A 55,751-nucleotide genomic window follows, 5' to 3' on the forward strand; every position below is an offset into this window, starting at 1 on the left:
AGTTCGTGGCAAATCTATCGAGCGTGCTTTGGATATCCTAACGTATAGTAATAAAAAAGGCGCTGTGTTTGTTAAGAAATGTCTTAACTCAGCCATCGCCAATGCCGAAAACAACAACGGTTTAGACATTGATACGCTTAAAGTATCAACCATCTACGTTGATGAAGGCATTACGCTAAAACGTATCCTACCACGTGCCAAAGGTCGCGCTGATCGTATCAGTAAGCGTACCTGTCACATCACTATAAAGGTAGGAGAATAAGTTATGGGTCAAAAAGTACATCCAATCGGAATTCGTCTTGGTGTTGTAAAAAAGCATAATGCAAATTGGTATGCTAACCCTAAACAATACTCAGAATACCTCATTAACGACATTCAAGTTCGTGAGTATCTACGCAAAAAGCTAGATAACGCTATGATCAGCAACATCATGATCGAGCGTCCTACTGGCGCCGCTAAGATTACCATCGCCACTGCGCGTCCTGGTATTGTTATCGGTAAGAAAGGCGAAGATATCGAAAGACTTCAAAAAGAATTGACCAAAATTATGGGCGTACCTGCTCAGGTCAACATTGAAGAAATCACGTCACCTGATCTTGATGCACGTTTGGTAGCAGACGGTATCGGAAGCCAGCTTGAGCGTCGTGTTATGTTCCGTCGTGCGATGAAACGCGCGGTACAGAACAGCATGCGTTCTGGTGCTAAAGGTATTAAAGTTGAGCTGTCTGGTCGTCTTGGCGGTGCTGAGATTGCTCGTAGTGAGTGGTATCGTGAAGGCCGTGTGCCATTACATACACTTCGCGCTGATATTGACTATGCGTCAGTACGTGCAGAGACAACTTACGGCACCATCGGTGTAAAAGTTTGGATCTTCCGCGGAGAGATCCTTGACGGTATGAACAGTGTTTACAATCCCGTCAAAGAAGAGCAGACTCGTGCGCCAAAACGCCGTGGTCGCGGAAACGGAAACCGTCGAAACTCAGACAGAGGTTAAACTATGTTACAGCCAAAACGTACCAAGTTTCGTAAAATGCATAAAGGTCGTAACACTGGGCTAGCTCATCGTGGAAGCACCGTTGCATTCGGACAAATTGGTCTAAAATCATTGACGCGCGGTCGTATGACAGCCCGTCAAATCGAAGCAGCACGTCGTACCATCACTCGTAAAATTAAGCGTGGCGGTAAGATTTGGATTCGTGTATTCCCAGACAAGCCTATTACCAACAAGCCATTAGAAGTACGTATGGGTAAAGGTAAAGGTCCTGTTGAATATTGGGTATGCGAAATCAAACCTGGTAAAGTGCTATATGAAATTGAAGGGGTACCAGAAGAGCTTGCACGTGAAGCTTTCACGCTTGCTGCAGCAAAACTGCCCTTTAAAACTACCATTGTTAAGCGGACGATAATGTAATGAAGATCAGTGAATTACGTGATAAATCATTAGAAGAACTGACCCAGTTACTTGATGAAAAGCAACTTGATGCTTTCCGTATTCGTATGGCTAAAGCAACTGGTCAGTTGGGTAATACCCATGAAGTCAGAGGCAATCGTCGCACGATTGCTCAGATTCAGACTTTGATTAACGAGAAACAACGAGGCGACTCATGAGCGATAACAATCAAACAGCTAATGCTAGCGTATTGACAGGAAGAGTTGTCAGCGACAAGATGGACAAGTCCATCACAGTTTTGATTGAACGTCTTGTACGTCATCCTTTGTATGGCAAGCAGCTTCGTCGTTCTACAAAAATCAAAGCTCATGATGAGAATAACGTTTGCCAACAAGGCGACCTTGTCCGCATCAAAGAAACGCGTCCAATCTCAAAAACCAAGTCTTGGACTTTGGTTGATGTGGTTGAAAAAGTAGAAAAAATCTAAGTAAATTGCATTAAAAGCCAGAAGCTGTTAAAATAGCCGCCTTTTTAAGGATGCTGATTGCGCCGAGCGTATATCACTCACATTAAGAGTAGCAGCGGTTATTTATATTAAAATGCCGACTACTCATACTGTGCTAGCGGCAGCAACTGGTTTTTATTGCTCATACGTGTGGAGTAACGCTATGATTCAGGTTGAGTCAATGCTGGAAGTTGCAGACAATAGCGGTGCAAGGCGAGTTCAGTGCATTAAAGTACTGGGTGGCTCTCATCGTCGTTATGCATCAGTTGGCGACATTATTAAAGTAACGGTTAAAGAAGCCATTCCTCGCGGTCGTGTTAAAAAAGGCGACGTGATGAATGCGGTAGTTGTACGTACCAAAAAAGGCGTTCGTCGTCCTGATGGTTCTGTTCTGCGTTTTGATGACAATGCTGCGGTATTGTTAAACCAAAACAAAGCACCGATTGCAACTCGTATTTTTGGACCGGTAACTCGTGAACTACGTGGTGATCAGTTTATGAAAATTGTATCCCTAGCACCAGAAGTATTGTGAGGTAATCCATGTCAAAATTACGTAAAGGCGATACAGTTATCGTGATTGCTGGTAAAGATAAAGGCAAACAAGGTACTGTACAAGCTGTAAAAAACGATCGTATTAAAGTTGAAGGCATTAATATTGTTACTAAACATCAGAAGCCAAATCAGGCAACTGGCGTTGAAGGTGGCATTCTTAAGCAAGAAGCTTTTCTGCATATCTCAAATGTCGCAATATTAAATGCGCAAACCCAAAAAGCTGATCGTATTACTTATCAGTTCGGCGAAGACGGCAACAAACAACGCGTCTATCGTTCGAACGGTGAAGTAGTGGCGACTGCGTAAGACACTAAGGGTGTAATGGTAATGGCAAGATTAAAATCTTTATATAACGATGAACTAAAGCAGCAAATCAAAGAAGACCTTGGTTTAGCGAATGTGATGCAAGTGCCTAAAATCACTAAAATCACACTTAACATGGGTGTAGGCGGGGCGTCTCAAGACAAGAAATTGCTTGAAGGTGCTGTAGCTGATATGACCGCGATTGCTGGTCAAAAACCTGTGGTCACTAAAGCGCGTAAATCAGTTGCTGGCTTTAAGATTCGTGAAGAATGGCCAATTGGCTGTAAAGTAACGCTACGCGGTGAGCAAATGTACGAATTTTTAGATCGTCTCATTGCCATTGCAATTCCTCGTATTCGTGATTTCCGCGGTTTTTCACCTAAAGCCTTCGACGGACGTGGTAACTACTCATTGGGTATCAAAGAACAAATCGTATTCCCAGAAGTAGATTTTGACAAAATTGATCGTATCCGCGGTATGGATGTGACAATCACCACGTCAGCTGGTAATGATGAAGAAGGTCGTGCGTTACTCAAAGCATTCGGCTTCCCATTTAAATAAGGTAAAGACGTTATGGCAAAGAAGAGCATGATTAACCGCGAATTAAAGCGCGAAAAAATGGTTGCTAAATATGCTGAAAAGCGTATCAAGCTAAAAGAAACTATCAGTGATATGACTGCAAGTGACGAAACTCGTATGGAAGCGATGCTAGAGCTACAAGCTCTTCCACGCAATTCATCACCAGTACGTCTGCGCAATCGTTGTGCTATCACCGGTCGTCCTCACGGTTACTTCCGCAAGTTTGGCTTATCACGCAATATGCTGCGTGAGCGTGTCATGCAAGGCGATGTGCCTGGTGTTCGTAAAGCAAGCTGGTAAGGAGTAACTATATGAGTATGCAAGATACCGTTGGGGATATGCTAACCCGTATTCGTAACGCACAAATGGCTAACAAAGTATCGGTAGCAATGCCGAGCTCTAAATTACGTAAATCAATTGCTGATTTACTGGTTAGCGAAGGTTATGTAGCGAACGCTGTTGTTACTGAACAAGACAACAATAAAGCAACATTGACTATTGAACTGAAATACTTCGAAGGCAAAGCTGTCATCGAAACTATCCAACGTTTTAGCCGTCCTGGTTTACGCCAGCATCGCGGTAAAGACGCTATCCCTACTGTTAAGCAAGGTATGGGTGTTGCTATCGTATCGACTAGCCAAGGTATCATGAGCGATCGTGCTGCACGCGCTGCTGGTATCGGTGGTGAAATCGTTGCATTCGTTGCCTAATTAGCATTTATGCTATTGGTGATGAGACGACAAAGTCTACTTGAACCCCTTTAAGCTGTTGTAAGTCCATAATGATTTGCAATGAGCTTAAAGAAAGCTAAGCATTTGAAGTTGATAAAATTGAATGGTGCTTAATGGGAACAACTATGCTAAACTAGCAGGCTTTTTAGCCTGTTAGTTTTTTCGCTAATATAAAGAAGTTAATTTTTTAAGGAATATTCCTATGTCTCGTGTGGCTAAAGCCCCAGTGACGCTGCCAAACGGCGTAAGCGTTACTTTGAACGATCGGCAGGTCGAAGTGAAAGGCAAGAACGGCAATTTGTCTTTACGCCTGCATGAATTGGTCGAGCTGAAACAGGAAGATGATGCGATCATTTTCTCACCTACAGTCGATTCAAAAGAAGCCATGATGCACACTGGCACCATGCGCGCCCTGCTTAACAATTATGTTACTGGCGTGAATGAAGGCTTTGAAAGACGTCTTCAATTAATTGGTGTTGGTTATCGCGCGCAAGCTACTGGTAATAAAGTAACGCTAAACGTTGGTTACTCTCATCCAGTAGAATATACGCTACCTGAAGGTGTGTCAGCTGAAACCCCAACGCAAACTGAAATTGTTTTGAAATCGAACAATAAGCAGCAGCTTGGTCAAGCAGCGGCTAATATCCGTGGTTTCCGCCCACCAGAGCCTTATAAAGGCAAAGGTATTCGTTATAGCGACGAACATGTGGTTCGCAAAGAAGCTAAGAAAAAATAAGGTGAGTTGAAATGTTTGATAAAAAAGCAGCTCGTCTGCGTCGAGCTAAGAAAACCCGCGCGCATATCCGTCATTTAGGCGTACATCGCTTAACGGTTAATCGCACGCCAAAGCACATCTATGCCCAGATTATCTCTCCGAACGGTGGTGAAGTGATTGCTCAGGCATCTACCTTAGACGGCAGCTTGCGCTCAGGCGCAACTGGCAACGCTGATGCAGCGACGTCTGTAGGCCAAATGATCGCAGAACGCGCAAAAGCAGCTGGGGTTACTAAAGTTGCCTTTGACCGTAGTGGTTTTAAATATCATGGTCGAGTTAAAGCTTTAGCTGAAGCAGCTCGCGAAAACGGATTGGAGTTTTAATCATGGCTAGAAATGATAAAAATGATAAAAATGAGCAAACAGACGGTTTAGTAGAACGCTTAGTTACCGTTGACCGCGTCGCAAAAGTAGTTAAAGGTGGTCGTATTTTCTCTTTCACCGCATTAACTGTTGTTGGTGATGGCAATGGTCGTGTTGGTTTTGGTCGTGGTAAAGCACGTGAAGTGCCAGCTGCTATTCAAAAAGCGCTAGAAGCTGCCAAACGCAATATGATTACTGTTGAGCTAAACGATGCAACTTTGTATCATCCGATCAAAGCACGTCATGGTGCTAGTAAAGTCTACATGCAGCCTGCATCTGAAGGTACTGGCGTAATCGCTGGTGGCGCAATGCGTGCTGTGTTAGAAGTTGCTGGTGTCAAAGATGTTTTGACTAAATGTTATGGTTCTACCAATACTGCTAACGTGGTTCGCGCTACGTTTAACGGTTTACGTGATATGTCAACTCCAGAGAAGATGGCAGCAAAACGTGGTAAATCTGTAGACGAAATCTTGGGTTAACTTAGACTAGGTGAGTTACGATGAAAAAAATGAAAGTCACTCAATTTAAATCGGGTGCCCATCGCCTAAAGAGCCACAAAGCGAGCTTGAAAGGATTGGGTTTACGCCGTATTAATCATACTGTTGAAGTAGAAGATACTCCTTCAACCCGTGGTATGGTCAATCGCGTCAACTACATGGTAAAAGTGGAGGAAGCGTAATGGGTCTTAGATTAAATGAATTATCACCAGGTGTTGGCGCAAAGAAAACTGCCCAACGTCGTGGTCGTGGTATCGGTTCAGGTCTTGGTAAGACTGGTGGTCGTGGTGTAAAAGGTCAGAAATCTCGTTCAGGTTCTAGCATACGCTCAGGATTTGAAGGTGGTCAAATGCCTTTATATCGCCGTCTACCAAAATTTGGTTTTACCAGTAGAATGGCAATGACGACTGCTGAAGTCCGTCTGTCTGAATTGAATAAAATTGAAGGCGATGTGGTCAGCATTGAAACACTTAAAGCTGCTAACCTTATCCGTCATGATATGAAGCGTGCTCGTGTAATGTTGTCAGGCGAAGTGACTAAAGCTTATACCTTTAAAGGTATTAAAGTGACTAAAGGCGCTAAGCAAGCAATCGAAGCTGCTGGTGGTAGCATCGAGGAGTAGTAACGTGTCAAAACAATCAATGTCATCGGCTGGTATACCGCTTAATCCATTTGCCTTCATACGCAAGTATGACGAATTATGGACGCGTTTATTATTCTTAATCGGCGCATTGATTGTTTATCGTTTAGGGTCACATATTCCAGTTCCGGGTATCAACCCAGTTAACTTGGCTGATCTGTTTTCGCGCAACGAAAACACCATTCTGAGCATGTTTAATATGTTCTCAGGTGGTGCGCTAGAGCGTATGTCTATTATGGCGCTTGGCATTATGCCATATATTTCAGCATCGATTATTGTACAGATGATGTCTGCAGTACTGCCATCGCTTGAAGCCCTCAAAAAAGAAGGTGAAGCGGGACGACGCAAGCTAAACAAGTACACCCGTCAAGGGACACTTGCTTTAGCTCTAGTACAGTCATTAGGAATGTGTGCTGGCTTAATCAGCCAAAATCTTACCTTATCCTCTGGTTTGACTTTCTATATTCCAGCCGTTACTTCATTAGTAGCGGGCGCAATGTTCTTAATGTGGCTTGGTGAGCAGATTACAGAGCGCGGCGTTGGTAATGGTATCTCAATGCTTATTTTTGCGAGCATTGTGGCTGGTACGCCAGGTATGATTTCGCAGTCTATCGAACAGGTCAATCAAGGTCAGATGAACCTGATTGTACTGTTCATTTTTGTACTATTAGGCATCGCGGTTACTGCAGGTATTGTTTATATTGAACGTGCTCAGCGCCGTGTCCCTGTCAACTATGCACAAAAACAGCAGCAAGGTCGCAAGATATACGCTCAACAGCAATCACATTTGCCGTTGAAGCTCAACATGGCAGGGGTTATCCCAGCTATTTTTGCCAGTTCTTTGTTACTGTTCCCTGCAAGTTTAGGGCAGTGGGTTGGTCAATCAACTGATCCTACTTTTGTACAAAAAATATTGCAAAATATGGCATTGGTGTTGTCCCCAGGGCAACCGCTATATCTAGTACTATTTGGTGCGATGATTATTTTCTTCTGTTATTTTTATACGGCATTGGTATTTAGCCCGCGTGAAGTAGCAGAAAACCTTAAGCGTAGTGGTGCGTATATCCCTGGTATTCGCCCTGGACAACAAACTCAGCGTTACCTCGATCATGTATTAAACCGACTGACCTTTATTGGCGCGATGTATATGACGGTTATTTGTTTAATGCCGATGGTCGTCCAGTCATCGTTTGGTGTGCCGTTTCAACTTGGTGGTACATCTTTACTGATTATGGTGGTTGTGGTAATGGACTTCATCTCGCAGATTCAAGCGCATTTGATGACCCATCAATATCATGATCAGACGTTAATTCAATCGCCCACTCAACCTTAAATGAGCGGTACGATATTTCAAGGAGTATGCTATGAAAGTTCAAGCATCAGTTAAGAAGATTTGTGGTAGCTGTAAAGTTGTGCGTCGTAAAGGCCGTGTACATATTATCTGTACAGCAGAACCGCGCCACAAGCAACGTCAAGGTTAATATTTAGTATCAGAAAGTTTTAAACTTTTGTTACTATCTAAATTAATACTTGAAAAATAACGGCGGATGGGATATCATCCGCCACTTGCCGTGTTTATGCAGAATATTTTGTAATGCTGTCAATGGTTAGGCTTTTAACTAAGCCAAAACAGCGACAGTGACCATAATATATTTAGTATTAACAGCAACAATTCTGAAGAATAATGCCTTATTGATAAATAACGCTTATTTTTCTTTAATGGAGAGAAATCAATGGCTCGTATTGCCGGCGTAAACATCCCGGATAATAAGCATGCTGTTATTTCACTAACTTACATCTTTGGTGTAGGTCGTACCACTGCTCAGAAAATATTAGAAGCAGTTGGCATTGCCCCTACTACTAAAGTTAGTCAGTTAGATGATACACAGTTAGATGCTATCCGTGCACAAATTACAAATTACATGACTGAAGGTGATCTTCGTCGTGAAGTTTCAATGAATATCAAGCGTTTAGTTGATCTTGGTTGTTACCGTGGCATACGCCATCGTCGTAACCTACCAGTTAGAGGTCAGAACACCAAGAACAACGCTCGTACTCGTAAGGGTCCGACACGCCCTCTCAAAAGATAATTAACTTAGGAAGCTAAAAGATGGCAAAAGACACTCGCAGTCGCAAAAAGGTGGCTCGTCGTTCAGTATCGGAGGGCATAGCCCATATCCATGCGTCTTTTAATAACACCATTGTTACGATTACCGATCGTCAGGGTAATGCATTGGCTTGGGCCACTTCAGGTGGACAAGGCTTCCGTGGTTCACGTAAATCTACACCATTTGCAGCTCAGGTTGCAGCTGAAGTCGCTGGTAAAGCGGCTCAAGAATATGGTGTTAAGAATATCGACGTTTTGGTCAAAGGACCAGGACCGGGTCGTGAGTCTGCGGTAAGAGCACTAGGTGCATTGGGTTATAAAGTTAACAGCATCTCTGATGTAACCCCAATCCCACACAATGGTTGCCGTGCGCCGAAAAAGCGCCGCGTCTAATATTAAAGACGAAGCTTTTTATCCCAAAAGCTTATAGGAGACATAACAATGGCCCGCTATATTGGACCAAAACTCAAATTATCACGTCGTGAAGGTACAGACTTAGGCCTTAAGTCTGGTGTTAAACCATACGATGTTAAAACGAAAAAAGCTGGTCGTCCACCAGGTCAACACGGTGTAAGCCGTAACAAGACCTCAGAATATGCTCTACAGCTGCGTGAAAAGCAGAAAGTTAAGCGTATTTATGGTGTACTAGAGCGTCAATTCGCTAACTACTATAAAGAAGCTGCTCGTAAGCGCGGTGCTACTGGTGAAAACCTACTAGCCATGCTTGAGAGCCGTCTAGATAACGTTGTATATCGCATGGGCTTTGGCTCAACTCGCGCAGAAGCACGTCAGCTAGTCAGTCATCGTACTGTTATGGTAAAAAAAGCTGGCCGTGATGAGTTTGTTCGTGTGAACATTCCATCAATTCAGCTTCAAGATGGTGATGTCATCGCTATCCAAGAGAAGTCTCGCGAACAACTACGTATTAAAAACGCTATCGAATTAGCGACACAACGTGGTATTCCAGAATGGCTAGATGTTGATCACAGCAAACTACAAGGCACGTTTAAACAAGCGCCTGATCGTATTGATCTACCTGCTGAAATCAACGAAAGCTTGATCGTTGAGCTATACTCTAAGTAAATGACGTACTGCTCGATGTCATGAAAATGGCATTGAGCAATTAACGTTAATTAAACCAGTTTAATAAATCGAGGTGACATCATGATGCTAAATGCAACTGAGTTTCTAACGCCGAATGCCATTAACGTGGATACGGTTAATGAAACGATTGCGAAAGTCACGCTCGAACCGTTAGAACGCGGCTTTGGGCATACCCTAGGTAATGCCTTACGTCGTATCTTGTTATCTTCATTACCTGGTGCTGCAGTCATTGAAGCTGAGATTGATGGCGTTGACCATGAATACTCTACGCTTGAAGGGCTACAAGAAGATGTACTTGACTTGCTTTTGAACTTAAAAGGCTTGGCAATTACGCTTCATGACCAAAATGAAGTATTTTTGACCTTGGATAAACAAGGTCCAGGCACTATTACTGCTGCAGATATCGCGTTACCACACAATGTTGACATCATCAATCCAGAATTGGTATTGGGTACATTGAGTGATCGTGGTCATCTTAAGATGCGTTTGCGCGTAGTAATGGGTCGTGGATATGAGCCAGCAAACCAGCGCCGTGAAGATGGTGATACTAAGGCAATTGGACGCTTAAAGCTTGATGCAAGTTTTAGTCCTGTGCTTCGTGTTGCCTATCAGGTTGAGAACGCTCGTGTAGAGCAGCGTACTGATCTTGATCGTCTTATCATTGAGCTTGGAACTAATGGCACTATAGATCCAGAAGAAGCAATTCGTAAAGCAGCCACTATTTTACAACAACAGATTTCTATCTTTGTTGACCTAGAAGCTGAAGAAGCGCCTGAGCCTGTGAAAGAGAAAGAAGAGGTTGATCCGGTGCTATTACGCCCTGTGGACGATCTTGAACTAACGGTTCGCTCAGCCAACTGCTTGAAAGCTGAAAACATTTACTATATCGGTGATTTGGTACAACGTTCAGAGACTGAACTTCTAAAAACCCCAAATCTTGGTAAGAAATCATTAACGGAAATCAAAGACGTTTTAGCGTCTAAAGATTTAGAGCTCGGTATGCGCCTAGATAACTGGCCACCAGCTGATTTACGTGTTGATGATCGCTTTTCTTATCGTAGCCGTTAAACTTTAAGGATTTTTGACTATGCGCCATCGTAAGAGTGGAGTCAAGCTGGGTCGTACCGGCAGTCATCGTAAGGCAATGTTTCAGAACATGACTAACTCATTATTTGAGCATGAACTGATCAAAACAACTTTACCAAAAGCTAAAGAACTACGTCGCGTTGCCGAGCCATTGATCACTATGGCTAAAGAAGACAGCGTTGCTAACCGTCGTTTAGCATTCAGCCGTATGCGTAGCAAAGCTATGGTAGGCAAATTATTTGGCACGTTAGGTCCTCGTTACCAGACGCGTCCAGGTGGTTATTTGCGTATCGTAAAATGCGGTCATCGTGATGGTGACAATGCGCCAATGGCATATGTAGAATTAGTTGATCGTGACTAATTTTGTACTGAATATATGATTCATAAAAAAGCTCCAATCGATTGGAGCTTTTTTTTATGCGTTTAAACAAGTAGTTATAACAATAAAGAACTAACGTCAGCAGCACCTTGTCTGATGATTTCAGGCTGGCTACTGGTCATATCAACGATAGTGGTTAGCTTAGTAGTTTTTATACCTGCATTGATGAGACCGTCTATTTGGTTGCTTAACAGATCTTCTATTTCAAATGGATCATCAAGTATATCATCGCGATTTGGTAATATTAATGAGCTGGTTAAAATAGGCTCGTCCATGGCTGCCAAGAGTGCTTGGGCGATAGGATTACTTGGCACACGAATACCAATGGTTTTTTTCTTCGCATGTGCCAGTTTCTTTGGTACGTCTTTTGTGGCATTAAGAATAAAGGTAATAGGAGCTGGCGTATGAGCCTTAAGCTGCTTAAATTGCACATTATCTACTGCTGCATAATTAGCAATTTCACTTAAATCTCGGCACAATAACGTAAATTGATGTTTATCATCAAGCTCACGGATTTGCTTTAATTTTTCTAAGGCGTCTTTTGCGCCTAGACGACAGCCAAAAGCATAGCTGGTATCAGTAGGATAAATGATTAATTGATCCTTGCGTAATAGATCAGCAGCTTGCTCAATAAGACGTGGCTGCGGATTTTCGGGATGAATATAGAGCACTTGCATAATAGTTCCTTGTTTTATAATTATAGGTTATATACTTTTGAGATGGTGGATGAGTTGTTATCAAATAAATAACGCTAGAGAGAAATAACGCAAGAAAGAAACAAGAATAATAATGAGTCAATCCTTTGCTAGCTTCGCTTTATCTTAGCTGCACCACAAAATTTACTTATCTATCAGTATAGCTTAAAGCAAATATAATTTTATTGGCAAGGCGTTACGGTTGGTAGGAAATCGTTAACATCTTATGAGCTTCACTGTCATGAACCTTATAGAGATTTATCGTGGCTAGCTATTAGTTAACTTATCGTTACAAACACTTAATAATACCCGTAGCAAAGTTTTGGCATCACGTGGCAGCGTTACTGGCTCTGTAATATAGGCTTCAACTTGTAAATAAACGTCCTGAGCAAAAGTGCTACCACTGGTATCGAAGTCGGCAAACAGATTGTCCTGTGAGACTCGAAAGTGATATCCACAGGCAAGAGTAAACAAACACTCAAGCGCCTGCGGTTTAATCTCTACGCGCTCAAATGCTTGCTGCTGAGAGGCTGAACGCCCATCTGGTGCATACCAGTAGCCAAAGTCGGGTAAGCCTCTACGTTCTTTACCAGCGACACACCAATGGCTTAATTCATGCAGCGCACTGGCAAAAAATCCGTTAGCAAACTCGATTCGTGCTGGCTGATTGTTCTGAGCAGGGAAATATTCTGGTTCACCATCACCAAATGCTAATATCACTTGATGCTTGGCAAACACAGTATTAAATAAACAGATAAGCCAATTGGTTGCTGCTTTTTCAGTATCTGCTATAGAAGCGCTTTCCTTAGACAGTTTTTGCCATTGATCTGCTAAATCTTTTAGGTTTGTATTTATTTTAGAATTGAGTGCGCAAGTCTTTAGATTGCTCATAGGGCATTCTATAGCTGTATCTTCTAAGTCAGTGAGATGTTGAAGCAAAAGAGTCGTATCAATAGAAGACCACAATGCAGAAAAATCAGGGTTGGCAGTAGGCGATATCATAGATAGAAGATTGACCGAATAAAAAATAAGAGACTGTTGGTACTCTATACATGAAATGAGTAAATAAAAATGTGAGGCAACCCAAAGGTTAGAAAATCTTAACATACTAGCGCTAGCGCTACTCAGCGCTTTCCGATAGTATGGCAGGCAATATTATACACCGTTTTTGATGAATGAGGCCGCGTATGTCAAGCACTCCAGTAAGCAAGCCTTCAGCGGCTCAAGCTGATAATATGCAGAATCCTATATCGAGTAATATGCCCGAACATCTTTCCTTAAATAAATGGGAAGATACTGGCTTTGAGTGGGCAGGAGAGATAGAACCTACTTCTTTTGAGCGTCTTTCCGCTATACTGACGACAGAACATGAACAAGAAAAAATCCAGCTCACAGCCAATCTTTATCGTCGTAATAATGTCTTACATCTGTCATTTAAATTGGCGGGTGATGTATGGCTAACTTGCCAGCGCTGCTTGCAACCCGTAGCCACTGACTTAACTGATGATTATGATATTGCATTACTCGATGACGAGAGCCAAGTGCGCCTAGTCAATGAAGAGCAGGACTATTTATTGCTTGATGAAGTCATTACTGAGCAGTCGCCAGAGCGCTTATTGCCTTTGAAAAAATTGGTTGAAGATGAAATATTGCTTAAAACACCGATGGCACCGAAGCACGATGACTGTGAAATGACGATTGAGCAGTTTGGTGAGATACCTGAAGAAGAAGAAAATGAAAATCCTTTTGCCGCTTTAGCATCGTTGAAAGGCAAGTTATAAAAGAAAAAATGCTGTATTCAATTGATTTAGAATGCCTTTTATCGGCTTTGTGCAGAAGAGTCGTACGCAGGGCTTTATTAATCGATGAAACATGCGTATAATGTCCCGTTTATTGCATTCTAGCAACAGGTTACTTGCAGATAAAAACTGACTAGGCAAATTGACTATAGATTTTAGACGTAGTTAGCATTTTAATGCACGTGGCAATCTATTTAACTAATGATGCGTAAGACTTAGGTTGTTGTGATTATATAGCCTCTGTCAGTATCGACTAAAGCTGAATTTTAAGCTTATCCCTTTTAAGTATAGGAGCTATATCATGGCTGTTCAAAAAAGTCGTAAAAGCCGTTCTCGTCGTGACATGCGCCGTTCACACCATCGTATGGAAGTGGCTGAGCTAAGCGTAGATGCTACCACTGGTGAAAAACATCGTCGTCATCACATGACTAAAGATGGTTTTTATCGTGGTCGTCAGTTGTTCAAGGTCAGTCAAGACGCTTAATTGACTATTTAATCAGTGATGCAACAATACGATGGTGCTGATGGCACTTTACGGCTTTTTGTACCGCTATTATTAGGCAATAAGTTTTGAGCTAAAGAAAGCCAAGTTATTTCGCTACCATATATTATGTGGTGGGATAACTTGGCTTTTTGCTATGAATTTTTTATGACGTAGCTCCCTATCATTGGTTTTTATCACGTAATTTTTTATCAAATGCTGTGCCTAAAAAACTGTCAAAAGCTAAATATTATCTTACCTTAACGCCTCATTTTTTCATCAGCTATGATAATAGTATCTGTCAGTGTATAGTTTACTTATAATCAGCTGTCTGAGTGATCAGTTAAAAATATAACTCTAGACCGCCCCTAATTTTACAATACTCCCGATTATCTTTAGGGATGTTTTCAATTACATAAGGAATATTGGTTATGGCCTCTGTACCCGATATGATAAAAAAACAGCCAACCCGCATTGCGGTGCTTTTCTCTGGTCAAGGCTCACAAATTGTCGGCATGACCAGCGAGCTCGCTGAAGCTTATCCAGAGATTCGTGATACTTTTGCTGAAGCAAGCGAAGCACTAAGTGAAGACTTATGGGCAATTTGTCAGGATGAAGAAAAGCTCAATCAAACGCAATATACTCAGCCAGCCTTATTGACGGCTAGTATCGCCATTTGGCGTATTCTACAACCAAAATTCAAAAAAGCGCCGTGCTATCTAGCGGGTCATTCTCTAGGTGAGTACAGCGCCCTTTGTGCCGCTGGAGTGATATCGCTTGCTGATGCGGTGAGATTGGTACATACGCGCGGTCAGTTGATGCAGGAAGCGGTAGTAGGTATCGATACAGCGATGGCAGCAGTGCTAGGGCTCGAAGATCATCGTGTGGAAAACTTGTGCGAGCAGGCAACCGAGCATGTTGATGGCGCGATTGTCGGAGCGGCAAATTTCAATAGTCCAGGACAAGTTGTGGTCTCAGGAAATGCGGCAGGCGTCACAGCTGTCATCGATAAAGTAAAAAATACTGGCAAAAAAGCCATCCCACTAAAGGTGAGCGTGCCATCTCATTGTGCGCTTATGGCGCCAGCAAGTAGTGCTTTAGCGGAAGCCTTAGCAGCTATTAAGTTTGATCAAGCAACCATTCCGGTTATTCAAAACCGTCATGCGCGTGTTGAGAGTAGTGCGGCAGGTATTAAGCAAGCATTAACCGAGCAGCTAAGTGAGCCAGTACTATGGTCAAAGACCATGCAAGAGCTGGCTGATAAGCAAATTAATATTTTAATCGAGTGTGGCAGTGGCAATGTATTGAGTAATTTGGCCAAGCGTCAAGCGCAACCAATTGCCAGCTATCCTACTGACAAGCCCACCCGTCTTGATAAATTAATGGAGGTATTATCATGAGCCGTACGATTACCCTAGTGACTGGTGCCAGTCGCGGTATTGGCAAGGCAGTCGCCAAACGTTTTGCAAAGGAAGGACATTTCGTGATTGGGACAGCCACCACAGAGAAAGGTGCTGAACTTGTTGATGGTTATTTACATGATAGTGGTGGTATTGGCCGTGTATTAGACGTACGCGATACGGCACAAATCGATAAGCTATTTGAAGAGATTGAAAGCGTCTATGGCGCGGTGCAAGTGTTGGTTAACAATGCTGGTATTACCCAAGACGGTCTATTGATGCGCATGAAAGATGAAGATTGGGAGAACGTGGTTGATACCAATTTGACATCGGTTTATCGTATGAGCAAACGTGCGGTACGCGGTATGATGAAGGCGCGTCGTGGTCGTATCATTAATATTACCTCTGTCGTTGCTCAAATGGGCAATGCTGGTCAGTCTAATTACGCGGCGACTAAAGCGGGCGTAGAAGGTTTTAGCCGTACACTCGCACGTGAAATCGGCTCACGCCAAGTCACGATCAACTGTGTGGCACCCGGTTTGATTGAGACGGATATGACGGATGAGCTTGACGAGCGCCTACTAAATTCGATGCTAGATGCCGTGCCTATTAGTCGTCTTGGGCAGCCAGAAGACATCGCAGCTGCCGTACATTTCTTAGCCAGTGATGAAGCCAGCTACATCACAGGTGCTGTTATTCCTGTCAATGGTGGCATGTATATGTAGGTGACGCACAAGTGTTACATACTTATAATAAAAAACTGTGTGAACGAGTGTAAACTATAATAAAGGGTGCTATAATGAAGAATACTTTTACGTCAAAGCCCTGTATGATAGCAGGGCTTTACTAGACATTAGACAGAACGTATAACGTGTCATAGAGTACTCAGACGGCAATGCTGATCTGGCAAATTCCATTTTATATACTAGGCGATAACGTTTAACTATCGCGCTATCGCAGTTTATTAAAAATAATAGATGATAAAGGAGTAATCTACATGAGTAATGATACCGAGCTAAGAGTAAAGGCGGCAGTAGCTGAGCAATTAGGTATGAATGTTGAAGACATCAACAACGATGCTTCATTTATGGAAGATTTAGGCGCTGATTCATTGGATCTAGTCGAATTGGTTATGTCATTCGAGAGCGATTTTGGCATCACTATTCCTGATGAAGATTCAGCTGAATTAACGACGGTTCAAAAAGCAATCGACTACGTACAAGCCCAGCTATAACTCGCTATTTGCTTAGCAAGTCTTACAATGCCGCTTATCTATACAGCATAGATAAGCGGTTTTTTTATGTTCGTTATTTATTCTAAGAGTCTATTCCAGTCATTTATGCTCATCTAGTGATTCATTTCATTAACATAAGCTACGCCAAATCAACATTACTCAACATACTATTACTATTCATCATATATGTCTTTGCCTATACTAATAATGGTAAACAAGAAATAATAGTAATTACTAAACATAATTACCATTAAAAGAATAACGATTAATAATAAATAATAGTATTTCAAGGAGCAGTTATATGGGTATGTTTAGTTTTGCAAAAGACATCGGTGATAAGATTTTTAATCGTGACGACGAAAAGCATGACGCTAAATCAGAAACCAAAGCAGACGCTAGTACACCTGTTGCCAGTGGTGAGCCTTCAGCACAATCGGTTGCCAACATTTTGCTACGTCGCATCCAGCAGCAGAACCTCAATATCAGTAACCTAAAAATCAAATATAACGGTTCGACGGATACCGCTGAAATCAGTGGTAACGCCAAAACACAGGCCGACCGTGAAAAAGCCATTATCGCTATTGGTAATGTCCAAAACGTCGCTAAAGTCATTGATAACATTGATATCGAAGAAGATGCGCCTGAATCTACGATGTATACTGTAAAGTCTGGTGACAGCCTCTCTAAGATTGCTAAAGATGTTTATGGTTCATCTGGTGATTATACGAAAATTTTTGAAGCCAACAAGCCTATGTTGTCTGATCCAGACAAGATTTATCCTGGTCAAGTATTGCGCATTCCTAAGCCGTAATTCCTAATCCATAATTCCTAAGCTTAATTAGTATTAGCATGTCTAATAGAATAAAAAATGCCTCTTTAATAAGAGGCGTTTTTGTGTCTAAAAGTCATAGGTTTACCGATTATCGATATTTAATTTTTCAGTTTGTTCCGTAAGCGCCCAATTAATATGTTCGTCCAGCATGTCGTTATGCAAGCCTAACTTAGATCGTAGATGAGTGACGATTTCTATACTGGGATTAGCGTTGCCAAGTCCAATGGCGATATTGCGCAAAAAGTTCACATAGCCTGTGCGCCTGAGCGGACTGCCTTCAGTTTTTTTCATAAACTCTGCTTCTTGCCATTGCCACAGCTCAAGCAAACTGCTGTTGTCAAGCTGATGCCGTGGCGTGAAATCTTCTACCGTTGTAAGGTTGGCGTAGCGATTCCACGGACAAATGAGCTGACAGTCGTCACAACCGAAGACGCGGTTGCCAATCGCCCGTCGATATTTGGTATCAATGATGCCATCATGCTCAATCGTTAAATAAGAAATACAGGCAGAAGCATTGAGCTCGTAGGGTGCGACAATCGCTTGGGTTGGGCAGATATCAATACAGGCACTGCAACTGCCGCAGTGCTCTTTTACTGGTTCATCATCCGGCAACTCAAGGCTCATAAACAACTCACCCAGCACAAAGAATGAGCCCGCTTGTTTGTTTAGCAGTAGCGTATGCTTTCCCGTCCAGCCAAGTCCTGCTGCATCTGCAATAGGACGCTCAAAGATAGGGGCAGAGTCACTAAAAGGTCTAAAAATAAATTCTGCCTCAGCTCCAATATCTAGATGCTGCCATTCAGCAAGCATCGCTTCTATCTTTAAGGCTAATTGTTTTAAGCGGCTGCGCATCGTCTTATGATAATCGCGGCCTCTGGCATAACGCGCAATGATACCTTGATTGGGATGATCATCATCAGTGACCGCACGCGGGGTAGGTGTCTGAGTGAGGTAGTCCATACGCACACTGATGATGGTTTTTGCTCCTTCTACCAGTTGGGCAGGATGCGCACGTAGGTGGTGATTGTTATGCATAAACTGCAATTGGCCTTCATAGCCTTTATCCAGCCACCGTTGCAATTGTTCAATTTGTTGGGTAAATAAAGGATGATGTACGGATAAGAAACCACAGTCGGCAAACCCTAAAGACTGTGCTTGAGCCTTGATCCATTGCTTTACCTCTGCGGTGGTAGCAAACGTTGGGCTATTACTCACAGTAATCTTTTTTTCGGGCGCAGGGTTAGGCTCAGGAGACGTTTTCTGCTGACTTAAAGGGACAGGAAAGTTTGCTTTAGAAGGATTATTCATGTGTGATAGCAGGCAATAGAGTGAATACCGATATGATAAGCCAGTGAGCTAAGAGCGCAAGTATAAAAGCAAATAAACTCACATTTCATATTGATACATAAGTCAAAGTGAGCTTTTGCTAAGCTTAGACAAGCGAATAACCAGCAAGTTTTGATATGATAAAAAACCAATAAAAATAATCGAGGAAATTATGAAAGCTCAATCCAATGTATTTTCATCAGACACAACGAGACCGATAGCCCTATATAGCAGCGAGCAAATCTACGCTATGGAGCAAGCATGGTTTGCAGAAGGTCATGATAGCTTTGGGTTAATGAAGCAAGCTGCTTGGCAAATGGCACAGCATATAGAACAGCTCTATGAACAAAAGTATCTGAAAGCTCGTGCCTCAGCTGATCATAAAGTCTATCGACGTAATGCTTGTCAGCAACGAGCGAGTATCTGGGTAGGAAAGGGGAACAATGGCGGTGACGGTTGGCTTATAGCTTACTATTTGCAGCAGGCAGGCTGGGAGGTAAAAGTAATCGCAGTTGGCTATGCTGCCGAGGATCTAGATACAGATTATCAAGTAGAAATTGCTAACAAAGTAGACAAACACGACGTTCTATCCGATGCTAAGCAAGCGCAACAAATAGCGCTATCTGCTAAGGTAAATTATCAACGCTTTGAGGATAGTGGTACCAATCAAAGTGAGCTAAAAGGAATAAACTGGCAAGCCGATATTTATATCGATGCATTATTTGGTATCGGACTGGACCGTGCACCTGAAGGTGTTTATGAGCAGGCTATTAGCGCCTTTAACAAGGTCACGCAATCCAATGATGCTTTGGCAATTGCCGTTGATATCCCGAGTGGCTTAGTGGCTTCTACTGGTCAAGTATTTGAGCGCATTGCCATACAAGCTGACGTGACGTTATGTTTGATTGCCCGTAAATTCGGCTTACATACTAAAGATGGCATGGACTATAGCGGGAGCGTGATTGATATACCGTTAATACCGACTCAGTCAAGCAACTCAGCCGCCACTTTAGTGACTGTAGCGCACGCTTTAAATGCTCGTCGACAGAACAGTTATAAAGGCAGCTATGGTCACGTCTTGGTCATCGGTGGTAATCGAATTGATGGCTCGCAAGGTATGGGCGGTGCAGCCATACTATCTGCCAATAGTGTCATGGCGACAGGTGCGGGCAAAATTACTGTGGCTTGTCACGATGCCTTTCATGGCGCTTTACTAACGTCATTACCCGATGCGATGACAATTGATTTGCACGATAAAGAGGGGGTGAAAACATTAATTAAAGACGCTAGCGTCGTTACCATTGGCATGGGACTCGGGCGTGATAAAAAGGCGCAAGCATTATTCATCAGCTATGTTCAGGCTGCTATAACAGAGAAGAAGCCACTAGTCATTGATGCAGATGGTCTTTATCATCTGGCATCGTTGCAGATGAGTCGTGAGCATCCTCATAAACACGAACTCATCGCTCAGCTGCGACAACACAGCATGGATCATCAGGTTTGTTTGACGCCGCATAGTGGTGAAGCGGCTAGGTTGCTTGATAAGAAAATTAATATTGTAGAAGATGATCGATTAACAGCTATAAAACAGTGTGCTAACACTTATGGTGGTGACTGGGTGCTAAAAGGCGCTGGTTCATTGGTACTGGAGCAAAGGATATTAGAACAGAAGGGTTCGCAAGCGCATATTTATGTTTGCGGCGTAGGTAATGCTGGCATGGCCACCGCTGGCATGGGCGATGTATTGTCTGGGGTGATTGCTGGGCTGTTGGCACAAAAAGATCTAGAAGACGAAGCGCGCTGCTTACACCAATCGGTTCTGCTGCATGCGCTAGCAGGAGACGCCTTGGTGAATGATACTGACTATTACCAACATAATAGCTCGCTACTGATTGGTCAGCGCGGGCTACAAGCGCAGGACATGCCAGTAGCCATTCGTCATGTCATGCAATTGATTACCAATAAAAATTAAGTAGGGTAGTGTGCCGTATTAAATAAAAACTAGGTCGTAGAGCCATTACAATACTGAGTGATGGCTTGTTGCACGCGCTCACGCTTAAGCTCGATTTCGCGACCATCTAAGTATTCACGTTTGCCATCACTATCCATCTCATAGATACGCCCGCCAACGTTTAGATTGGTCAGGTTATTACGCAGTGATTGGCAGCGCTGCGCATTAGCCTGCGCTTCTTGATCCTTGATACGTGCTTCTAGCTGGGCAACGCGCTGTTCTTCTGCACTTTGAGTAGGTGTATTTTGGTTAGCCTCTGTTTTACCCGCTAGCTGACCTGCGTTGTTCTGTCTACCATCGCTACGAAATTCGATTACTTCAATATTTCTGCCCTCTTGCGGCGCATGCTGGCTGTACTTCACTTCACCGTGCGTACCAATCGATTTATACACTTGGATAGCATGACTGGCATTCATTGACAGCATTATCATACACGCAGTACTGATGCTGATGAGCAGCTTGGCAGGGGTATGTATGGTAGACGTGTATGCCATAGTAGCGGTCCTCTTAAGGGGGTAAAAAATAAAGGTAGATATTTATTTAAAGGCGGTATTTATATTGATAAATAACAATATGAATACAGTAGCGTTTGATTTTAGCAAATAATGCTTATGAATGTACATTATTTAATAACTAATAGTTAGGGGTGGGTTTTAGAAGTTTTTCTTGACAATAGGACTCAAACCATTGAATATAATAGCAGTTGATTGGTCAGTGAGCGGCTTTTATGATATTGCCGTGGCACTTGAGAATGAGAACTACGGGTTACTTATCGGTAGCTTACGTCGTTTTATTTTCTTTGTGATAATGATATGGCAAAAATGATGATCATAGCGATTATTATTAATGACTGTATATGTTGTCTCCGGACTTATCTGTCTACAATGACTAAGATAAACTTATTATTTGAAATACGCTAAGTGTGGATTTTTGCGGTTGTATTGCTTGCATTAAATGCAAAACAATATTTGGTTATGATGTTTTTTATTAGCCTATTATAAGATCAGATGATCTTATGACGTAGTATTGGCTATTAGAATTATTTTATGACTTTAGCTATAGCAGCGCCTCTTCTACAAACACTATCGCTCATAAGTAATAAGCCTCTTTTATAGGTGCATTCGCATCTTGTCATGGTATATCGATAAACTCCTGTCACAAAACTGACCCCAAATACATTGCTGTGTTTGAGTATTATCTTGCGTTGTACGACGCGATTGCTTAAATATAGTGGGCACACATTCTTGATATGGACAAGGATTGGCAATCATTTTTATAAGATTTAAAATAACGCCCAAACGTGGTTGTTTTCTTTTATAAAATAACGCAAATTCTCGCCGCAAAAAAAGGTGATGACAGTGACGCAAACCACGCAAAGTCCGAATATGACGGGACATACCCAAACAGGTAATGCCGCCAAAAATTTTGAAGAAAAGCAACAACGTCTTGCTGAAGGTAGCAAGCAGCCTGTGATGCTATCTGGTGCTGAGATGCTGGTGCAATCGCTGACGGATGAGGGTGTCAAATATATCTTTGGCTATCCAGGCGGCGCAGTGCTGCACATTTATGACGCGTTGTTTCAGCAAGAAAACATCGAACATATTTTAGTGCGTCATGAGCAAGCAGCCGGCCATATGGCTGATGCTTATTCGCGAGTAACTGGTAACACAGGTGTCGTGCTGGCCACGTCAGGTCCTGGTGCTACCAATACAGTAACTGCGATTGCCACCGCATTCATGGACTCAGTTCCGATGGTGGTGATTTCAGGTCAGGTGCCAAGCAGCCTAATCGGTGAAGATGCGTTCCAAGAAACCGATATGATCGGGGTCTCTCGTCCTATCGTGAAGCATAGCTTTCAAGTACGCCATGCTAGCGAAATTCCAATGATTGTCAAAAAAGCCTTTTTTATTGCGCAGTCTGGTCGTCCAGGTCCTGTCGTCATTGACGTACCAAAAGATATGACCGCGCCTAGCGAAAAATATGCCTATGAATACCCAGAAGAGGTGTTTATACGCTCGTATCAGCCTTCAGTGAAAGGGCATGGCGGCCAAATTAAAAAAGCGGTTGAAACCTTATTATCAGCGCAGCGTCCTGTTATCTATGCTGGCGGTGGCGTGATTTGGAGTAAAGCCCATAAAGAGCTGACCGAACTTGCACATCGTCTAAACTTGCCAGTGACCAATACGCTAATGGGTTTGGGAACATTCCCTGGTTCTGATCGTCAGTTCTTGGGTATGCTCGGTATGCACGGTACTTATGAAGCCAACATGAGCATGCATCATGCAGATGTTATTTTGGCGGTTGGTGCGCGTTTTGATGACCGTGTCACCAATAATGTCAAAAAATTCTGCCCGAATGCGACTATTATTCATATCGATATCGATCCAGCTTCTATCTCCAAGACTATTCTTGCCCACATTCCTATCGTTGGTGACGTAAAATCGGTTCTTACGGATATGTTAGAGATCATCGGTGAAGATAAAGAATTGGAGCAGCATGCCCTATTAGATTGGTGGTCACAGATTAATGAATGGCGTAAGCGTCATGGTCTGCGTTATGACACCAGTACCGAAAACGGCATCAAGCCACAAAGTGTCGTACAAGCACTAGACAGAGTGACCAACAGCAACGCCATTATCACCAGTGACGTCGGTCAGCATCAGATGTTTGCCGCGCTTTACTATACTTATCTAGAGCCGGGTCAGTGGCTCAATTCGGGTGGTTTAGGTACGATGGGTGTTGGCTTACCGTATGCAATGGCAGCCAAGCTTGCTAATCCAGATCGTGATGTGGTCTGTATTACTGGCGAAGGCTCTATTCAGATGAATATTCAAGAGCTATCGACATGCCTGCAATATAATCTACCGGTCAAAATCTTGAACCTAAATAACGCTCAGTTAGGTATGGTAAAACAGTGGCAAGACATGCTGTATGAAGGTCGTCATGCGTCATCTTATATGAATTCATTACCAGACTTTGTCAAGCTAGCTGAAAGTTATGGTCATGTTGGTATCAAGATTACTGATCCTGCCACCATGGAAGCACAGATTGCAGAAGCCATGGCAATGAAAGACAAGCTGGTATTTATTGACGTTTATGTCGATCGTAATGAGCATGTGTATCCAATGCAAATCGCTGGACAGACGATGCGTGATATGTGGTTAACCAAAGGGGAGCGTACCTAATGCAACAACAACATCTGATTTCGGTATTGATGGAAAACGAAGCGGGTTCGTTGTCGCGGTTAGTCGGCTTGTTCTCACAACGTGGTTATAATATCGAAACCTTAAACGTCGCCCCAACGGAAGATCCGAGTATTTCGCGTCTGACAGTGACGACGATTACTTCTCCTGAAAGAATTGAGCAGATCACCAAGCAATTGCATAAATTGATTGAAGTGGTTAAAGTGCTTAATCTATCAGACACCGTTCACGTTGAGCGCGAGTTAATGCTAGTCAAAGTTCGCGCAACGGGTAGCGTGCGTGAAGAGATCAAACGCAGCGCAGATATTTTCCGTGCACAAATTGTTGACGTCAATGCCAACCTCTATACGATTCAGATCGTTGGTGATACGGCTAAGCTCGATGGTTTTATCGATACTATCGGTCGAGAACGTGTCTTAGAAGTGGTACGTTCGGGTGTGATTGGTATTGCACGTGGAGAAAAAACACTGAGTATTTAATACGCTTAGTGGCTGAGCAACTGAATAGTTAATCAAAATAATTTTAGTTAGAATCTATCTATTTACCATTAACATAACGCTTATGTTAGTGACCATTTTACGATAATGGCTACTGCATAAGCGTTTATTATCCATGGCACGCCATGATTGAGGAAAAGGACTCTATTTATGAACGTTTATTATGATAAAGATTGCGATCTATCGATTATCCAAGGCAAAAAAGTTGCGATTATTGGTTACGGTTCACAAGGCCATGCACACGCACTTAACCTACAAGATTCAGATGTCGATGTGACTGTTGGTCTACGCGCAAACTCAAGCTCATGGAAAAAAGCGGAAAACGCTGGTCTAAAGGTTGCTGAAGTTGCTGATGCAGTTAAAGCTGCTGACGTGGTTATGATTTTGACCCCTGATGAGTTCCAAAAAGAGCTTTATAACAATGAGATTGAGCCTAACATCAAAGAAGGGGCTACGTTAGCTTTTGCTCATGGTTTCGCGATTCATTATAACCAAGTCGTTCCTCGCAGCGATCTTAATGTCATCATGGTTGCCCCGAAAGCACCTGGTCACACAGTTCGTAACGAATTCACCAAAGGTGGCGGTATTCCAGATTTGATCGCTATCTATCAAGACGCCTCAGGTCAAGCCAAGCAATTAGCTTTGTCTTACGCAGCTGGTGTTGGTGGTGGTCGTTCAGGCATCATCGAAACCACGTTCAAAGATGAAACTGAAACTGATCTATTTGGCGAGCAGGCCGTACTTTGTGGCGGTGCTGTTGAGCTAGTAAAAATGGGTTTTGAAACGCTAACAGAAGCGGGCTATGCGCCAGAAATGGCTTACTTTGAGTGTTTGCATGAGCTTAAGCTTATCGTTGACCTCATGTATGAAGGCGGTATCGCTGACATGAACTACTCAATCAGTAATAACGCTGAATACGGCGAATATGTCACTGGTAATGAAGTTATCAATGAGCAATCACGCGAAGCCATGCGTAACGCGCTAAAACGCATCCAGTCTGGCGAATACGCAAAAATGTTCATCAGTGAAGGTGCTACCAACTATCCATCAATGACGGCTCGTCGTCGTAACAATGCTGAGCATCCAATTGAAATCACTGGTGCTAAGCTACGCGGTATGATGCCATGGATTGGTGGTAATAAAATCATTGATAAAGACAAAAACTAAGTCAATATTTTATGATAATAAGGCTTAAGAAGCCTTAAAAAAACCCGTGTTATCAAGTGATAGCACGGGTTTTTTATTGCTATCAATACAAAGATATTTTTGAAAATGTCTCAATAGTAACGGTTGAAAACTAGCAATAGCACCCAATATAAGCAAGCGTCGTCGGTTCAGTTAGATGACTATGTCGATGGTTGTTTCTCTTCTTATTTTTTCCATAGATTACAGGTTGTATGTTGTGCAAATATCTTTTCCAGACTGGCTAACGCCGCAATTCGTGTATATTACTCTTAGTGCTGTCGTGGCTGTTTTGATTTGGATCGAAGGTGAGATGCTCAAAGGCACCGATGGCAAGCTGCCACAATCTAAGTTTTTTCAAATCAGCTCGCTGCTAGACACTTCATGGTTTTTTATCTCTGTGGTGATGTTATACGTGATCGATCTAACGCCGTTAGCGGTTGCAGTACCTGCGGCATACGGGATTTATACGGTGTTTGGTTGGGTTTACGGCACCAAATTGTTAAAGCGTAAAGGTATCCCAGATTCACCCAAAGATTTGGTCATACCAGCTAAGTATATTGCTTATAGCCAATCGTTTTCTTTAATATTTTTTGCCCTTTGCTTACTGGTGTTGACCTCACCATGGCTACCTATAGCACAGTAAATGTATGCAAAAAGTGATAGGATCTAATTTTTATTATTGAATATATATAACAAGAATATTGAAATTGAAAGTAATAAACAGGGTCTAGAAGAGATAACGAGCCATTAAAGTACGGTGCTAAATGGTGATTAAAGGCTTCTTATATTGTTTACAAAACTCTGTAATTTAATATGTTGCAGTCAAAAAAAACTGTTATAATCAAGCTGTACTCAATGGATTTGAGGCGAAAACCATAAGTTATCTCTTTGATATATTATGAGTTTGAGCCGTCGCATTCAGCAAAGAATCTAGGGTATATATCAATTAATCGGTGATGACACACGTCTCGCCAACAGTTAAAGAGTCAGGAAAATTTATGTCAGATAAAGTTGAAGGCACTGTAAAGTGGTTTAATGAAGCTAAAGGTTTTGGTTTTATCGCTCAAGACAATGGCGGACAAGACGTATTCGCTCACTACAGCGCTATCCAAGGTGGCGGTTTCAAAACCCTAGCTGAAGGCCAAAAAGTATCTTTCATCTTAGGTGATGGCAAAAAAGGCCCACAAGCTGAGCAAATCGAAGCCATCTAATTTTAACGGCTGTTGAGTATCACTGTTAACAGTATTCTCAGCAATGTTAATTTTAATAAGATGTATAGATTTCTTTGTTTGTTAAAACAATAAAAATACTGTTTAGACTTTAAAGAAAAGCAACCTCTCATCAGGTTGCTTTTTTTGTGCCATTTATTTCACATTGAAAATAACTGTCGTTAAATACTAGCGGTTTGAACGGTCGATGATTCCAGATAATGTAACGTATTTACGTAATAAAAATGCAGGAAAGAGGGTGTTTTATGAAGTGGCATACATGGTTTTCAATTGAATGGCAGCAAGTATTGGGTATTTCATTATCAGCGCTTGGGTTTTATTTAGGACTCATGTTATTTACGCGATTGATGGGGCTACGAAGTTTTTCTAAGCTCTCGAGCCATGATTTTGCCATGACAGTTGGTATTGGTAGCATACTGGCCTCAACAGTGTTGTCCGATAGCCCGTCTTTGTTACAAGGCTTATTCGCCGTTGCTGTGCTATTTATGATTCAAGGGGTTATCTCAGTTATCAGACGTAAAGTCAAACCCTTGAAATCCTTGATTGATAATCAGGCCATCATACTGATGGCGCATGGTGAATATTTTTTGGATAACCTAAAAGAAGCGAATTTGAGTACCAGTGATGTGCAAGAAGTACTACGCAAAAATGGGCTCAAATCCAAGAGCGAAGTCTTTGCAGTTATTATGGAAACCACAGGGGACATGAGTGTCATTAAAAATGATAACACCATTCCCGATTGGTCGTTGTTTGATGATATTCGTGATAGTGATTTGTTGATTAAGCCTGATAAAAGCACTTTATAAATTGTTTTAAGGGCATAAAAAGCATTGAGGTGATAAATAATAACAAAACGTTAAGTAAGTAATGCGATGATAATGCTATAAAGGGCAAAAGGTCAAGCCCCTTATTAGAATGAAACCGTAAATAATAGGTCTATAAACTATTTTTTTAAGAATAGTGACAAATTTATGACGCATTATTCACGGCACTGCCTTGACCTTAAGGCGCTGCTCGCGCAAGATAGATAGGTCTGATAATAACGGTTGGCTTAGCTTTAACAGATTTGATGAGTAGGGAATAGTAGACCGATACCCTTTGGTATTGTTTTGGCATTTCTGACTATTAATTTGCTGTTGAGGCAGTAACGACCTTAAGTAGCACTTTGAACGACAGTTTAAAAGATGAACCTTTGGTTTTTAACTGACAATTTTTTAATTCATAACATTAATAAACGAGGAACGTATGAAAGCATTAGTAGCGGTCAAGCGTGTCATTGATTATAACGTAAAAGTTCGTGTAAAAGCTGATAACTCTGGCGTGGATCTATCTAACACTAAGATGTCAATCAACCCTTTTGATGAAATTGCAGTAGAAGAAGCCGTTCGTCTAAAAGAAGCGGGTGTGATTGATGAAATCATTGTTGCGTCTATTGGTCCAAAAGAGTCACAAGAGCAAATCCGTGCAGCGCTAGCATTGGGTGCTGATCGTGGTGTTTTAGTATTGACTGACGCTAAGCCTTATCCACTGCAAATCGCTAAGATTCTGAAAAGCATTGCTGAGTCTGAATCTACAGATATTATCCTATTGGGTAAGCAAGCGATTGATGACGACAACAACCAAACTGGTCAGATGCTAGCCGCATTGATGGGCATTGGTCAGGGTACGTTTGCCTCAGAAGTAAAAGTTGAAGGCGATAAAGTTAACGTCACGCGTGAAATCGATGGTGGTTTACAAACGCTTGCGCTTGACTTGCCAGCGGTGATTACGACTGATTTGCGCTTGAATGAGCCACGTTATGCCAAACTGCCTAACATCATGAAAGCGAAGAAAAAGCCACTTGATGAAAAAACGCCAGCTGATTTTGGTGTTGATATGGCTTCTAAGCAAGAGATTATTAAAGTTGTGCCACCTGCTGAACGTAAAGCTGGTATTACAGTGAAGTCAGTTGATGAATTGGTCGATAAGCTAAGAAACGAAGCAAAAGTAATCTAGTACTTTGTTATAGCGTATTCTGTGTGAAATTATCATAACGCTGCTCGTGTATTTTAAAGCTAAGCGTACGAATAATTTTATGAACAGATGACCACATGAATAGATGATACGAACAAATAAAGGATAAAAACAATGGCAATTTTGGTATATGCAGAACATGACAATGCCAGTCTAAAAAAGGCAACTTTAAACACTATCGCTGCTGCTAAACAAATGGGTAGTGATGTCCATGTATTGGTCGCCGGTAGTGGCGCGCAAGCAGTGGCTGATGAAGCAGCAAAAGCTGAAGGCGTGGCTAAAGTACTATTGGCTGACAATGCGGCTTATGAGCATCAATTGGCTGGTAACATAGCGCTATTGGTTGCTGATATTGCTGGCGATTACAGCCATATCATTGCACCTGCTACAACGACTGGCAAAAACTTTATGCCACGTGTTGCGGCATTACTTGATGTGAGCATGTTGTCAGAAATCTCTGCTGTCGTAGATGCGCAAACTTTTGAGCGTCCTATCTATGCAGGCAACGCAACAGCGACTGTTAAAACATCAGAAGATAAAGTAGTATTGACTGTACGTACGACCGCATTTGATCCAGTCGCGAGCGAAGGTGGTTCAGCCACAGTTGAAGCAATCGATAACGTACAAGAAACCGGTAAATCAAGCTTTGTTAACGAAGAGATGGCGAAATCTGACCGTCCTGAATTGACTTCAGCTGGTATAGTTGTTTCTGGTGGTCGTGCATTGGCCAATGGTGAGAACTTCACCAAGTACATCGAGCCATTAGCCGACAAATTAGGCGCAGCGGTTGGCGCATCACGTGCTGCTGTTGATGCAGGCTATGTACCAAACGATATGCAGGTCGGTCAAACGGGTAAAATCGTTGCACCGGATCTATATATCGCTGCTGGTATCTCAGGCGCGATTCAGCATTTGGCTGGTATGAAAGATTCTAAAGTCATCGTTGCTATTAACAATGACCCAGAAGCGCCTATCGCTAGCGTTGCGGATTACTTCTTAGAAGCTGATTTGTTTGAAGCATTGCCTGAGCTAACTAGCAAGGTGTAAGCTTGAACGATTAAGCGTCTGATATCGCTTAATCTATGATAAATCGTAAAGCCTCCGATTCAATGAATCGGGGGCTTTTTTATGGGATATTTTAGATGCTGATATTTTCTATGCCACTTTTTATATCGCTGCAATTTAGCTTATTTTTATTACTATTTTCAAAATGGTAATACGCCTTAGAATTTATCTAGATTTTATAAGACCTATCAAAATGAGGGCATACGCTAGTCAAATCGATAAATGTCAGCTACTATACTGATACTATCATTTGATTTGTATTTTTTCAGATTGATCTGACTATAGATGACTAAATGATAGACCAATTAATTAGTACGTTAAGGGATTAGGAGATACTAATGGAGGCAGGATTAAACATGTCAGAACGCTTACCTCAAGAATGGAATGATTGGGTAACAACGAATATGATGCGCGGTGTTCGAGCAGAGACAATCGTTCAAACACTAAAGGATAATCGCTTTTCAGACGCTCAAATCAAAGTCGCACTGAGTGATGATTTTAAGGTAGCAGCAAACGACAGTAAACAACCGATTCGTAGGCTACCAAATAATTGGAAAGAATGGGTCGCTACCAATTTGCTTGAAGGCACGAGTAAAAACAGTATTGCGAACGTATTGACGCAGCAAGGGTTTAGTCATGCGGAGATATTACTAGAAATAGAAACGGCTTCTAAAAGTCCTTACCTACAGGCAGGCGTTAAAGCCGCTAAGCTCCTAAAAAAACGAGAATGGCTGCTTAGCACCTGCGATGACTTGGCCAAGTTAGATCCTGGTTATAACAAGCAAATTGATGTGATCGATACGCCACCGTTTGAGGTGTTTATTAAAGATTACTATAGTAAACATAAGCCTGTGGTACTAAAAAAAGGCATTGATCATTGGCCAGCACTAAAAAAATGGAGCCCGCAGTATTTTGCAGATACGTTGGGAGATGCAGAAATTCAGGTGCAGTTCAACCGCGAGAATGATGCGCTTTTTGAACGTCATTCTGATAAGTATCGTAAATCAATGCTGATGTCTGAATTTGTCAATATGATAGAAAATGACGGTGAAAGTAACAACTATTATATGACTGCTAATAACACGCAACAAAACGTTGAAACCATTAAACCGGCACTTGATGACATTGGTGATTTTGGTAAAGGTTATCGACAGCTTTTGGACAATGATGCGGCCTTTAGTACGTATTTTTGGATGGGACCCAAAGGAACATTTACGCCGCTACACCACGATTTGACCAATAATATGCTGGTTCAAGTATATGGTGCTAAGAAAGTAACATTGATTCCAGCATGGCAAGTACCTTGGTTATACAATGATTTGCACGTATATAGTGAAGTGGATTTTCCTACTTTCGATCTGAAGAAACATCCTTTGATGCGGCATGTGACCCCAGTTGAAATCACTATTGAAGCTGGCGACGCATTATTCATTCCTATCGGGTGGTGGCATTGTGTGAATGGACTGGAAAAATCTATTAGTATTAGTTTTACTAACTTTAATGCACCGAATAACTATTCTGCAAGCTTTATGGAAGCACAAAACTGATGTGTATGTAGAGTTGAGTGAATAAGATCTAAATAAAAAAAAGACTGAATAAACATATTTATTCAGTCTTTTTTTTATCAATCTTTTATCTGTACTACATAAATGACAGTGCGCTTTAGGAGTAGCTTCTTTGACGTAGCGTTTCATATAAGCATAATGAGCCTGCAATGGCGACATTGAGGCTTTCTTGGCCATTGGGCTGTGGTAGAGCGATAGGGGTGGCACACTGCATCAGTTCATCGCAAACGCCTTGACCTTCATGTCCCATAATCCAAGCGATTGGCTCTTTCAAGTCATGTTGATAAATAATCGTATCGGTATGTGAACTGGTCGCTAAAAGTGGTACTTGGACATAATCTAAGATGTCTTGCACACTTAGACCTTCATAGATAGTTAGGGCAAACTGCGCACCCATACCTGCTCTTAGCGTCTTAGGAGACCATGCTTGCGCTGTGGCATCGGTACAGAGTATGTTCTTGATGCCAACTGCTGCTGCGGTGCGTAGTAGGGTACCAACATTACCACTGTCTTGGACATCATTCAGAATCAGGCAGTCATCATTGATTATCGCTAAGCTAGGCGTCGGTATATTAATAAGCGCCATGATATCGATACCCGTACCCAAGCTACGAATACTCTCATATAGCGAGTCTGATAGCGTTAGAATAGGCGTATAAGTCGGCAGACGAGTTAAAACCTGCTGCACCTCAGAATGCTGATGTGCGGATTCTGCTAGCAATATTTGGGTAAACGGGTAGTCGCTACGCAGAGCTGCATCGATGAGATGAATCCCTTCGATGACAGTTTGACCTTGTTTTTTACGCTGTCGAGCTTGCGCCAATAGTGCCTTGACCAGTTTGACCGTCGTATTTTTATCTGAGGTAATCAGCTCGGTGGGATTTGCTACCATAATGGATCGCTTAGAAAAAAAGATAGAGAATTTGGACACTCATTATAAATCCACATCAATAATGGACATTATAATGAGTGTTACCGGACTGGTTCAGCTGACTTATTTATCAGTGTGCTTTACATGTAAGTCTTTAATATAATTGACTTCATTCTTGCTACCGAGTACCACTGGGACGCGCTGATGAATATCCGTCGGTTCGATATCTAGGATACGATGGACAGCATCAGTAGCACCGCCACCAGCACGCTCGATTAATAAGCTCATTGGGTTGGCCTCATACATCAAGCGCAATTTTCCTGCTTTGTGAGCGTATTTGGTGTCAAACGGATAAGTAAAGAGACCACCGCGGCATAAGATACGGTGCACATCACCAACCATGGCGGCAACCCAGCGGGTGTTGAAATCGCGACCACGCACACCAGCTTCGCCAGCAATCAGTTCATCGATATACTGTTGCATGGGCGCGCGCCAATAGCGATAATTTGAGCTATTGATCGCATACTCGCTTGTATCAGCATCAATTTGGACATAGTCTTCAATGAGTACATAATCATTGGTGTCTGGATCTAAGCTAAACATGACAACGTTATCTGCTATGGTCAATGCTAGGACGGTAGAGGTGCCGTATAACAAATAGCCAGCTGCTAGCTGCTTATTACCCGCTTGCAAATAATCGCTATTTTCACTTGTCTGACCTTGACGCTCATACGGTAAAATAGAGAAAATAGTGCCCACTGCCATATTGATGTCGATATTTGATGAGCCATCAAGGGGGTCGAACAATACCAAAAGACTGCCATCAGCATTGGCGGCGGTAGCATCATCAAGCTCTTCTGAGGCAACACCTGCGCAATGAGTATTTTTTGCCAACGCATCAAGCAATAAATCATTTGCCAGTACGTCTAGTTTTTTTTGCTCTTCGCCTTGGACGTTTTGATTGCCGGCTTCACCCAAGATATCTGCCAACGCCCCTTTTCTAAGCAACTGCGAAATAGTTTTGCCAACGTCTGTGACCGTCGTAATGACGTCATTCAGTGCAGGGCTGGTCGCATTGGCGTTTAAATAGTGTGCTAAGGTCGTCATGAGGCTTCCTAATAAATGGCCTAGAAATTTGAAAAAAGATAAGCGCTAAAGCAGTTTGCAGGTAGCATTAACCACTCTTGGAGCAGGTAAATATTTAAATAGGTGGTACGGCGTCTTTGTCCCACACACAAAATCAGCTACACTATCTCTGTTATTATTCATTGATAGTTTTAGAGTACTGGTTTTTTATTGTGGTGGGTATATGTCTATGACTATTATCTAATAGCGCTGCCGAACTTGTTTTACATCGCTTATACTATTAGGGTAAATTGTAGCAAATAAGCACCTAAATGTCCCTGTATCTGTGCGTATCCGCTATAAATGAACAAACAAAGATGAATAATCCGTTATTATTGACTCATATAAACCAACGATAAAGACTTGTCATTATGTCAAATTCTATTGATAGTAGCGCAACACACACCATCTCACCGACAGATTATGCCAAATTCGACCCCGATACTATTCATCAAAAACTAAATACCTCGTTGAGTCGTCCACAGCTTAATATAGATGGCGGCATCCGGCATTTTTTGGGCGTAGAAGGGTTAAATAAAGCCCAATTGCAGGCGATTATTGCCAAAGCTGAGACATTTTTTGATGAGAATGGACAATTAATCAATCGTCCTGAGCTCGAAGGCTACACGGTGATGAACCTGTTTTTTGAGCCATCAACGCGTACACGTACGACCTTTGAAGTGGCAGAAAAACGTCTGGGTGCTAATGTGCTCAATATCGATATTGAACGCTCTAGCACTAAAAAAGGCGAAAGCCTGCGAGATACCTTGTGGAACCTACAAGCCATGACGGCGGATATTTTTGTCGTACGCCATTCTGCTTCAGGCGCTGCCCACTTTATGGCGACCGAAGTCACACCAGACATTGCTATCATCAATGGCGGTGATGGCTGGCATGCCCATCCGACCCAAGGGATGCTGGATATGCTCACCATTCACCGTGAAGCGCCGCGTCCTTTTGAAGAATTATCGGTGGCAATCGTTGGGGATATAAAGCATTCACGCGTCGCGCGCTCGGACATCAGCGCCTTGCAAACGCTAGGCGTTACAGATATTCGCGTCTGCGCACCACGTACATTATTGCCCAAAGGCATTGAGCGTTTTGGTGTGCAAGTTTATGAAAATATGGATGAGTGCGTGACAGACTGCGATGTGATTATGGGCTTGAGAATTCAAAACGAGCGTATTGGCTCGCCATTACTGGCGTCATCAAATGAATACTATAAGCACTATGGCATCACTCCAGAGCGGGTCGCACTTGCTAAACCTGATGCGTTGGTGATGCACCCAGGACCTATGAATCGTGGGGTGGAGATTGCCTCTAGCGTTGCCGATGGGGCACAATCTGTGATTTTAAAGCAGGTGAATAACGGTATTGCTATTCGTATGGCGGTATTGTCGCTTGCGATGGAAGGTCAACGCGCTCATCAAGCAGCTGGCAAGTAATCGCTGCTGCGCTGTTTTATTCTCACTTATTTTATTGATACGGTAATAACGCTCATGTCTACTATGCTCAATACTGATGCACCGCTCATTGACCATCTCCCTGATACTTTTAAAGCATCACTTTCAGATACTGCGAGAACTAAGCTGGCTAGCCTTGAGGCTGGACGCGAGATGTGGTTACTGCCACCGTTGGTTGATTTGTGTGCCCGTTTACGTGAACCAGGCCAACAACAACACGGTACGCTAAAGTCAGAAGGTTGCGCTGCTCGAGCCAATGGTTTTTTGCATGTAGTGACGCCACCCGATACCAATCCTATCTTAGAAAACGGCTCGCTGTTAAAAGGTTTGCGTGAGCGCGCGCTTGAAGATGGCGGTATTTATTTACATATCTTGGGTGCACTAACGGCAGGTTTGGAAGGTGAGCGTCCGTCTAATATCGCAGGACTCAAAAAAGGGGGCTGTATTGCGGTCTCTAATGCGCGTAGACCTTTTGCCAATGATTTGGTATTGCTGCGTACTTTAGAATATGCCGCAACCTTTGGGATGAAAGTATTCTTTTATCCTGACGAGTCCAGTCTGTCAGGAGATGGGGTGGCACATGAGGGCTATATTGCCTCATATCATGGACTAAAAGGTATTCCATGGATTGCAGAGACTGTGGCCTTGTCTACTCAGCTATTGATGGTCGAAGAAACGGGAATTGCTGCTCATTTTAGCCAATTGTCATGTAAGTCTTCCATTGAGCTAATGCGCTGGGCGAAGGATAAAGGTTTGCCGGTTACTTGTGATGTGGCCATGCATCAGTTGTATTTAACCGATGACAATTTAGAGGGTTTTAATGCCCAAGCTTACGTGTTACCGCCACTGCGCAGTAATACAGATCAGCAAGCCATCCGTCGTGGATTAAAAGATGGCACCATTGATGCGATTTGTAGTCATCATGAGCCATTGAACAGTACTGCCAAAAAAGCGCCCTTTGCCGATTGTACGCCCGGTATTTCAAACTTCGATACCTTTATGGCGCTGGCATGTCAACTGGTCAATGATGACGTACTAACGCTAGAGCAGTTGGTCGATAAAATCTGTCTGAATCCTGCAAAAATCGCTGGCATTAGCATGCAATATGAACACATTGGCGGTGCCGTATTGGTCGACCCAAATATCGAGTGGCAAGTCACTGCGCAATCGATGCTGTCAAATGGTAAAAACACGCCGTTCTTTAATCAGAAATTGCAAGGGCGCGTCGTGGAGACGTTCTTTGGCTAATTTTCCCCAACGGGACGAGGATTTACAGACATCTTCGAGGGCTAATCGCCATGACCGGTCAAGTCATGACGATAGGTTGCGCGGTGAATCTAGTGAGTCGATTAAAGCGGTAGCCGTCTATGAAGTGGCTAAAGGGGTCAGCGCGCTACTCGGGGCAGTCGCGTTATGGTTATGGCATACTGACCTTGAGCGTTGGCTCGCCACTGCCACAGAAACTTGGCAGCAGAACTTTGGTCATTTCCTTGCACCGCAAATCGACAGCACTGTGCGGATTGCCCAGCAGGCAAGTAAAAATTGGCCTTTGTTTCTATTATTTATATTTGTCTATGCAGCGATACGTTTCATTGAAGCTTATGGCTTGTGGCAAGATAAGACATGGGCCTATTGGTTCAGCGTCATCGGCTACGGAATATTTATTCCCATAGAACTGTATTATCTGATCGCTCGTCCTTTTGACTGGTTTAAGCTGGCTATTTTTATTTTAAACATTGTCATCGTTATTGTGGTGTATCGTAATATGAAAAGAAAAGGTCTAATATAAAGTTTTATCGTCAGAGCACTTTTAAACCGCTACGGTGTTGCCCGTCCTAGATGTACTCAGTGTACTATAGTCAATCCACTATAAAAGCGTTACAGCGTTAACCTCGCTTGAGGTATTAAATATACATCTACACTCGGTTGCCTTGTACCACTTTTAAATTGAACAGACTATATCTGCGGTCGGTCGCCTTGTAGCGATTCTAACATTCCTTGGCTATAGATACTGATTAAAAAACCCAGTATAAAGTTAAGGACTTTATACTGGGTTTTTATTATCTGCAAGCTTTTATAATGGATATTTTTATTGTTTACATAGTCAGTGAAAAGTAATATCAATAAATCACGCACTGCTGATATCAATTTTTCTTGCTTGCTTGCTGTGCCTGTGCAGACAGAGGCTACAAAAAATTAATATCAGCAGTATCGTAGCGTTTTAGAGTTCTTTGACTATAGCTAAACGGTTTTCTCGTCAGTACGAATGCTTTTGGCGACTTTGCCGACGCTCAAGCCTTGCACCAAGATGGAGAAAATGACGACGGCATAAGTAAGTGCCAATAAGATATCGCGCTCTGTGCCCATAGGCAATTGCAGTACTAGGGCAACCGAGATACCACCGCGCAATCCGCCCCATGTCAGCACTTTCCATGCACCAGCTGGCAAGTTAAGTTGACGACTAAAGGTCTTAGTAGTCATGCCAACCACGATCAGCCTTGCTAATAGAGCGATGATAATGGTCAGACCACCTGCGATAAATAAGTTACCCGAACAGGCGATTATCACAACTTCAAGACCAATCAAAACAAACAAAATAGCGTTGAGAATCTCGTCTATTAACTCCCAAAACAAATCAATATAGTGGCGAGTCTTATCACTCATCGCCAGCTCGCGACCGCGGTTGCCGACCATTAGCCCCATCATTACCATGGCTAGGGGCCCTGATAAATGCCAATGACTGGCCAGCGCGTAGCCACCTATGACACCTGCTAAGGTTAATAGCACCTCCTCTTGGTAACTATCAATGCTCTTTAGTAAATAATACAAAATCGCACCGAGCACTAAGCCAAAGACAACACCGCCACCAGCCTCGACAGCCAAGGTATGTGCTACATAATTAGCGGTCGGAATATCACCGCTAGACAAAATACCAAGCAGCAAGACAAAAATAACGACGCCGATGCCATCATTGAATAAGGACTCGCCAGCAATGACCGTCTCGATGCTTTTTGGCGCACCAGCCGATGCAAGGATACCCATGACCGCAATCGGATCAGTCGGTGATATTAAAGCACCAAACAATAAGCACCACAGAAAGGGTAGGCCAAAGTCAAATAGGGGCAGCATAAAATACAGGGCAGTGGCAATGAGTAACGATGACACTATGGTGCCGATACCTGCAAGAATACCAATGGGTAATTTATAACGTTTTAAATCACTAATATTTACGTGCAACGCTGCTGCAAATAACAGCATAGAAAGCATGCCATCGAGTAGTACTTCAGTAAAATCAAGCTGCTCTAATAAGCTGACCTCATAATCAATGAGCTGGTCAAAGCCTAAAAAGCCCAAAAAAATCGCGCCGATAGATAAGAGAATGGAGATGACCATGACACCAATGGTGGTGGGCAAACCAATAAAGCGATGATTAACATAGGTCAATAAGGCGGTAATAGATAAAAAAATCGCGCTGATTTCAAGGATGGTCAGACTGGTGGTAGATGCCATGAAAGAAGTCTCAGGGTGAATGTAAAGATATCTCTAAGCCAAAAGCTTATGAGTGTTGCGTCAATAGGATGTTCGTTCTTATCTGCTGGCATTCGATGTGCCAATAACTCAGATCATTAGCTTGATTCTGTCTGTAGCGCTTTATCAATGTGGGCAGCAAACTCACCAACATATGTAAAATATTGATGGGCAGCGTCGTCGTCAAGGATAAATTGCTTTGCCTGTTGGCACATGGCTTTTAGATCATCGATTAATTCGATATAGCTCAGATTTTCCTCGCCTGCGCGCGCAACCAATTTCAGTTCGTGCAGCAGGGTTTGCTGTTGTGCTGTATTTACTCGAGCGTAGTTCAGATCGACCATTGCCTGACAGAGGGCTTTTAGTACCATCAAGTCGGCAGTCGCGTAACGGCGTATCTCACCAAGTGAGGTATCAATAAAGTCTGATATTCTTGGTGTATGAGTGACGACAGCTAGCATTGTAAATCGTTGCTCACTGCTAGTATCAGCGTCGTCGTTTTGCGTTGGTGGCGTATAAAAGTGATAAGGACTTGGTGGTTGACGACGCATGATAATACTCAAGCAAGTGGTCAGTGACTGTACACAATTGACCGCCGTTTTGGGATCATTGATACCAGGAGACAGGGCACGCACGGCTATCTCGGTCATTTGTCCTAGACTATAAGCGATATCATTAGAGTGTGTTACGCGCTGCTCAATACGTATGCAGGTGGCAAAGCGCTGCCAAAACATGCCATCGGGTGTACGCGGAATAACAGCCAAGTGTGCTGTCTTCGTCCTTTTTAGGTTGTTTGGATGATCCGCTGGGCGTTGATAAAAATAGCCAATAACGTTTTTGTCAGTGACAAAATCGCCAAGATTGGCATGGAGTTGCACCACGCCACCGTAGTCTTGTGTCAATGTGATCAACGACTCTAGATAAATTTGTTGTAAGTAACCACAGCTTGGCGAATAGATAGTCGTCTTCGGCCAAGCGTAAAACTGCTCAACGTCATTGTCTTCAACATCACGCTGATGTGTGATGTCACACTGGTCACTATACCAATGGTAAATACTTTTAATCGCATCGTTGCTGGCATTTTGAATGACATGCGATGCTTGAATGGCATGTACCATATGTTGAACAAAATATACCAATAACAAGGCACAGATAATCGCCATGATAATGGCAAAGGTTACTGCTAATTGCGGCACACCAAATGCAACGTCATACTTATGAATCGACTTTAAGACCAATAAACTATAACTAAAGGTACCGATAAACGCACCAAGGACAAATTGGTTTGGCGTATCTGTCAAAAAATTACGTAACAATCGCGGCCCAAATTGCGAGGAGGCCATCGATAGTACGGCAATAGTTATCGAAAACGTGGTACCTGCGACGCCAAGTACCGCTCCTGCAATCGCGGTCATAATTGCGCGTGCCGCATCATCATCGCCCGTAAAGGCAAAACTGAGCTCCCTGACGGTTTCACGGTCAAAGTGCTCATCAATCGTGACTAAGATAGGCGCGAGTATTATACCCACGAGTACACAAGCAGTCGGGATAAACCAATAAGAGCCAATCAAATGCTCCCAAAGGTTTCTAAAGCGATCAGGCAAGTCGGTTAGCGTCTTTAGCGACCATAACTGTGCGAGATTTTTTAGTCCGTTTTGTCCTGTATTGACAGCGCGGGTAAAGAGGCTGTTTTTAGCATGGTCATTGGCTGCCATAGGTATTGAGGTATCCAAAATAATAGTTATTTGACAGTTATATGGCTTGGTTGGTTAAAATTCATCATCAGTTCAATACAAGAAAGTACGGCAAGCATGATATCCAACCGGGGTGGGTTTCCCTTGCTAACCGTACTATTACCGCTCAATTACTGATTTTACTCATATTGCTTTTGGATTGTCTGCTTCAGTAATGATAGTGTTTTTACCTTCGCGTCTACCAGCATCGGTCTCTACTGGTTGTTCGCCAGTGTCTTTAGGAATAATAATTTCATGGTCATGATTGTCGCAGTCTACATCGCTGTCTTTATCATACGCCACAGGATCAAAATGCGGGACATCATTATGAACGTCTGAAGTATCTTTGGCTAATTGCTGAGTTGGGGTAGTCATCGTTTTTCTAAACAGTTTGTCCCTCTTATGCGGATGAGAGTCAGCGTCGTCATTTGCTGATTTTTTGCGAGGCTCGCTGTTTGTGAAGATAGTGCCCAATGGTAAGTTTAGCTGTGCTTTGGCAAATGCCTCAGTATTTTCAAATCGAGTAACCAATAGGCTTAGCCAAGGTTTTTGATCTTCTTGATTCATCTCGTCCAGCTCATCCTTAATGGGCAGCGGATAAGGCAATGTACGATAAAAGTCCCATAACGTCATGTTGCGCAAGTCTTTTTTAAGCACATAGTCATCGTCTTCGGTCATAGTAATGAGATTGCTATCTTGCAGATAGTTAATATAGGTATACCACTTTGGTAACTCTTTGCGGCCCAGCACATTACGTAGTGCTTGCTCGCTAACCGCTTCACCCTCTAAGTGATGGGTATACACGAGATTTAGCATGTCTAACAAGCTAAGCAGCGGATGGCGTGGGTAGACTTCTTCAGTTTCAAAAATCGTCAAGGTGTAACTAATCTCAACCCCTAATAAAATTAAATTCCAAGACAAATATATCCATAATAAAAAGATAGGGAGCGCGGCAAAAGCACCATAAATCGCCTCGTAACTGGTAAAGTTTGCCATCACAGTACCAAAAAGATGCTTCATCAGCTCAAAGACGATGGCAACAAAGATACCGGCAATCGCTACGTTTTTTGCTGGTACGCGAGCTTTTGGGATAAACCAATACATCCCGATAAAACCAGCGATGGTGATGCCAATTGAAACGGCTTGTACCCAAAAAGACCAATCAATGCCATAACCCGCAATTTGGCGGTTTAAAAAACTCAGGCTTTGCACGGTACTCGATGCGATAAATGCCGTACCTAAAACCAGCGGCCCTAGGGTAACGATGGTCCAATAGCGCAGCATGCTTTTGATGCCACCTGAACGATTTTCTACGCGCCAGATTTGGTTAAAAGCGCGCTCAATGGTCGTCAAAGTCATGATGGTCGTAAAAAATAACACCATCGCACCAATGATGGTGAGGTTTGATGATTTTTCCGCAAAGCTATTGATATACTCGCTGACCTGCATGCTTGATTGTGGCAGCAAGTTGCTATAAATCACCTCATAGATCTGTGCTCTGACCGAAGCCAATGCTGGTACTGATGACAAAATCATCAGTAGCACCGTTAATATCGGTACAATAGATAGCATGGTCGTATAGGTAAGTGACGCCGCTTTTTGTTGGCAGTTGTCTTCAAAAAAATGCCGAATCAAAAATCGTAAGAACTGAAACCAGCGTTGGTGTAAAAATGGGATTTTTTTTAATAAGTTTTCCATGTCGACCATTTAGCAGCGATAAGAGTGACAATAGTGTAACAAAAATGTACTATCCGCATCTGCCAAATAATTGTGTCAAAATGCACAGCGGCAACCGTTAACGGGTTTGGCTCGCTACAATGTCAAGCAGCGTTTGTTTGCATGTCAGTCAATGACTGGGGCATAATGTGCACATATATTCTGGTGTTTAATCCTGCACGATACACAGGCATAGAAGTGGCTGTGCGAAGGCATAGAAGTGGCTGTGCGAAAATTGACAGCCTAATGGCAGCGTAAAACGCTGGTACACTGCGAATACTGCTAAAGACAATAACGTCGATGATTTTATGAGGAAGTTTTGCTAATGAGTCAGACCACCCCTTATGTTTTGGTGCTTTATTATTCGAGTTATGGTACGACTAAGACATTAGCATATGCGATTGCACAAGGGATTGAGGATGCTGGCATGCCCGCACGTATCCGCACTGTGCCTACCGTTGCACCCGAAACCACGGCAAGCAAGCCTGCGATACCGGACGACGGTGATTTGTATTGTACGATGGATGATCTCAAAGATTGCAGCGGTCTGGCGCTTGGTAGTCCGACGCACTTTGGCAATATGGCTGCGCCCATGAAATACTTTTGGGACAATACGGTCACCCTTTGGCTGGCAGGCAATCTACAAAACAAGCCAGCTTCGGTATTTACAGCGACCGGCTCGATGCACGGTGGTCAAGAGACGACACTGCTGACCATGATGTTACCGTTGATGCACCATGGCATGATGATCGTGGGTATACCGTATGCAGAACCCGCCCTCAATCGTACCAATCGTGGTGGTACGCCTTATGGCGTGAGTCATGTTAGCGGCGCGTTGCATGATCAACCGGTATCTGCTGATGAGCGTGAATTGGCAATTGCGCAAGGTCGTAGACTTGCCATTACGGCGACAGCTTTAGCAAAGGCTAACTTTGGTCGCTAAGTCGCACTGATGCTAAGCCGCACTGATATATTGCTTATAAGGAAAAGATACTTCTAATGGCTATTAACCGTTCTGATAACGAGGCTAATGCCCCAATAGAAAAAGCTGCTGCTGCTGGCAAGCCTATTGCACCGATGCGTCAACGCTTGCTGCTCACGTGGTTGGTTTGGATGGCATACCGGTTGCTGGCCTTGCCGATTATGATCAGTGTTTTTAATCCGACTAGCCCTGATATCATTGGTGGCATTGCTTGGCAAACGCTGTGGTTGATTCCGGCTTTTATCTTGACACCAGTGATATTACGCGGCCGCTCGCCCTATATGCTATTGATTGGCAGTATGCTGACCTTGGTGTACTTAGGGGCTAGTGGGGTCGTGCTGTTTACTCGTTTTTATGGCAGCAGCGTGATTGAAATTCTGGTCTATTTGCTTGATTTTGTCTTACTATTTGCAATCAATGTTTGGTTGTTTATTTTATTAAAGCGTCTACCATCGATGAATAATGTCGTTAAGCAGCCTCGTTCTCGCTAGTCGTTCATTCTTGATTTACCAGTATAAAAAAGCGGCACTCTATATTAGAGCGCCGCTTTTTTTCGTATTTTTACTGGTGTGATAGAAGCCTTAATTGACTTTGGTTAATTCTAAGTCCATCTTTTTGCCATCGTTAATCTGACTTACTTTTACCGGTAAATAATCTAAGCTTGGCGCTAACCAAAAACTGGTAGAGCGGCTATTGTCATCATGGATACGATCGACACGCACGGTATCAAAGGTACCGGCTGGCACGGTGATTTTGGTATTGCCAGATTTTTTAAAGGGTGTTTTCTCAATTTTATCTTTCTTCGCCATATAGTAATTACCTGAGAATTTACCGTTCAGTAAATCTTGGCGAATTTGCACCTCAAGGCTCAAATCATCAAAGGCTTGCTGCGCCATACTCATGGTTGAGGTTTTGCCTCTATAGTTACTGGTAACCTTTTTGCTACTTGGGTTAAAGTCTAATTTATGTGTACGTCCAATACCTAGGAGCTTATAGGTGGTACTGGCCTGAGTTGGGATCACATTGTTACCATTGATGGTAAACGTACTATTTTGTGCCGCACTTGCGACGCCAGCCACCCGTGCATTGACATTGTACTTCCATGTATTGCCGGATTTGTTGAGCGTACGGGTAGCCGTGCCTTTATATTTGTCTTCCACGGTAAAGCTATAATTGGCGTTCGATGGCTGAATGGTTTTTGCGCTGGCAAGGTTAGGTGCGGTCATACTTAAAGCTCCGATAGCAGCAATACTGGCGCCCGTGGTCAAGGCAGTTAAGAGTTTGGACTTGCTGCGTGTGGTGTTGTTAGAATCGGCTATTGATGACTTTTTATTTTTTGATAAAAAATTCATGGATGTTCCTTAGTTAATATGATGCTGATATAGCAGCTTTTATAGATAGTTCTTATTATGTTGATAGCTTATGTTCATAGCTTATATTTCTAGCCTATATAATGGTCATACTCTGTTACATTTTCAAGAGCAACAGCAGACTGGCAGGTGTAGTGCTTGTAGCAAATGTTGCTATAAAGCTTGATCCAACGATTAGAGGTAACTTGCTGTAAAGTCAGCAATAAGAGACAAATAAAACATAGGTCTTATATTAAGTACCGCGATTTAGCAGCCTTTCATTCAGACTTTTATCCAGCCAACATTCCTCAATATATTCACTTCTCATTTTTCCAAAGTTAGTACATGGTATTTGCCAAATAATATTAAATGATAGAAAACACTGAATACCGAATTATCATTAGGGTCTGTTGAACATTTAAATGTGAAACTGGCAGGGGCTGTTTTTTAGACAATACGCAGTGAAATTTTTGACGCCTAGTCATTCTAGGTTAGACAATTTCGCCATGTATTGGCAAAAAATAGCCCTGCCCTGAAAGGCTGATGCTAAAATCATCCCAAACGTTGTTATAAACCTAGCTAAGGTCTCGACATTATCGTCGGTTTACGCTGATTCGATAAAAGGTTTGATGCGATTTTAGCGATCAGCAGTCCTAATATTTGAATGTTCAACAGACCCTAGAATAATCTTGTAAATTTTTGGCGTTTACACTTGAAGCTAGCCCATCTTGCCCCCACTTTTTGATACAAGCTCAAAGCTTATCTTTAGAATGCTGCTTTTAAGCGGTAATGCTTATAGATATTGGTATTGAGACCATTAATTCAAATAAACCCTTATTGTAAATAACTAAATTATTGGAGACATATTGATGAATATTCGTCCTTTACATGATCGTATTGTTGTCCGCCGCATAGAAGAAGAAACAAAAACGGCTGGTGGTATCTTGCTTCCTGGTTCTGCTCAAGAAAAGCCTTCACAAGGTGAAGTGCTAGCCACTGGTAACGGTCAGATTCGTGACAACGGTGAAACTCGCGCGTTAGATGTAAAAGCTGGCGACAAAGTTTTGTTCGGTCAATATGCTGGTCAAACTGTCAAGGTTGACGGCGAAGAACTACTTATCATGAAAGAATCTGATGTATTGGGTGTGCTAGAAGGCTAGTCCTTTTTGAGTATTAATTTATACTCAGCGCATTTTTGACAATATCATTGAAACATTTAATTGCATTCTCATACTTATAATAGTGGAGTAATTTAACATGGCAAAAGACGTAAAATTCGGCATAGATGCCCGTAAACAAATGATGGACGGCGTAAACGTTCTAGCAAACGCAGTACGAGTCACACTAGGCCCTAAAGGTCGTAACGTGGTAATCGATAAGTCGTTTGGCGCACCTACCATTACTAAAGATGGTGTTTCAGTTGCTAAAGAAATCGAGCTTGAAAACAAATTCGAAAACATGGGCGCTCAATTGGTTCGTGAAGTCGCTAGCCGTACCAACGATGTCGCTGGTGATGGTACGACTACTGCGACGGTATTGGCTCAGTCAATCTTGCAAGAAGGCATGAAATCAGTTGCCGCTGGCATGAACCCAATGGATCTAAAACGCGGTATCGATAAAGCGGTACGTGCAGCTGTTGAGCAAATTCATTTGCTATCTACTCCAGCTGACGATTCAAAAGCGATTGCCCAAGTTGGTTCTATCTCTGCCAACTCAGACACCAAAATCGGTGAATTGATTGCTCAAGCGATGGAAAAAGTCGGTAAGCAAGGCGTTATCACTGTTGAAGAAGGTTCAAGCTTTGAAGATACCTTAGAAGTTGTCGAAGGTATGCAGTTTGACCGTGGTTATATCAGCCCGTACTTTGCGAACAAGCAAGACAGCCTGACTGCTGAATTTGAAAACCCATATATTCTATTGGTTGACAAAAAAATCAGCAACATTCGTGAGATCGTACCATTGCTTGAGCAAGTCATGCAGCAGAGCAAGCCATTGCTAATCATTGCTGAAGACGTAGAAAATGAAGCATTGGCAACTCTAGTTGTGAACAACATGCGTGGCGGCTTAAAAACTTGTGCCGTTAAAGCACCCGGTTTCGGCGATCGTCGTAAAGCGATGCTAGAAGATATCGCAACGCTAACTGGCGGTACGGTTATCTCTGAAGAGATTGGTCTGAGCCTTGAGACTGCTACTCTAGAGCAACTTGGTACCGCTAAGAAAGTCACTGTCGGTAAAGAAAACACTGTGATCGTCGATGGCGCTGGTAACAAAGCAGATATCGAAAACCGTGTTGAATCTATCAAACGTCAAGTTGAAGAATCAACGTCTGACTACGATAAAGAAAAGCTTCAAGAGCGTATGGCTAAACTGGCTGGCGGCGTTGCCGTTATCAAAGTTGGCGCTGCGACTGAAACTGAAATGAAAGAGAAGAAAGATCGCGTTGATGATGCGCTACATGCCACTCGTGCAGCGGTTGAAGAAGGCGTAGTACCTGGTGGCGGTGTTGCTCTAGTTCGTGCAATGAATGCATTGTCTGAGCTACGTGGTGATAATGACGACCAAAACGCTGGTATCAATATCTTACGTCGCGCAATGGAAGCACCATTACGTCAAATCGTGACCAACTCTGGCGAAGAAGCCTCAGTGGTAGTCAACGAAGTGAAGAGCGGTAGCGGTAACTACGGTTACAATGCAGCTTCTGGCGAATATGGCGATATGCTAGAGATGGGTATCCTTGACCCAGCTAAAGTCGCTCGTTCAGCGCTAGAGAACGCTGCTTCTGTTGCCGGCCTAATGCTAACCACTGAAGTTATGATTACCGATTTGCCACAAGGCGATGACGGTATGGCTGGCATGGGTGCTGGCGGTGGAATGGGCGGTATGGGTGGAATGGGCGGCATGATGTAATTTTACTTTTACTACAAAGCGATTTTTCTTCGTCAGATGCGCTTAATGTACAATAGGTACTATTTTCGCTCGTCTTCCTCGACAAATCGCTTTTCGCTAGAAATATTACCAACGTCACAAAGTCTGTTTAATCATAAAAGCCCTGTTATCGAAAGATAGCAGGGCTTTTTTGCGTTTAATACAATAGTTAGCGTCACACAGAAAACTCCCAGCGAGCTGAGCTTACTGAGGTTTTTTATATCAAATTTGATTAATATTTCTAATATAAATTTAAATTTTCAATTAACTGATTATTAAGATATAGTTGTTATAGCGAATATATTCGCTATGAGTCGCAAGCAATCAATCAAACCATAAGGAATTAACAGATGAAAATACTATCGATTGTGATGGCAGTATCAGCGTTAGCTCTATTTTCTGTTCCTAGTTCAGCTGAATATAAATTTCAGAATAGTATGCAAACGTCTCAAAAAGCGATGAGCATGTCTCGGGTTGAACGACCACAAGTGATGCAGCTGTCGTTTAATAACAAAGAACGCAATACCAATGAAAAGGAGATTTACGAAAAGGTTATGAAAAATGCCAAAGCGAGCGGCTTTGAGCTCAAAGATATAGAAGCGATGAAAATAGCACATATCGTCAATGGCGCTTTAGATAATGAGCCGCCAGAAGCAGCGTCTATTAATATTAAAGTGACTATTCATCTAAAAAGACCAATTAAGATAGAGGTTGAGATTTCTCTATAATTTATTCGTTCTCTCATCAACAATTTTAAAAGCCATACTTTATGAGTCATTTACTCTATATACATAAAATAAGACCCTAATAGACTTTATATTTATTAGGGTCTTACAATTAGAGATTAATCACAGGCAGAGGTTGATTGAAGGTATTACTGCTACTGACTCGCCTCATCCCGTCTAAACGTCCACGTTTTATCATCAGAAGCATCTTCACAATAGTAGTATCCAGCCAAATCAAATTGCTTTAGCTGTTCAGCATTGGTCAGCTTATTATCTGCCGCATATTTCACCATCAGTCCACGCGCTTTTTTGGCATAGAAGCTAATGACTTTATAGTGGCCATTCTTTTCATCTTCAAATCTTGGCGTGATAATCTCCGCATTCAAGGCTTTCTTCTTTACCGCTTTAAAGTATTCATTAGAAGCAAGGTTAACCAAAACTTTGTCATCGCTATCAGCCATGCGCTTATTAATAATCTCAGTGATTTCTTCGCCCCAAAACTCGTATAAATTATCGCCACGCTCATTTTTAAGCTTAGTACCCATCTCAAGTCGATACGGCTGAATAAAATCCAGTGGCTTTAGCACGCCATAAAGACCGGACAAAATACCCAGATGTTCATTGACGTAGATAGCGGTGTCTTTGTCCATGTGATACATATCAAGACCCGTATAAACATCTCCATCAAATAAATAGCCTGCGGGTTTAGCATTACTGTCCGTAAAGTGAGTATTAGCACTCCAAGACCAGTCCTGATTGCGCTGTGCATTCAGCTGTGCCAAGTCATCAGAGATACTCATCAGCTCTTGCAAATCAATCGGCTCTTTCGACTTCAGGATTTTCATCAGTGCCTGTGAGTGCTCAATCAGCTCAGGCTGACTATAGTAGTTGCCTAAATTGACTGGCACAGTGTCTTTCTCATTCAAAGATTTGGCAGGGGAGAGTACAAAATACATCGTTATTCCTTATTATAGTGAATCAATGACTGACCTATTGAAGTGTCAAGCTTTCTCATTATACGATATACACAGGTTTAACTTGACTTACTCGTCGCGGTTTTGTATTTTTTAACAGTATACTGGTAGTTTATAATTATGTCACAGGTCGTTACTGGTTCTCTTAGCCTACGTACCATAAGGGCTGATAAGTTAGCTGGAAAATAAAAATTTTTAATATAACAATAAAAGTTATGTAGATGGTGTAAATACCTAACTTTTTATTTTACTTGTGGGTCATCATTAGTCAATGAAAGTTAGCCGATGATATCTCTATAATAAAAAGGCATGATGGCAAACCAGCTATCATTTATTAAATTGATAATCTTTGGTCGTTAATGATAAACCAGTAGTGACCAAAGGTTTTTTTGTCCCCTGTGCTTTTTCAATGTGCGTTGAGGGTATTAAAAGTAGTCATTAAGACGTAAGTAAGGAGACGGTATGAAAATCGGTGTAATCAGTGCAGATATCGCGAGCGAAAGTCGCGTAGCGATAACCCCAGACGCAGTCAAAAAATTGCGTAAGCTTGGGTTTGAAGTCGTCATACAGTCAGGTGCAGGTCAAGCAGCGTATTATGCTGATGAAATGTATCAAGCTGCCGGTGCCGAGATTGCCAGTAGTAGCGCCGAGGTCATCACACAGTCTCGAATTATTACCACGGTCAACGACTTACCTGCTGCGGCGATAGAACATTTGACCACGGGTCAAATCGTCGTTGGTATGCTCGATCCGTATCGTAATACACAGCTAGATGCTTATGCTGCTAAAGGTGCTACTGCTTTTGCGATGGAGTTATTGCCGCGCACATTGTCACGCGCACAGAATATGGATGTCTTGTCATCACAAGCCAACCTTGCCGGCTATAAAGCGGTATTACTGGCAGCCAATGAATACTCGCGTCCTTTTCCAATGTTCATGACCTCAGCGGGTACAGTTAAGCCTGCCAAAGTGGTCATCTTAGGGGTTGGGGTTGCAGGTTTGCAGGCCATTGCGACGGCAAAGCGTTTAGGCGCAGTGGTAGAAGCCAGTGATCTACGTCCTGCTGCTAAAGAGCAAGTTGAATCCCTAGGCGGTAAATGGCTTGATGTACCGATGAGTGAAGAAGAAGCGCAAAAAGCCAAAGCGACAGGCGGCTATGCGTGGACACCATCAGAGCAATATATCAAAGACCAAGCCGCTGTGGTAGATAAAGCGTTAAGCAATGCCGATATCGTGATTACGACGGCGCAGATTCCTGGTCGTAATGCACCGCGCTTGGTACACGGGGCAACACTTGCCAAGATGAAGGCAGGCTCAGTGCTGATCGATATGGCTGCTGGAACGGGCGGCAACGTAGAAGGCAGTGTGCCTAACGAAACCATCACTACGGACAATGGCGTGCGTATCGTTGGTGCCGCCAATATTCCATCGATGCTAGCGGCGCAGTCTTCAGATTTGTATGCCAACAACTTGGTTAACTTTATCACGACCTTAATTGCGCCTGCTGGCGATGACGCTTCAGCAAGTGATGCATCAGCTAACTTGGCACTTAACTTAGACATGGAAGACGAGATTCAGGGCGCACTGGCGGTGACACATGACAGTCAGGTACGACTGGCCAAACGCTAGTTTGACTGGCTAAGTTTTTACAGCCTGTCATCACAACATTGTTACTACTAACGTTGTCACCATACATTTGCCAGTAACGAATAAATTTTTAGGAGGATAAGATGATTGCCACTATTTTAGCTGCCGCGCCAGCCGGTGCCGCCATGAGTAGTACACCATTTGTAGCGATTTTCACTGTATTTGTGCTCGCTATTTTTGTCGGATACTACGTGGTTTGGGGCGTTACGCCTGCACTACACACACCATTGATGGCCGTCACCAACGCACTATCAAGTATTGTCATTGTTGGTGCGATGCTACAGACCGTCACGATTGATGGCTCTATATTTACACCAACCAGCTTGCTGGGTGCCTTTGCGGTATTTCTAGCCAGTGTCAACATCTTTGGTGGTTTTGCCGTGACTGAGCGTATGCTTGCGATGTTTAAACCCAAAGTGAAAAAAGCACCCGCTCTTGAAACTGGGACGACTGAAAATGGAGGCAACGCATGAATGATTTTTCAACAATGATTGCGGCAAATGCGGACTGGTTTTACCTAGTCGGCGCTATTCTTTTCGTTTTAACCCTACGTGGTTTATCTAGTCCAAAAACGGCTATTCGTGGCAACCGCTTTGGTATGGCTGCGATGGCGATTGCTGTTGTGACCACATTCTTCTTAGCAGAAGGCCCTGTTCTTTGGTTGATTATTGGTGCCATGGTATTGGGTGCGGTCGTCGGTATGTGGAAGGCAAAAACGGTCGCGATGACCCAAATGCCAGAAACCGTTGCCTTGATGCATTCTTTCGTTGGTTTGGCAGCAGTTGCGATTGCCTTGGCAACCGTATTGCATACTGAGCAGCAGCATGGCGCGGTTGCTCGTGTCGAATTGTTCATCGGTTGCTTTATCGGTGCGATTACTTTCTCAGCGTCAGTATTTGCTTTCGGTAAATTGGCGGCGAAAAGCTGGGCCAAAACATTGGTCGGAGGATGGGTCAAACCTGTCCAAGCGCTACTGTTCATTGCGATGATCGGGTTTGGCGGCATGTATTTCGTCACTGATTCATTACCTGCCTTTTATGCAATGGCAGTGATTGCTGTTATCTTCGGTTGGATGTGGATTGCACCAATCGGTGGCGGCGATATGCCAGTGGTTGTATCACTATTGAACTCATTCTCAGGTTGGGCAGCAGCGGGTATTGGTTTTACCCTCGGCAACTCAATGCTCATTATCGCAGGTTCGCTGGTTGGTTCATCAGGCGCGATTTTGTCTTATATCATGTGTAAAGCCATGAACCGCTCATTACTCAACGTATTGTTCGGTGGTATGGGCACGTCAGCTGTGGCAGCAGGCGGAGACGATGGCGCGCCAAAAAACTACAAGGCTGGTTCAGCAGAAGATGCTGGTTTCTTGATGGCCAACGCCAGCAACGTTGTGATCGTACCGGGTTATGGTATGGCACAGGGCCGCGCGCAGAATGCAGTAAAAGAGCTGTATGAGCTGTTAAAAGAAGAAGGCGTTAACGTTCGTTTTGCCATTCATCCAGTTGCTGGTCGTATGCCTGGACACATGAACGTCCTATTGGCTGAAGCGGATGTGCCTTACGATGACATTCTTGAGATGGATGAGATTAACTCAGACTTCGCTAGTACGGATGTGGTCTTGGTGATCGGTGCCAACGATGTGGTAAACCCATCTGCAAAAGATGATCCGACTTCTCCAATCTTTGGTATGCCAATCTTAGAAGTCAGCAAAGCGCAAACAGTTATGGTTATCAAGCGTTCGATGAGCACGGGTTATGCAGGACTTGATAATAGCTTGTTCTACATGGACAAAACCATGATGATTTTTGGCGATGCGAAAAAGATGGTAGAAGAGATGGTACGTAGTATCAATGGCGCTCATTAATCTTTAGAGTAAGCGGTTAATATTTACTTCTAAATATAAGCTTTTAAATAAAAAAGTCACTGAGGTGGCTTTTTTTGCGTTAAGGTACGCCTCGCTTATATTCAATCATTGTTTACATCAAATAAGTTTATACAAAATAAGAGTTAAGAAGGTTATTTATGAATATGTTGATACGTTTTTTTATTATGGTTAGTTTGCTAAAACAACAACTTAAGCAGCAATCAGTGAGTGAGACGCTCAGTATAGAGACATTGGCTGCACCGACGGTTCGCCATTATCGAATATTGCCACATGATATGGGTTTTCGCGACCATCTACCTAACTACCGTTACCTATCTTTTATTGAGCTAAACATTACGCGATGGGTAATGAAGCACTGTCACCAAAAAGGCATTAAGCCCCTAAACTGGGTCATCGCCATGCAAGAGATGATTTATCTTAAGCAAATTAAGTTTTTGGACAAAATGACGCTCAGTAGTGCAGTCGCAGGATGGGATCACAAATATGTATATTTTGAGCATCGCTTCTTTGTAAAAAACCAGCTAATGGGCGTCGGCATGACTAAGTTTGTTTTTACAGACGATAATGGTATGCGCACACCAAAGGTATTGGATATGACAGGCGAGCAGATGACGAATACGATTACCACGTGGAATGAACACCAAGTAGCAGTTAAATCTACCAAATCTGCTGAGCCAGCTGAAGCAACAGAGACAGCTTAACGAACTTGCCTATAATCATAAGACGAATTTTGGTAGGATGGGGGCTATTAAAGCGATAACATTTTTTCTTAAAATTAAAAAAGAAGGTACCATTATGATCCCACAAAAACTAAAATGGACAGACAGCTTGGATATCGCTATCGAGCTTTATGAAAAATTCCCAGAGACCGATCCACAGTACATACGTTTTACAGATTTGCATCGTTGGGTGACCGAGCTTGAAGGCTTTGATGATGATCCACAAAAATCAAATGAAGGCATTCTAGAAGCCATTCAGATGAACTGGATTGATGAAGCGGACTAATTTGGCTTCCATGCATTAAGTATTGTCATAAACAAAAAATCAAATCAACAAATAGAATAGGTAGCATCATGACGTCAGAAATTAAAGAACTATCCGAAGCGATAGTATGCAGCGGTATTAGCGTTCGTACTACCAACAACGCTGAAATCAGCCATGACACTGCCAAATTGGGTCGTTTATGGCAAAAATTCTATCAAAACCATGTGAAGAGTCTTCCTGAAGGCGAGGATATTTATGGCGTTTTTCATAACTATGAAAGTGATGATTTAGTAGGCGCTTTTGATGTAGTGGCAAGTTGGAAAGTAGACAGCGAGCAAGAGCAACAAAGCGCTGGTAATTTAGTAACGGTCAGCATTCCTGCAGGGAAATACTTGGTATTCTCTGAACAAGGTCGCATGCCTAATACAGTGATGAACGCTTGGGAGAATGCTTGGACTTACTTTAACGATCCAAGCTGTGAGCATACTAGAACTTATCAGGTTGATTTTGAGCAGTATATCGGTGGTAATCTAGAGTTTGGGCAAATAGATCTTTATATTGGGATTGAATAGAACCATCGTTAGACTATAGGATAACTATGAATAAAGATTGGCCATATTGCGGAAGAATCGCATATTTGTCAGGTGGAGTTCTTGCTACTAATGAACCACTAAGTGACGTGATCACATTATGGCCTAAAACTATAGATGGAAAAGTATGTGAAATCTCAATAGAGACTTTTGGTAAACTATATTATGCTCTTAAAAAATATAATTTATTGATTGTGGGAGTTGATTTTATAACTAACCCTCTTGAGGCTACTGGTGAAGCACCAATGCAATTCAGAGGTTATGTCGAACAGGACATTATATGGCCTAATTGGGATGCTATGGATAAATGGGCTAGTTTGTCTTTATCAGCATTCCACAATAAGAACGGTCTCGCATATGATATTTCTAATAGAATTAACTTTCAGTTAAATTCAATCAATAACCGTTTGAGAAGCCTTTGCTTGGCTTATCATAATCAGTTAAATGCGCTAGCTTTGAAAAATATTTTTAAAAATGGACAACGTTTTTAGGATGGTTTCACTGATTTAGTTTATCAGGAATTTCACTCTTTTTTGTTTGATGCTGGAATACTGCGCGACTACTTATGTGAGTATGTATATAACTATTCTGGCAAAGGCTCTCTAAAAGAAAAAATCAGAGAGATTCGTAAAAATCATAAGTATGAAATAACTTCAGCCAGTGGATTGTTCAAATGTTTAAAAGAAATTGAAAAACGATCTGAATTAGAGTCTTATTTTGAAATTGAGATGAGTGAAGGTGGTTGGTTATATGAGTTAGGCCAATATCGTGATTTAGTAATGCATTCTGCTCCTATCAATTTGGCTAACTTTCCCTTATATGCTATTCAAGAATATTTATTTTTACCAGATTCTAAAGAGATGATTTCAGTCCGTTTCCCTTTACCTGATAATCCCTCAGAATTATATAGTGAGCGTAGTAAGAGAAAAAATTTCAACAAATACATTGAACAGTTTTCAGAGCTTCGACAAAGCTCTTTAAACAGTCGTGGGAAATATGATTGCTTAGAATATGCACATCTTGTATTTGGGTTACTGTCTAATCTTTCGTTGGATGTAGCAAAAGAGTCACCATTTAAACCAATGCGTCAAACTTACTTTCTTACGGACAGCGGAACTATATCTGTACCTGAATATATAGATGAGAGCTAATACTAACTAAATAGAAGGTATCTTATTGTATATTCATCAAGTAGTGATTATCATGTAAGACTTAGTTCTATTAAGTATGAGAATGCATAAGCAAAAATAGTAAATTAATAACAAACTCAAAAGTAAAGAAAAGCGCCAATCTAAATCAGATGGCGCTTTTTTACTTTAAATAACTACAATTAGTCCAGTAGTAAATTTTCTAAAATCCCTTCATAAATCTGCGCGAGCTTTCCTAAATCATCGATTTCTACTTTTTCATCAACCTGATGAATCGTCGCATTACGTACACCCAATTCGACGACTTGCGCGCCAGTCGGGGCAATAAAACGTCCGTCTGATGTGCCGCCAGAGGTGGATAAGGTCGCATCAATATCAGTGACTGCTTTAATCGCTTGTTGGCATGCTGAGACTAGTTTACCTTCTGGCGTTAAAAATGGCTGACCAGATAACTTCCAATGAATCATATAACTAGCTTTGCTATCTTTGAAATGTTTATCAAAGATGGCGTGAGTTTTTTCTCTCAATTCATCTTCAGTCGTTTCAGTTGAAAAGCGA

At 42.5% G+C, this 55,751-nt stretch carries 66 protein-coding genes (2 of these 66 cut by a window edge); 54 read left to right on the forward strand and 12 right to left on the reverse strand.

All coding sequences use genetic code 11. The features are described 5' to 3' along the window. From rplV to rplQ, 22 genes are all read left to right on the forward strand, one after another. Positions 1-262, forward strand: the 3' portion of a protein-coding gene (gene rplV / locus IE130_RS11995) for a 50S ribosomal protein L22 (RefSeq protein ID WP_010196689.1). It extends 68 nt beyond the left edge of the window; only the last 262 of its 330 coding nucleotides appear in the window; the start codon falls outside the window, past its left edge; the stop codon is at positions 260-262. A 3-nt stretch (positions 263-265) separates the two neighbouring features. Beyond that, entirely contained in the window at positions 266-994 is a 729-nt protein-coding gene (gene rpsC, locus IE130_RS12000; RefSeq protein ID WP_010196691.1) for a 30S ribosomal protein S3, read from the forward strand. Between the two features lie 3 nt (positions 995-997). Beyond that, complete coding sequence (gene rplP, locus IE130_RS12005) at positions 998-1,411, forward strand: 50S ribosomal protein L16 (RefSeq protein ID WP_010196693.1); 414 nt, start codon at positions 998-1,000, stop codon at positions 1,409-1,411. Next, complete coding sequence (rpmC, locus tag IE130_RS12010; RefSeq protein ID WP_010196696.1) at positions 1,411-1,608, forward strand: 50S ribosomal protein L29; 198 nt, start codon at positions 1,411-1,413, stop codon at positions 1,606-1,608. The genes rplP and rpmC overlap by 1 nt, the downstream gene beginning before the upstream one ends. Further along, positions 1,605-1,877 carry a 30S ribosomal protein S17 gene (gene rpsQ, locus IE130_RS12015; RefSeq protein ID WP_010196699.1) on the forward strand — a complete coding sequence of 91 codons (273 nt, stop codon included), beginning with the start codon at positions 1,605-1,607 and terminating at the stop codon, positions 1,875-1,877. The genes rpmC and rpsQ overlap by 4 nt, the downstream gene beginning before the upstream one ends. 181 nt (positions 1,878-2,058) lie before the next feature. Further along, positions 2,059-2,427, forward strand: a complete 369-nt coding sequence (rplN, locus tag IE130_RS12020; protein ID WP_010196702.1) for a 50S ribosomal protein L14 — start codon at positions 2,059-2,061, stop codon at positions 2,425-2,427. Between the two features lie 8 nt (positions 2,428-2,435). Further along, positions 2,436-2,753, forward strand: a complete 318-nt coding sequence (rplX, locus tag IE130_RS12025) for a 50S ribosomal protein L24 (RefSeq protein WP_010196703.1) — start codon at positions 2,436-2,438, stop codon at positions 2,751-2,753. 21 nt (positions 2,754-2,774) lie between these two features. Continuing rightward, a complete protein-coding gene (gene rplE / locus IE130_RS12030) occupies positions 2,775-3,311 on the forward strand; it encodes a 50S ribosomal protein L5 (protein WP_010196704.1) in 537 nt (178 codons plus the stop codon). 12 nt (positions 3,312-3,323) lie between these two features. Then, positions 3,324-3,629 (forward strand): 30S ribosomal protein S14, encoded by a 306-nt coding sequence (gene rpsN / locus IE130_RS12035; protein WP_010196705.1) that lies wholly within the window; start codon positions 3,324-3,326, stop codon positions 3,627-3,629. 11 nt (positions 3,630-3,640) lie between these two features. Then, the gene (rpsH, locus tag IE130_RS12040; protein WP_010196706.1) at positions 3,641-4,039 is read left to right on the forward strand and encodes a 30S ribosomal protein S8; all 399 of its coding nucleotides are present in this window, start codon (positions 3,641-3,643) and stop codon (positions 4,037-4,039) included. A 223-nt stretch (positions 4,040-4,262) separates the two neighbouring features. Continuing rightward, entirely contained in the window at positions 4,263-4,796 is a 534-nt protein-coding gene (gene rplF, locus IE130_RS12045) for a 50S ribosomal protein L6 (RefSeq protein ID WP_010196707.1), read from the forward strand. An 11-nt stretch (positions 4,797-4,807) separates the two neighbouring features. Next, a complete protein-coding gene (gene rplR, locus IE130_RS12050) occupies positions 4,808-5,158 on the forward strand; it encodes a 50S ribosomal protein L18 (RefSeq protein WP_010196708.1) in 351 nt (116 codons plus the stop codon). A 2-nt stretch (positions 5,159-5,160) separates the two neighbouring features. Beyond that, positions 5,161-5,676 (forward strand): 30S ribosomal protein S5, encoded by a 516-nt coding sequence (rpsE, locus tag IE130_RS12055; protein ID WP_010196711.1) that lies wholly within the window; start codon positions 5,161-5,163, stop codon positions 5,674-5,676. Positions 5,677-5,696: 20 nt separating this feature from the next. After that, positions 5,697-5,876: a 50S ribosomal protein L30 gene (gene rpmD, locus IE130_RS12060; protein ID WP_010196714.1), complete on the forward strand. Its 180-nt coding sequence runs from the start codon at positions 5,697-5,699 to the stop codon at positions 5,874-5,876. Then, complete coding sequence (rplO, locus tag IE130_RS12065; protein ID WP_010196716.1) at positions 5,876-6,316, forward strand: 50S ribosomal protein L15; 441 nt, start codon at positions 5,876-5,878, stop codon at positions 6,314-6,316. The genes rpmD and rplO overlap by 1 nt, the downstream gene beginning before the upstream one ends. A gap of 19 nt (positions 6,317-6,335) precedes the next feature. After that, the gene (gene secY, locus IE130_RS12070; RefSeq protein WP_173240232.1) at positions 6,336-7,667 is read left to right on the forward strand and encodes a preprotein translocase subunit SecY; all 1,332 of its coding nucleotides are present in this window, start codon (positions 6,336-6,338) and stop codon (positions 7,665-7,667) included. A gap of 31 nt (positions 7,668-7,698) precedes the next feature. Continuing rightward, the gene (gene rpmJ / locus IE130_RS12075) at positions 7,699-7,815 is read left to right on the forward strand and encodes a 50S ribosomal protein L36 (RefSeq protein ID WP_010196721.1); all 117 of its coding nucleotides are present in this window, start codon (positions 7,699-7,701) and stop codon (positions 7,813-7,815) included. Between the two features lie 252 nt (positions 7,816-8,067). Then, a complete protein-coding gene (gene rpsM / locus IE130_RS12080; protein ID WP_189586278.1) occupies positions 8,068-8,424 on the forward strand; it encodes a 30S ribosomal protein S13 in 357 nt (118 codons plus the stop codon). 20 nt (positions 8,425-8,444) lie between these two features. Further along, on the forward strand, positions 8,445-8,834 hold the full coding sequence (gene rpsK, locus IE130_RS12085) for a 30S ribosomal protein S11 (protein WP_010196728.1): 390 nt from the start codon (positions 8,445-8,447) through the stop codon (positions 8,832-8,834). Between the two features lie 48 nt (positions 8,835-8,882). Next, entirely contained in the window at positions 8,883-9,524 is a 642-nt protein-coding gene (rpsD, locus tag IE130_RS12090; protein ID WP_010196731.1) for a 30S ribosomal protein S4, read from the forward strand. 81 nt (positions 9,525-9,605) lie between these two features. Further along, on the forward strand, positions 9,606-10,613 hold the full coding sequence (locus tag IE130_RS12095; protein ID WP_189586281.1) for a DNA-directed RNA polymerase subunit alpha: 1,008 nt from the start codon (positions 9,606-9,608) through the stop codon (positions 10,611-10,613). A 19-nt stretch (positions 10,614-10,632) separates the two neighbouring features. After that, complete coding sequence (rplQ, locus tag IE130_RS12100; RefSeq protein WP_010196736.1) at positions 10,633-10,992, forward strand: 50S ribosomal protein L17; 360 nt, start codon at positions 10,633-10,635, stop codon at positions 10,990-10,992. A 74-nt stretch (positions 10,993-11,066) separates the two neighbouring features. Here the strand turns inward: rplQ and IE130_RS12105 are convergent, their stop codons facing one another. Continuing rightward, positions 11,067-11,687: an L-threonylcarbamoyladenylate synthase gene (locus tag IE130_RS12105; protein WP_010196739.1), complete on the reverse strand. Its 621-nt coding sequence runs from the start codon at positions 11,685-11,687 to the stop codon at positions 11,067-11,069. 285 nt (positions 11,688-11,972) lie between these two features. Further along, positions 11,973-12,707 (reverse strand): elongation factor P hydroxylase, encoded by a 735-nt coding sequence (locus IE130_RS12110; RefSeq protein WP_189586284.1) that lies wholly within the window; start codon positions 12,705-12,707, stop codon positions 11,973-11,975. A gap of 185 nt (positions 12,708-12,892) precedes the next feature. Here IE130_RS12110 and IE130_RS12115 point away from each other — a divergent pair, with 185 nt between their 5' ends. From IE130_RS12115 to lysM, 6 genes are all read left to right on the forward strand, one after another. Continuing rightward, complete coding sequence (locus IE130_RS12115) at positions 12,893-13,486, forward strand: YceD family protein (RefSeq protein WP_189586287.1); 594 nt, start codon at positions 12,893-12,895, stop codon at positions 13,484-13,486. A gap of 319 nt (positions 13,487-13,805) precedes the next feature. After that, complete coding sequence (gene rpmF, locus IE130_RS12120; RefSeq protein ID WP_010196743.1) at positions 13,806-13,988, forward strand: 50S ribosomal protein L32; 183 nt, start codon at positions 13,806-13,808, stop codon at positions 13,986-13,988. Positions 13,989-14,416: 428 nt separating this feature from the next. Continuing rightward, positions 14,417-15,385 carry an ACP S-malonyltransferase gene (fabD, locus tag IE130_RS12125; RefSeq protein WP_189586290.1) on the forward strand — a complete coding sequence of 323 codons (969 nt, stop codon included), beginning with the start codon at positions 14,417-14,419 and terminating at the stop codon, positions 15,383-15,385. Continuing rightward, positions 15,376-16,110 (forward strand): 3-oxoacyl-ACP reductase FabG, encoded by a 735-nt coding sequence (fabG, locus tag IE130_RS12130; RefSeq protein WP_240216692.1) that lies wholly within the window; start codon positions 15,376-15,378, stop codon positions 16,108-16,110. The genes fabD and fabG overlap by 10 nt, the downstream gene beginning before the upstream one ends. A 272-nt stretch (positions 16,111-16,382) precedes the next feature. Then, positions 16,383-16,619, forward strand: a complete 237-nt coding sequence (gene acpP, locus IE130_RS12135) for an acyl carrier protein (protein ID WP_025652201.1) — start codon at positions 16,383-16,385, stop codon at positions 16,617-16,619. Between the two features lie 301 nt (positions 16,620-16,920). After that, the gene (lysM, locus tag IE130_RS12140) at positions 16,921-17,430 is read left to right on the forward strand and encodes a peptidoglycan-binding protein LysM (protein ID WP_010196747.1); all 510 of its coding nucleotides are present in this window, start codon (positions 16,921-16,923) and stop codon (positions 17,428-17,430) included. A gap of 102 nt (positions 17,431-17,532) precedes the next feature. Here lysM and queG read toward each other — a convergent pair whose 3' ends face one another. Next, complete coding sequence (gene queG, locus IE130_RS12145; protein ID WP_227676213.1) at positions 17,533-18,759, reverse strand: tRNA epoxyqueuosine(34) reductase QueG; 1,227 nt, start codon at positions 18,757-18,759, stop codon at positions 17,533-17,535. Positions 18,760-18,949: 190 nt separating this feature from the next. Between queG and IE130_RS12150 the strand changes: the two genes are divergently transcribed. Then, on the forward strand, positions 18,950-20,749 hold the full coding sequence (locus IE130_RS12150) for an NAD(P)H-hydrate dehydratase (RefSeq protein WP_189586293.1): 1,800 nt from the start codon (positions 18,950-18,952) through the stop codon (positions 20,747-20,749). A gap of 29 nt (positions 20,750-20,778) precedes the next feature. Here the strand turns inward: IE130_RS12150 and IE130_RS12155 are convergent, their stop codons facing one another. After that, on the reverse strand, positions 20,779-21,282 hold the full coding sequence (locus IE130_RS12155) for a DUF4124 domain-containing protein (RefSeq protein WP_010196759.1): 504 nt from the start codon (positions 21,280-21,282) through the stop codon (positions 20,779-20,781). Positions 21,283-22,140: 858 nt separating this feature from the next. Between IE130_RS12155 and IE130_RS12160 the strand changes: the two genes are divergently transcribed. The 9 genes from IE130_RS12160 to IE130_RS12200 all read left to right on the forward strand — a co-directional run bounded on the left by IE130_RS12160 (position 22,141) and on the right by IE130_RS12200 (position 31,527). Continuing rightward, on the forward strand, positions 22,141-23,973 hold the full coding sequence (locus tag IE130_RS12160; protein ID WP_189586296.1) for an acetolactate synthase 3 large subunit: 1,833 nt from the start codon (positions 22,141-22,143) through the stop codon (positions 23,971-23,973). Continuing rightward, entirely contained in the window at positions 23,973-24,470 is a 498-nt protein-coding gene (ilvN, locus tag IE130_RS12165) for an acetolactate synthase small subunit (RefSeq protein WP_010196775.1), read from the forward strand. The genes IE130_RS12160 and ilvN overlap by 1 nt, the downstream gene beginning before the upstream one ends. Positions 24,471-24,638: 168 nt before the next feature. Next, on the forward strand, positions 24,639-25,655 hold the full coding sequence (ilvC, locus tag IE130_RS12170) for a ketol-acid reductoisomerase (RefSeq protein ID WP_189586298.1): 1,017 nt from the start codon (positions 24,639-24,641) through the stop codon (positions 25,653-25,655). A gap of 235 nt (positions 25,656-25,890) precedes the next feature. Further along, on the forward strand, positions 25,891-26,316 hold the full coding sequence (locus IE130_RS12175; protein ID WP_189586300.1) for a hypothetical protein: 426 nt from the start codon (positions 25,891-25,893) through the stop codon (positions 26,314-26,316). Positions 26,317-26,671: 355 nt separating this feature from the next. Next, positions 26,672-26,884 (forward strand): cold-shock protein, encoded by a 213-nt coding sequence (locus IE130_RS12180; RefSeq protein ID WP_010196799.1) that lies wholly within the window; start codon positions 26,672-26,674, stop codon positions 26,882-26,884. A 263-nt stretch (positions 26,885-27,147) separates the two neighbouring features. Beyond that, positions 27,148-27,708 carry a DUF421 domain-containing protein gene (locus IE130_RS12185; protein ID WP_189586303.1) on the forward strand — a complete coding sequence of 187 codons (561 nt, stop codon included), beginning with the start codon at positions 27,148-27,150 and terminating at the stop codon, positions 27,706-27,708. 439 nt (positions 27,709-28,147) lie between these two features. After that, on the forward strand, positions 28,148-28,897 hold the full coding sequence (locus IE130_RS12190) for an electron transfer flavoprotein subunit beta/FixA family protein (protein ID WP_010196801.1): 750 nt from the start codon (positions 28,148-28,150) through the stop codon (positions 28,895-28,897). Positions 28,898-29,029: 132 nt separating this feature from the next. Then, positions 29,030-29,962, forward strand: a complete 933-nt coding sequence (locus tag IE130_RS12195) for an electron transfer flavoprotein subunit alpha/FixB family protein (RefSeq protein WP_010196802.1) — start codon at positions 29,030-29,032, stop codon at positions 29,960-29,962. Positions 29,963-30,336: 374 nt separating this feature from the next. Beyond that, positions 30,337-31,527, forward strand: a complete 1,191-nt coding sequence (locus IE130_RS12200; RefSeq protein WP_189586306.1) for a cupin-like domain-containing protein — start codon at positions 30,337-30,339, stop codon at positions 31,525-31,527. Positions 31,528-31,642: 115 nt separating this feature from the next. On the opposite strand, the gene IE130_RS12205 is transcribed toward IE130_RS12200, so the two are convergent. Then, on the reverse strand, positions 31,643-32,437 hold the full coding sequence (locus IE130_RS12205) for a TrmH family RNA methyltransferase (RefSeq protein ID WP_010196807.1): 795 nt from the start codon (positions 32,435-32,437) through the stop codon (positions 31,643-31,645). A gap of 102 nt (positions 32,438-32,539) precedes the next feature. Further along, positions 32,540-33,523: a class 1 fructose-bisphosphatase gene (locus IE130_RS12210; RefSeq protein WP_189586309.1), complete on the reverse strand. Its 984-nt coding sequence runs from the start codon at positions 33,521-33,523 to the stop codon at positions 32,540-32,542. A 389-nt stretch (positions 33,524-33,912) separates the two neighbouring features. Here IE130_RS12210 and IE130_RS12215 point away from each other — a divergent pair, with 389 nt between their 5' ends. The 3 genes from IE130_RS12215 to IE130_RS12225 are packed head-to-tail and all read left to right on the forward strand — an operon-like array spanning position 33,913 to position 36,793. Then, positions 33,913-34,986, forward strand: coding sequence for an aspartate carbamoyltransferase catalytic subunit (locus IE130_RS12215; RefSeq protein WP_189586312.1), 1,074 nt, complete (start codon positions 33,913-33,915; stop codon positions 34,984-34,986). Positions 34,987-35,040: 54 nt separating this feature from the next. Continuing rightward, positions 35,041-36,252 carry a dihydroorotase gene (locus IE130_RS12220; RefSeq protein WP_189586315.1) on the forward strand — a complete coding sequence of 404 codons (1,212 nt, stop codon included), beginning with the start codon at positions 35,041-35,043 and terminating at the stop codon, positions 36,250-36,252. After that, a complete protein-coding gene (locus tag IE130_RS12225; RefSeq protein ID WP_189586317.1) occupies positions 36,245-36,793 on the forward strand; it encodes a DUF2127 domain-containing protein in 549 nt (182 codons plus the stop codon). The genes IE130_RS12220 and IE130_RS12225 overlap by 8 nt, the downstream gene beginning before the upstream one ends. A 452-nt stretch (positions 36,794-37,245) precedes the next feature. On the opposite strand, the gene IE130_RS12230 is transcribed toward IE130_RS12225, so the two are convergent. The 3 genes from IE130_RS12230 to IE130_RS12240 all read right to left on the reverse strand — a co-directional run bounded on the left by IE130_RS12230 (position 37,246) and on the right by IE130_RS12240 (position 41,963). After that, positions 37,246-38,514: a cation:proton antiporter gene (locus IE130_RS12230; protein ID WP_189586320.1), complete on the reverse strand. Its 1,269-nt coding sequence runs from the start codon at positions 38,512-38,514 to the stop codon at positions 37,246-37,248. Positions 38,515-38,630: 116 nt separating this feature from the next. Further along, a complete protein-coding gene (locus tag IE130_RS12235; protein ID WP_189586323.1) occupies positions 38,631-40,247 on the reverse strand; it encodes a DUF2254 domain-containing protein in 1,617 nt (538 codons plus the stop codon). Positions 40,248-40,409: 162 nt separating this feature from the next. Further along, entirely contained in the window at positions 40,410-41,963 is a 1,554-nt protein-coding gene (locus tag IE130_RS12240) for a YihY/virulence factor BrkB family protein (RefSeq protein ID WP_189586326.1), read from the reverse strand. 343 nt (positions 41,964-42,306) lie between these two features. Between IE130_RS12240 and wrbA the strand changes: the two genes are divergently transcribed. Next, complete coding sequence (gene wrbA, locus IE130_RS12245; protein WP_189586329.1) at positions 42,307-42,924, forward strand: NAD(P)H:quinone oxidoreductase; 618 nt, start codon at positions 42,307-42,309, stop codon at positions 42,922-42,924. A 56-nt stretch (positions 42,925-42,980) separates the two neighbouring features. Then, positions 42,981-43,454: a hypothetical protein gene (locus IE130_RS12250; protein ID WP_189586332.1), complete on the forward strand. Its 474-nt coding sequence runs from the start codon at positions 42,981-42,983 to the stop codon at positions 43,452-43,454. Positions 43,455-43,544: 90 nt separating this feature from the next. On the opposite strand, the gene IE130_RS12255 is transcribed toward IE130_RS12250, so the two are convergent. Then, positions 43,545-44,315 carry a DUF3108 domain-containing protein gene (locus IE130_RS12255; RefSeq protein WP_189586335.1) on the reverse strand — a complete coding sequence of 257 codons (771 nt, stop codon included), beginning with the start codon at positions 44,313-44,315 and terminating at the stop codon, positions 43,545-43,547. Between the two features lie 863 nt (positions 44,316-45,178). On the opposite strand from IE130_RS12255, the gene IE130_RS12260 reads away from it, so the two are divergent. The 3 genes from IE130_RS12260 (at position 45,179) to IE130_RS12270 (ending at position 47,965) form a co-directional block, all read left to right on the forward strand. Beyond that, a complete protein-coding gene (locus IE130_RS12260) occupies positions 45,179-45,472 on the forward strand; it encodes a co-chaperone GroES (RefSeq protein ID WP_025652227.1) in 294 nt (97 codons plus the stop codon). A 97-nt stretch (positions 45,473-45,569) separates the two neighbouring features. Next, positions 45,570-47,219: a chaperonin GroEL gene (groL, locus tag IE130_RS12265; protein ID WP_189586337.1), complete on the forward strand. Its 1,650-nt coding sequence runs from the start codon at positions 45,570-45,572 to the stop codon at positions 47,217-47,219. Positions 47,220-47,587: 368 nt separating this feature from the next. After that, positions 47,588-47,965: a hypothetical protein gene (locus tag IE130_RS12270; protein ID WP_189586340.1), complete on the forward strand. Its 378-nt coding sequence runs from the start codon at positions 47,588-47,590 to the stop codon at positions 47,963-47,965. Positions 47,966-48,117: 152 nt separating this feature from the next. Here the strand turns inward: IE130_RS12270 and yaaA are convergent, their stop codons facing one another. Next, entirely contained in the window at positions 48,118-48,918 is an 801-nt protein-coding gene (gene yaaA, locus IE130_RS12275; protein ID WP_189586344.1) for a peroxide stress protein YaaA, read from the reverse strand. 480 nt (positions 48,919-49,398) lie between these two features. Here yaaA and IE130_RS12280 point away from each other — a divergent pair, with 480 nt between their 5' ends. The 8 genes from IE130_RS12280 to IE130_RS12315 all read left to right on the forward strand — a co-directional run bounded on the left by IE130_RS12280 (position 49,399) and on the right by IE130_RS12315 (position 55,196). After that, positions 49,399-50,565 (forward strand): NAD(P) transhydrogenase subunit alpha, encoded by a 1,167-nt coding sequence (locus IE130_RS12280; RefSeq protein WP_189586347.1) that lies wholly within the window; start codon positions 49,399-49,401, stop codon positions 50,563-50,565. 143 nt (positions 50,566-50,708) lie between these two features. Beyond that, positions 50,709-51,056 (forward strand): proton-translocating transhydrogenase family protein, encoded by a 348-nt coding sequence (locus IE130_RS12285; protein ID WP_201574529.1) that lies wholly within the window; start codon positions 50,709-50,711, stop codon positions 51,054-51,056. Beyond that, complete coding sequence (locus IE130_RS12290) at positions 51,053-52,450, forward strand: NAD(P)(+) transhydrogenase (Re/Si-specific) subunit beta (RefSeq protein ID WP_010196858.1); 1,398 nt, start codon at positions 51,053-51,055, stop codon at positions 52,448-52,450. The genes IE130_RS12285 and IE130_RS12290 overlap by 4 nt, the downstream gene beginning before the upstream one ends. Before the next feature lie 158 nt (positions 52,451-52,608). Further along, positions 52,609-53,172, forward strand: a complete 564-nt coding sequence (locus IE130_RS12295; RefSeq protein WP_189586351.1) for an acyl-CoA thioesterase — start codon at positions 52,609-52,611, stop codon at positions 53,170-53,172. Positions 53,173-53,266: 94 nt separating this feature from the next. Next, positions 53,267-53,476 (forward strand): Fe-S cluster assembly protein IscX, encoded by a 210-nt coding sequence (gene iscX / locus IE130_RS12300; protein WP_010196865.1) that lies wholly within the window; start codon positions 53,267-53,269, stop codon positions 53,474-53,476. 68 nt (positions 53,477-53,544) lie between these two features. Further along, entirely contained in the window at positions 53,545-54,027 is a 483-nt protein-coding gene (locus IE130_RS12305; protein ID WP_189586353.1) for a GyrI-like domain-containing protein, read from the forward strand. A gap of 26 nt (positions 54,028-54,053) precedes the next feature. Then, on the forward strand, positions 54,054-54,536 hold the full coding sequence (locus IE130_RS12310; RefSeq protein WP_189586355.1) for a hypothetical protein: 483 nt from the start codon (positions 54,054-54,056) through the stop codon (positions 54,534-54,536). Between the two features lie 42 nt (positions 54,537-54,578). Next, a complete protein-coding gene (locus IE130_RS12315) occupies positions 54,579-55,196 on the forward strand; it encodes a hypothetical protein (RefSeq protein WP_189586359.1) in 618 nt (205 codons plus the stop codon). Between the two features lie 179 nt (positions 55,197-55,375). Here IE130_RS12315 and dapE read toward each other — a convergent pair whose 3' ends face one another. Then, positions 55,376-55,751: the 3' end of a succinyl-diaminopimelate desuccinylase gene (gene dapE, locus IE130_RS12320; RefSeq protein ID WP_189586362.1), read on the reverse strand. The gene runs 824 nt beyond the window's last position; the window shows 376 of its 1,200 coding nt (coding positions 825-1,200); the start codon falls outside the window, past its right edge; its stop codon occupies positions 55,376-55,378.

Origin of the sequence: Psychrobacter glaciei (assembly GCF_014652895.1) — a bacterium.
GTDB classification, from domain to species: domain Bacteria; phylum Pseudomonadota; class Gammaproteobacteria; order Pseudomonadales; family Moraxellaceae; genus Psychrobacter; species Psychrobacter glaciei.

What these genes read in the sequence shown, in the direction of transcription:
- IE130_RS12270 (WP_189586340.1), top strand. Translation starts at nt 47,588, where the DNA reads ATGAAAATACTATCGATTGTGATGGCAGTATCAGCGTTAGCTCTATTT.
- wrbA (WP_189586329.1), top strand. Translation starts at nt 42,307, where the DNA reads ATGAGTCAGACCACCCCTTATGTTTTGGTGCTTTATTATTCGAGTTAT.
- groL (WP_189586337.1), top strand. Translation starts at nt 45,570, where the DNA reads ATGGCAAAAGACGTAAAATTCGGCATAGATGCCCGTAAACAAATGATG.
- IE130_RS12280 (WP_189586347.1), top strand. Translation starts at nt 49,399, where the DNA reads ATGAAAATCGGTGTAATCAGTGCAGATATCGCGAGCGAAAGTCGCGTA.
- rplN (WP_010196702.1), top strand. Translation starts at nt 2,059, where the DNA reads ATGATTCAGGTTGAGTCAATGCTGGAAGTTGCAGACAATAGCGGTGCA.
- rplR (WP_010196708.1), top strand. Translation starts at nt 4,808, where the DNA reads ATGTTTGATAAAAAAGCAGCTCGTCTGCGTCGAGCTAAGAAAACCCGC.
- IE130_RS12160 (WP_189586296.1), top strand. Translation starts at nt 22,141, where the DNA reads ATGACAGTGACGCAAACCACGCAAAGTCCGAATATGACGGGACATACC.
- IE130_RS12190 (WP_010196801.1), top strand. Translation starts at nt 28,148, where the DNA reads ATGAAAGCATTAGTAGCGGTCAAGCGTGTCATTGATTATAACGTAAAA.
- IE130_RS12195 (WP_010196802.1), top strand. Translation starts at nt 29,030, where the DNA reads ATGGCAATTTTGGTATATGCAGAACATGACAATGCCAGTCTAAAAAAG.
- fabD (WP_189586290.1), top strand. Translation starts at nt 14,417, where the DNA reads ATGGCCTCTGTACCCGATATGATAAAAAAACAGCCAACCCGCATTGCG.
- rpsD (WP_010196731.1), top strand. Translation starts at nt 8,883, where the DNA reads ATGGCCCGCTATATTGGACCAAAACTCAAATTATCACGTCGTGAAGGT.
- IE130_RS12240 (WP_189586326.1), bottom strand. Translation starts at nt 41,963, where the DNA reads ATGGAAAACTTATTAAAAAAAATCCCATTTTTACACCAACGCTGGTTT.
- IE130_RS12150 (WP_189586293.1), top strand. Translation starts at nt 18,950, where the DNA reads ATGAAAGCTCAATCCAATGTATTTTCATCAGACACAACGAGACCGATA.
- IE130_RS12215 (WP_189586312.1), top strand. Translation starts at nt 33,913, where the DNA reads ATGTCAAATTCTATTGATAGTAGCGCAACACACACCATCTCACCGACA.
- IE130_RS12285 (WP_201574529.1), top strand. Translation starts at nt 50,709, where the DNA reads ATGAGTAGTACACCATTTGTAGCGATTTTCACTGTATTTGTGCTCGCT.
- IE130_RS12180 (WP_010196799.1), top strand. Translation starts at nt 26,672, where the DNA reads ATGTCAGATAAAGTTGAAGGCACTGTAAAGTGGTTTAATGAAGCTAAA.
- rpmF (WP_010196743.1), top strand. Translation starts at nt 13,806, where the DNA reads ATGGCTGTTCAAAAAAGTCGTAAAAGCCGTTCTCGTCGTGACATGCGC.
- IE130_RS12095 (WP_189586281.1), top strand. Translation starts at nt 9,606, where the DNA reads ATGATGCTAAATGCAACTGAGTTTCTAACGCCGAATGCCATTAACGTG.
- acpP (WP_025652201.1), top strand. Translation starts at nt 16,383, where the DNA reads ATGAGTAATGATACCGAGCTAAGAGTAAAGGCGGCAGTAGCTGAGCAA.
- rplX (WP_010196703.1), top strand. Translation starts at nt 2,436, where the DNA reads ATGTCAAAATTACGTAAAGGCGATACAGTTATCGTGATTGCTGGTAAA.
- rplP (WP_010196693.1), top strand. Translation starts at nt 998, where the DNA reads ATGTTACAGCCAAAACGTACCAAGTTTCGTAAAATGCATAAAGGTCGT.
- rpmJ (WP_010196721.1), top strand. Translation starts at nt 7,699, where the DNA reads ATGAAAGTTCAAGCATCAGTTAAGAAGATTTGTGGTAGCTGTAAAGTT.
- rpsE (WP_010196711.1), top strand. Translation starts at nt 5,161, where the DNA reads ATGGCTAGAAATGATAAAAATGATAAAAATGAGCAAACAGACGGTTTA.
- IE130_RS12220 (WP_189586315.1), top strand. Translation starts at nt 35,041, where the DNA reads ATGTCTACTATGCTCAATACTGATGCACCGCTCATTGACCATCTCCCT.
- queG (WP_227676213.1), bottom strand. Translation starts at nt 18,759, where the DNA reads ATGAATAATCCTTCTAAAGCAAACTTTCCTGTCCCTTTAAGTCAGCAG.
- IE130_RS12200 (WP_189586306.1), top strand. Translation starts at nt 30,337, where the DNA reads ATGTCAGAACGCTTACCTCAAGAATGGAATGATTGGGTAACAACGAAT.
- rpsK (WP_010196728.1), top strand. Translation starts at nt 8,445, where the DNA reads ATGGCAAAAGACACTCGCAGTCGCAAAAAGGTGGCTCGTCGTTCAGTA.
- yaaA (WP_189586344.1), bottom strand. Translation starts at nt 48,918, where the DNA reads ATGTATTTTGTACTCTCCCCTGCCAAATCTTTGAATGAGAAAGACACT.
- IE130_RS12250 (WP_189586332.1), top strand. Translation starts at nt 42,981, where the DNA reads ATGGCTATTAACCGTTCTGATAACGAGGCTAATGCCCCAATAGAAAAA.
- rplE (WP_010196704.1), top strand. Translation starts at nt 2,775, where the DNA reads ATGGCAAGATTAAAATCTTTATATAACGATGAACTAAAGCAGCAAATC.
- ilvC (WP_189586298.1), top strand. Translation starts at nt 24,639, where the DNA reads ATGAACGTTTATTATGATAAAGATTGCGATCTATCGATTATCCAAGGC.
- IE130_RS12185 (WP_189586303.1), top strand. Translation starts at nt 27,148, where the DNA reads ATGAAGTGGCATACATGGTTTTCAATTGAATGGCAGCAAGTATTGGGT.
- IE130_RS12105 (WP_010196739.1), bottom strand. Translation starts at nt 11,687, where the DNA reads ATGCAAGTGCTCTATATTCATCCCGAAAATCCGCAGCCACGTCTTATT.
- rplF (WP_010196707.1), top strand. Translation starts at nt 4,263, where the DNA reads ATGTCTCGTGTGGCTAAAGCCCCAGTGACGCTGCCAAACGGCGTAAGC.
- lysM (WP_010196747.1), top strand. Translation starts at nt 16,921, where the DNA reads ATGGGTATGTTTAGTTTTGCAAAAGACATCGGTGATAAGATTTTTAAT.
- IE130_RS12305 (WP_189586353.1), top strand. Translation starts at nt 53,545, where the DNA reads ATGACGTCAGAAATTAAAGAACTATCCGAAGCGATAGTATGCAGCGGT.
- rpmC (WP_010196696.1), top strand. Translation starts at nt 1,411, where the DNA reads ATGAAGATCAGTGAATTACGTGATAAATCATTAGAAGAACTGACCCAG.
- IE130_RS12310 (WP_189586355.1), top strand. Translation starts at nt 54,054, where the DNA reads ATGAATAAAGATTGGCCATATTGCGGAAGAATCGCATATTTGTCAGGT.
- ilvN (WP_010196775.1), top strand. Translation starts at nt 23,973, where the DNA reads ATGCAACAACAACATCTGATTTCGGTATTGATGGAAAACGAAGCGGGT.
- rpsC (WP_010196691.1), top strand. Translation starts at nt 266, where the DNA reads ATGGGTCAAAAAGTACATCCAATCGGAATTCGTCTTGGTGTTGTAAAA.
- rpsQ (WP_010196699.1), top strand. Translation starts at nt 1,605, where the DNA reads ATGAGCGATAACAATCAAACAGCTAATGCTAGCGTATTGACAGGAAGA.
- iscX (WP_010196865.1), top strand. Translation starts at nt 53,267, where the DNA reads ATGATCCCACAAAAACTAAAATGGACAGACAGCTTGGATATCGCTATC.
- rpsN (WP_010196705.1), top strand. Translation starts at nt 3,324, where the DNA reads ATGGCAAAGAAGAGCATGATTAACCGCGAATTAAAGCGCGAAAAAATG.
- IE130_RS12295 (WP_189586351.1), top strand. Translation starts at nt 52,609, where the DNA reads ATGAATATGTTGATACGTTTTTTTATTATGGTTAGTTTGCTAAAACAA.
- IE130_RS12110 (WP_189586284.1), bottom strand. Translation starts at nt 12,707, where the DNA reads ATGATATCGCCTACTGCCAACCCTGATTTTTCTGCATTGTGGTCTTCT.
- rpmD (WP_010196714.1), top strand. Translation starts at nt 5,697, where the DNA reads ATGAAAAAAATGAAAGTCACTCAATTTAAATCGGGTGCCCATCGCCTA.
- IE130_RS12205 (WP_010196807.1), bottom strand. Translation starts at nt 32,437, where the DNA reads ATGGTAGCAAATCCCACCGAGCTGATTACCTCAGATAAAAATACGACG.
- IE130_RS12210 (WP_189586309.1), bottom strand. Translation starts at nt 33,523, where the DNA reads ATGACGACCTTAGCACACTATTTAAACGCCAATGCGACCAGCCCTGCA.
- IE130_RS12235 (WP_189586323.1), bottom strand. Translation starts at nt 40,247, where the DNA reads ATGGCAGCCAATGACCATGCTAAAAACAGCCTCTTTACCCGCGCTGTC.
- rplO (WP_010196716.1), top strand. Translation starts at nt 5,876, where the DNA reads ATGGGTCTTAGATTAAATGAATTATCACCAGGTGTTGGCGCAAAGAAA.
- IE130_RS12290 (WP_010196858.1), top strand. Translation starts at nt 51,053, where the DNA reads ATGAATGATTTTTCAACAATGATTGCGGCAAATGCGGACTGGTTTTAC.
- IE130_RS12255 (WP_189586335.1), bottom strand. Translation starts at nt 44,315, where the DNA reads ATGAATTTTTTATCAAAAAATAAAAAGTCATCAATAGCCGATTCTAAC.
- rplQ (WP_010196736.1), top strand. Translation starts at nt 10,633, where the DNA reads ATGCGCCATCGTAAGAGTGGAGTCAAGCTGGGTCGTACCGGCAGTCAT.
- IE130_RS12230 (WP_189586320.1), bottom strand. Translation starts at nt 38,514, where the DNA reads ATGGCATCTACCACCAGTCTGACCATCCTTGAAATCAGCGCGATTTTT.
- rpsH (WP_010196706.1), top strand. Translation starts at nt 3,641, where the DNA reads ATGAGTATGCAAGATACCGTTGGGGATATGCTAACCCGTATTCGTAAC.
- rpsM (WP_189586278.1), top strand. Translation starts at nt 8,068, where the DNA reads ATGGCTCGTATTGCCGGCGTAAACATCCCGGATAATAAGCATGCTGTT.
- IE130_RS12115 (WP_189586287.1), top strand. Translation starts at nt 12,893, where the DNA reads ATGTCAAGCACTCCAGTAAGCAAGCCTTCAGCGGCTCAAGCTGATAAT.
- IE130_RS12155 (WP_010196759.1), bottom strand. Translation starts at nt 21,282, where the DNA reads ATGGCATACACGTCTACCATACATACCCCTGCCAAGCTGCTCATCAGC.
- secY (WP_173240232.1), top strand. Translation starts at nt 6,336, where the DNA reads ATGTCATCGGCTGGTATACCGCTTAATCCATTTGCCTTCATACGCAAG.